The sequence below is a fragment of the Arthrobacter sp. 10L424 genome, from assembly GCF_056395325.1.
The window spans coordinates 1-56570 of record NZ_JBFTJH010000003.1 but is presented as its reverse complement, the minus strand read 5'-3'; the positions used below and the strand labels follow the sequence as shown (position 1 = coordinate 56570).

The 56570-nt window shown below is 65.1% G+C and carries 54 protein-coding genes, 1 tRNA gene and 1 riboswitch (1 of these 56 running past the window's edge); of the genes, 16 read left to right on the top strand and 39 right to left on the bottom strand.

All coding sequences use genetic code 11. The annotated features are described in order from the left end of the window. On the bottom strand, positions 1–1040 hold the 5' portion of the coding sequence (locus AC1DC5_RS05800; protein ID WP_476864504.1) for an iron-containing redox enzyme family protein. Its footprint begins 10 nt before the window's first position; 1040 of the gene's 1050 nt are visible here — the first part of the coding sequence; the start codon lies at positions 1038–1040; its stop codon lies beyond the left edge, outside the window. Between the two features lie 679 nt (positions 1041–1719). Further along, complete coding sequence (locus AC1DC5_RS05795) at positions 1720–1977, bottom strand: hypothetical protein (protein WP_441407035.1); 258 nt, start codon at positions 1975–1977, stop codon at positions 1720–1722. A gap of 273 nt (positions 1978–2250) precedes the next feature. Between AC1DC5_RS05795 and AC1DC5_RS05790 the strand changes: the two genes are divergently transcribed. Then, positions 2251–2949, top strand: a complete 699-nt coding sequence (locus tag AC1DC5_RS05790) for a TetR/AcrR family transcriptional regulator C-terminal domain-containing protein (protein WP_441407034.1) — start codon at positions 2251–2253, stop codon at positions 2947–2949. A 29-nt stretch (positions 2950–2978) separates the two neighbouring features. After that, entirely contained in the window at positions 2979–3209 is a 231-nt protein-coding gene (locus tag AC1DC5_RS05785; protein ID WP_441407033.1) for a zinc-ribbon domain-containing protein, read from the top strand. Positions 3210–4033: 824 nt separating this feature from the next. On the opposite strand, the gene AC1DC5_RS05780 is transcribed toward AC1DC5_RS05785, so the two are convergent. Beyond that, on the bottom strand, positions 4034–5008 hold the full coding sequence (locus AC1DC5_RS05780) for a manganese catalase family protein (protein WP_476864503.1): 975 nt from the start codon (positions 5006–5008) through the stop codon (positions 4034–4036). A 190-nt stretch (positions 5009–5198) separates the two neighbouring features. On the opposite strand from AC1DC5_RS05780, the gene AC1DC5_RS05775 reads away from it, so the two are divergent. Continuing rightward, positions 5199–5417, top strand: a complete 219-nt coding sequence (locus AC1DC5_RS05775) for a hypothetical protein (RefSeq protein WP_441407031.1) — start codon at positions 5199–5201, stop codon at positions 5415–5417. Between the two features lie 800 nt (positions 5418–6217). Here the strand turns inward: AC1DC5_RS05775 and AC1DC5_RS05770 are convergent. The 3 genes from AC1DC5_RS05770 to AC1DC5_RS05760 all read right to left on the bottom strand — a co-directional run bounded on the left by AC1DC5_RS05770 (position 6218) and on the right by AC1DC5_RS05760 (position 9017). Continuing rightward, positions 6218–6688: a hypothetical protein gene (locus AC1DC5_RS05770; RefSeq protein ID WP_441407030.1), complete on the bottom strand. Its 471-nt coding sequence runs from the start codon at positions 6686–6688 to the stop codon at positions 6218–6220. 1550 nt (positions 6689–8238) lie between these two features. Beyond that, complete coding sequence (locus AC1DC5_RS05765) at positions 8239–8631, bottom strand: MFS transporter (protein ID WP_156367619.1); 393 nt, start codon at positions 8629–8631, stop codon at positions 8239–8241. A 47-nt stretch (positions 8632–8678) separates the two neighbouring features. Beyond that, positions 8679–9017 (bottom strand): ArsR/SmtB family transcription factor, encoded by a 339-nt coding sequence (locus AC1DC5_RS05760; RefSeq protein ID WP_186329212.1) that lies wholly within the window; start codon positions 9015–9017, stop codon positions 8679–8681. Positions 9018–9103: 86 nt separating this feature from the next. Between AC1DC5_RS05760 and AC1DC5_RS05755 the strand changes: the two genes are divergently transcribed. The 9 genes from AC1DC5_RS05755 to AC1DC5_RS05715 all read left to right on the top strand — a co-directional run bounded on the left by AC1DC5_RS05755 (position 9104) and on the right by AC1DC5_RS05715 (position 17971). Next, entirely contained in the window at positions 9104–10030 is a 927-nt protein-coding gene (locus AC1DC5_RS05755; RefSeq protein ID WP_056431869.1) for an alpha/beta hydrolase, read from the top strand. 622 nt (positions 10031–10652) lie between these two features. Next, entirely contained in the window at positions 10653–11687 is a 1035-nt protein-coding gene (locus AC1DC5_RS05750; RefSeq protein ID WP_200913062.1) for a LacI family DNA-binding transcriptional regulator, read from the top strand. A 184-nt stretch (positions 11688–11871) separates the two neighbouring features. Beyond that, positions 11872–12414 carry a 2,4'-dihydroxyacetophenone dioxygenase family protein gene (locus tag AC1DC5_RS05745; RefSeq protein ID WP_082492763.1) on the top strand — a complete coding sequence of 181 codons (543 nt, stop codon included), beginning with the start codon at positions 11872–11874 and terminating at the stop codon, positions 12412–12414. Positions 12415–12709: 295 nt separating this feature from the next. After that, positions 12710–13666: an alcohol dehydrogenase catalytic domain-containing protein gene (locus AC1DC5_RS05740; protein ID WP_476864502.1), complete on the top strand. Its 957-nt coding sequence runs from the start codon at positions 12710–12712 to the stop codon at positions 13664–13666. A 74-nt stretch (positions 13667–13740) separates the two neighbouring features. Next, complete coding sequence (locus AC1DC5_RS05735; RefSeq protein ID WP_056431860.1) at positions 13741–15093, top strand: MFS transporter; 1353 nt, start codon at positions 13741–13743, stop codon at positions 15091–15093. Further along, positions 15090–15920, top strand: a complete 831-nt coding sequence (locus tag AC1DC5_RS05730) for an SDR family oxidoreductase (protein WP_476864501.1) — start codon at positions 15090–15092, stop codon at positions 15918–15920. The genes AC1DC5_RS05735 and AC1DC5_RS05730 overlap by 4 nt, the downstream gene beginning before the upstream one ends. A 214-nt stretch (positions 15921–16134) precedes the next feature. Beyond that, complete coding sequence (locus tag AC1DC5_RS05725; protein ID WP_056431854.1) at positions 16135–16629, top strand: MarR family winged helix-turn-helix transcriptional regulator; 495 nt, start codon at positions 16135–16137, stop codon at positions 16627–16629. Positions 16630–16745: 116 nt separating this feature from the next. After that, positions 16746–17552 carry an MBL fold metallo-hydrolase gene (locus AC1DC5_RS05720; protein ID WP_056431851.1) on the top strand — a complete coding sequence of 269 codons (807 nt, stop codon included), beginning with the start codon at positions 16746–16748 and terminating at the stop codon, positions 17550–17552. Next, positions 17543–17971 (top strand): nuclear transport factor 2 family protein, encoded by a 429-nt coding sequence (locus AC1DC5_RS05715; protein WP_056431847.1) that lies wholly within the window; start codon positions 17543–17545, stop codon positions 17969–17971. The genes AC1DC5_RS05720 and AC1DC5_RS05715 overlap by 10 nt, the downstream gene beginning before the upstream one ends. Before the next feature lie 204 nt (positions 17972–18175). Here AC1DC5_RS05715 and AC1DC5_RS05710 read toward each other — a convergent pair whose 3' ends face one another. The 9 genes from AC1DC5_RS05710 to AC1DC5_RS05670 all read right to left on the bottom strand — a co-directional run bounded on the left by AC1DC5_RS05710 (position 18176) and on the right by AC1DC5_RS05670 (position 26406). Further along, positions 18176–18652: a PIN domain-containing protein gene (locus tag AC1DC5_RS05710; protein ID WP_056431844.1), complete on the bottom strand. Its 477-nt coding sequence runs from the start codon at positions 18650–18652 to the stop codon at positions 18176–18178. Beyond that, complete coding sequence (locus tag AC1DC5_RS05705) at positions 18649–19827, bottom strand: hypothetical protein (protein WP_056431842.1); 1179 nt, start codon at positions 19825–19827, stop codon at positions 18649–18651. The genes AC1DC5_RS05710 and AC1DC5_RS05705 overlap by 4 nt, the downstream gene beginning before the upstream one ends. A gap of 85 nt (positions 19828–19912) precedes the next feature. Continuing rightward, positions 19913–20362 carry a hypothetical protein gene (locus AC1DC5_RS05700; protein WP_476864500.1) on the bottom strand — a complete coding sequence of 150 codons (450 nt, stop codon included), beginning with the start codon at positions 20360–20362 and terminating at the stop codon, positions 19913–19915. After that, complete coding sequence (locus AC1DC5_RS05695) at positions 20317–20655, bottom strand: hypothetical protein (protein WP_476864499.1); 339 nt, start codon at positions 20653–20655, stop codon at positions 20317–20319. The genes AC1DC5_RS05700 and AC1DC5_RS05695 overlap by 46 nt, the downstream gene beginning before the upstream one ends. 386 nt (positions 20656–21041) lie before the next feature. Continuing rightward, positions 21042–21932, bottom strand: a complete 891-nt coding sequence (locus tag AC1DC5_RS05690; protein ID WP_162238834.1) for a hypothetical protein — start codon at positions 21930–21932, stop codon at positions 21042–21044. Between the two features lie 167 nt (positions 21933–22099). Continuing rightward, entirely contained in the window at positions 22100–23680 is a 1581-nt protein-coding gene (locus tag AC1DC5_RS05685) for a competence protein CoiA (RefSeq protein WP_476864982.1), read from the bottom strand. Positions 23681–24585: 905 nt separating this feature from the next. Then, positions 24586–25029, bottom strand: coding sequence for a hypothetical protein (locus tag AC1DC5_RS05680; protein ID WP_082492762.1), 444 nt, complete (start codon positions 25027–25029; stop codon positions 24586–24588). 351 nt (positions 25030–25380) lie between these two features. After that, positions 25381–25638: a DUF4913 domain-containing protein gene (locus AC1DC5_RS05675; RefSeq protein ID WP_476864498.1), complete on the bottom strand. Its 258-nt coding sequence runs from the start codon at positions 25636–25638 to the stop codon at positions 25381–25383. Positions 25639–26324: 686 nt separating this feature from the next. Next, positions 26325–26406 (bottom strand) — tRNA-Leu (locus tag AC1DC5_RS05670). Between the two features lie 206 nt (positions 26407–26612). Between AC1DC5_RS05670 and AC1DC5_RS05665 the strand changes: the two genes are divergently transcribed. Then, positions 26613–27218: an ANTAR domain-containing response regulator gene (locus AC1DC5_RS05665; protein WP_024368455.1), complete on the top strand. Its 606-nt coding sequence runs from the start codon at positions 26613–26615 to the stop codon at positions 27216–27218. A 92-nt stretch (positions 27219–27310) separates the two neighbouring features. On the opposite strand, the gene pyk is transcribed toward AC1DC5_RS05665, so the two are convergent. The 11 genes from pyk to hisI all read right to left on the bottom strand — a co-directional run bounded on the left by pyk (position 27311) and on the right by hisI (position 42730). Further along, on the bottom strand, positions 27311–28810 hold the full coding sequence (gene pyk / locus AC1DC5_RS05660; protein WP_476864497.1) for a pyruvate kinase: 1500 nt from the start codon (positions 28808–28810) through the stop codon (positions 27311–27313). A gap of 73 nt (positions 28811–28883) precedes the next feature. Beyond that, the gene (locus AC1DC5_RS05655) at positions 28884–30341 is read right to left on the bottom strand and encodes a glutamate synthase subunit beta (RefSeq protein ID WP_476864496.1); all 1458 of its coding nucleotides are present in this window, start codon (positions 30339–30341) and stop codon (positions 28884–28886) included. Then, a complete protein-coding gene (gene gltB / locus AC1DC5_RS05650) occupies positions 30334–34944 on the bottom strand; it encodes a glutamate synthase large subunit (RefSeq protein ID WP_476864495.1) in 4611 nt (1536 codons plus the stop codon). The genes AC1DC5_RS05655 and gltB overlap by 8 nt, the downstream gene beginning before the upstream one ends. 265 nt (positions 34945–35209) lie before the next feature. Beyond that, entirely contained in the window at positions 35210–36547 is a 1338-nt protein-coding gene (lgt, locus tag AC1DC5_RS05645; RefSeq protein WP_476864494.1) for a prolipoprotein diacylglyceryl transferase, read from the bottom strand. A 4-nt stretch (positions 36548–36551) separates the two neighbouring features. Beyond that, positions 36552–37385 (bottom strand): tryptophan synthase subunit alpha, encoded by an 834-nt coding sequence (trpA, locus tag AC1DC5_RS05640; RefSeq protein ID WP_476864493.1) that lies wholly within the window; start codon positions 37383–37385, stop codon positions 36552–36554. Continuing rightward, positions 37382–38719: a tryptophan synthase subunit beta gene (gene trpB, locus AC1DC5_RS05635; protein WP_476864492.1), complete on the bottom strand. Its 1338-nt coding sequence runs from the start codon at positions 38717–38719 to the stop codon at positions 37382–37384. Before trpB ends, trpA begins: the two co-directional genes overlap by 4 nt. 97 nt (positions 38720–38816) lie before the next feature. After that, complete coding sequence (gene trpC / locus AC1DC5_RS05630) at positions 38817–39635, bottom strand: indole-3-glycerol phosphate synthase TrpC (RefSeq protein WP_476864491.1); 819 nt, start codon at positions 39633–39635, stop codon at positions 38817–38819. A gap of 2 nt (positions 39636–39637) precedes the next feature. Further along, a complete protein-coding gene (locus tag AC1DC5_RS05625; RefSeq protein ID WP_441407011.1) occupies positions 39638–39928 on the bottom strand; it encodes an HGxxPAAW family protein in 291 nt (96 codons plus the stop codon). A 99-nt stretch (positions 39929–40027) separates the two neighbouring features. Continuing rightward, positions 40028–40675, bottom strand: a complete 648-nt coding sequence (locus AC1DC5_RS05620; protein WP_476864490.1) for a Trp biosynthesis-associated membrane protein — start codon at positions 40673–40675, stop codon at positions 40028–40030. After that, positions 40672–42237, bottom strand: coding sequence for an anthranilate synthase component I (locus AC1DC5_RS05615; protein WP_441407013.1), 1566 nt, complete (start codon positions 42235–42237; stop codon positions 40672–40674). The genes AC1DC5_RS05620 and AC1DC5_RS05615 overlap by 4 nt, the downstream gene beginning before the upstream one ends. A gap of 88 nt (positions 42238–42325) precedes the next feature. Beyond that, a complete protein-coding gene (gene hisI / locus AC1DC5_RS05610) occupies positions 42326–42730 on the bottom strand; it encodes a phosphoribosyl-AMP cyclohydrolase (RefSeq protein WP_476864489.1) in 405 nt (134 codons plus the stop codon). 154 nt (positions 42731–42884) lie between these two features. On the opposite strand from hisI, the gene AC1DC5_RS05605 reads away from it, so the two are divergent. Continuing rightward, positions 42885–43529, top strand: a complete 645-nt coding sequence (locus tag AC1DC5_RS05605) for a TIGR03085 family metal-binding protein (protein WP_476864488.1) — start codon at positions 42885–42887, stop codon at positions 43527–43529. 10 nt (positions 43530–43539) lie between these two features. On the opposite strand, the gene AC1DC5_RS05600 is transcribed toward AC1DC5_RS05605, so the two are convergent. The 13 genes from AC1DC5_RS05600 to def all read right to left on the bottom strand — a co-directional run bounded on the left by AC1DC5_RS05600 (position 43540) and on the right by def (position 54231). Then, the gene (locus AC1DC5_RS05600) at positions 43540–43878 is read right to left on the bottom strand and encodes a hypothetical protein (RefSeq protein WP_476864487.1); all 339 of its coding nucleotides are present in this window, start codon (positions 43876–43878) and stop codon (positions 43540–43542) included. A 16-nt stretch (positions 43879–43894) separates the two neighbouring features. Beyond that, on the bottom strand, positions 43895–44671 hold the full coding sequence (hisF, locus tag AC1DC5_RS05595) for an imidazole glycerol phosphate synthase subunit HisF (protein ID WP_441407017.1): 777 nt from the start codon (positions 44669–44671) through the stop codon (positions 43895–43897). A 43-nt stretch (positions 44672–44714) separates the two neighbouring features. After that, complete coding sequence (hisG, locus tag AC1DC5_RS05590; RefSeq protein ID WP_476864486.1) at positions 44715–45557, bottom strand: ATP phosphoribosyltransferase; 843 nt, start codon at positions 45555–45557, stop codon at positions 44715–44717. Positions 45558–45661: 104 nt separating this feature from the next. Then, a complete protein-coding gene (locus tag AC1DC5_RS05585; protein WP_024367461.1) occupies positions 45662–45925 on the bottom strand; it encodes a phosphoribosyl-ATP diphosphatase in 264 nt (87 codons plus the stop codon). A gap of 128 nt (positions 45926–46053) precedes the next feature. After that, a complete protein-coding gene (ribH, locus tag AC1DC5_RS05580; protein WP_441407019.1) occupies positions 46054–46539 on the bottom strand; it encodes a 6,7-dimethyl-8-ribityllumazine synthase in 486 nt (161 codons plus the stop codon). 85 nt (positions 46540–46624) lie between these two features. Beyond that, positions 46625–47323 (bottom strand): GTP cyclohydrolase II, encoded by a 699-nt coding sequence (gene ribA, locus AC1DC5_RS05575; protein WP_476864485.1) that lies wholly within the window; start codon positions 47321–47323, stop codon positions 46625–46627. An 11-nt stretch (positions 47324–47334) separates the two neighbouring features. After that, positions 47335–48009, bottom strand: coding sequence for a 3,4-dihydroxy-2-butanone-4-phosphate synthase (gene ribB, locus AC1DC5_RS05570; RefSeq protein WP_476864981.1), 675 nt, complete (start codon positions 48007–48009; stop codon positions 47335–47337). Positions 48010–48065: 56 nt separating this feature from the next. Beyond that, the gene (locus AC1DC5_RS05565; protein WP_476864484.1) at positions 48066–48734 is read right to left on the bottom strand and encodes a riboflavin synthase; all 669 of its coding nucleotides are present in this window, start codon (positions 48732–48734) and stop codon (positions 48066–48068) included. After that, the gene (ribD, locus tag AC1DC5_RS05560) at positions 48734–49804 is read right to left on the bottom strand and encodes a bifunctional diaminohydroxyphosphoribosylaminopyrimidine deaminase/5-amino-6-(5-phosphoribosylamino)uracil reductase RibD (protein ID WP_476864980.1); all 1071 of its coding nucleotides are present in this window, start codon (positions 49802–49804) and stop codon (positions 48734–48736) included. The genes AC1DC5_RS05565 and ribD overlap by 1 nt, the downstream gene beginning before the upstream one ends. Positions 49805–50076: 272 nt before the next feature. Next, positions 50077–50227: riboswitch (FMN riboswitch) on the bottom strand. A gap of 101 nt (positions 50228–50328) precedes the next feature. Continuing rightward, a complete protein-coding gene (rpe, locus tag AC1DC5_RS05555) occupies positions 50329–50985 on the bottom strand; it encodes a ribulose-phosphate 3-epimerase (protein WP_476864483.1) in 657 nt (218 codons plus the stop codon). A 77-nt stretch (positions 50986–51062) separates the two neighbouring features. Further along, a complete protein-coding gene (locus tag AC1DC5_RS05550) occupies positions 51063–52721 on the bottom strand; it encodes an RsmB/NOP family class I SAM-dependent RNA methyltransferase (RefSeq protein WP_476864482.1) in 1659 nt (552 codons plus the stop codon). Then, positions 52718–53638: a methionyl-tRNA formyltransferase gene (gene fmt / locus AC1DC5_RS05545; protein ID WP_476864481.1), complete on the bottom strand. Its 921-nt coding sequence runs from the start codon at positions 53636–53638 to the stop codon at positions 52718–52720. The genes AC1DC5_RS05550 and fmt overlap by 4 nt, the downstream gene beginning before the upstream one ends. Beyond that, positions 53635–54231, bottom strand: coding sequence for a peptide deformylase (gene def, locus AC1DC5_RS05540; protein ID WP_476864480.1), 597 nt, complete (start codon positions 54229–54231; stop codon positions 53635–53637). The genes fmt and def overlap by 4 nt, the downstream gene beginning before the upstream one ends. A gap of 592 nt (positions 54232–54823) precedes the next feature. On the opposite strand from def, the gene AC1DC5_RS05535 reads away from it, so the two are divergent. After that, positions 54824–54994 (top strand): hypothetical protein, encoded by a 171-nt coding sequence (locus AC1DC5_RS05535; protein WP_441407026.1) that lies wholly within the window; start codon positions 54824–54826, stop codon positions 54992–54994. A 172-nt stretch (positions 54995–55166) separates the two neighbouring features. Next, positions 55167–56570, top strand: a 1404-nt coding sequence (locus AC1DC5_RS05530; protein ID WP_476864479.1) for a DUF222 domain-containing protein, incomplete at its 3' end; no start/stop codon positions are given.

Below are 56570 nucleotides of genomic sequence, written 5' to 3'. Positions count from 1 at the left end.
GGTACAGGGGATCGCAGCGAGGACCGGTCGTTTTCCCAGGCATCCATGAGGTGGACGGCGAAGCGCGCGTCGATGCAAGAGACCGCTGCGGCGCCGAAGAGAACGTCCTCCAGAAGATCTGGTTCCGCCTCCACGAGTCCGCCGGCCAGGTCCCTGCCAGCGATCTGTTCGTGGACGGCGTCCGCCTCGACGTGCTCATCGAAGTAGCCGGTGACCTCCGCATCAAAACCCAGGCGCCGGAATCCGTTGCCGTATAGCTGGTTCGGGCGTGAGGAGGTCATCTCGTACATGGCCAGATGCCCGGCGATGGCTCCTCGGAGCCGCCGGTTCAAGCCGAACAAGGACATCATGTTCACCGAAGCCAGCGAGATGGCCGGTACGGCGTCGACGTAGCCGCCGTAGCTGTCGTTGAGCCCCAGCCCCCTCATGGTGCGGGCGAACAAGGCACTGTGCATGCGCTCCGGGCGGCCGCCACCATACTCGTCGGCCTGGATTTCCACGAGCGCAGCCTTGGCCCGGCCGGTCGGGCGCGGGATAGCCCAGGTGTGCGGGTCTGCTTCTTTGAGTTGATACAACGACTTGTGGATCAGGAATTCACCGAGCTGCTCGGCCATGGCCTTCTTCGCCACGTAGCGGGAGACGCTGGGCCCGCTGTCACGGGCGGCCAGGTCAAACAGCAGGGATGCGGTGGCCTCGCTGTCGGGGTTCCCGGAATCCGGGCGCGGGACGGACGCCGTTACCCGGCTGGCCTCGGAGCGCAGCCACGCTTCAAAGGGTTCCTCCAGCAGTTGCCGGATTCCAATCAGTCCGGGATTCCACTCCCAGCGTTCGTCGACGCCGTCCAGGCCTCCGTAGTGCAGTTCATAGAGGCAGAACAAGGTGAGTTGCACGTCGTCGTCAATCAGGTCCTCGACCAATGACAACCTCTCGGCAACCAGTGTGTGCAGGGCGGTCAGACCCGCAGGATCGGCTCCGGCAACCCCGGTCAGCAGGGACATCAAGCCGGCGCTGATGGGTCCTCGGGGTGGAGGGATGTTCAATGGTTCTCCTAGATAGGCGCGCTGTGGTGGGACGGCGCGGATGTTTACAAGCTCAGCTGTTGCCGGCGTACACAAGACTGTCGGGGTCCTGCTGGCTTGCCGGCGCACCCGCAAGCCCTTGTGGCGATAGGTCTAGGCCTTCCACCCCGGCGTGTTCCGCAAGGGTGGCCGTGTTCGGTGCGACGTACGCGCTGGTGTGGTTTGTCGTGGAGTCGGTGTCCTCGGGGGTCTGATCGTGCGGCGGGGTTGCGGTCACGGCCGGGCGGGAGCATCCATCTGAAAACCGCATCTACAGCGCAGGACCCGCGCCGGGTACTGGCCTGCTGGATGCTCTGCCGGGCCGAAGTGCCCGGTGGCGGCACATTCGGGTAGCGGCGCCACCACGGACATGGGTTCTCTGCAGTGGACGGCGGCCGAATCGATGTCGGACAACCTGTCGCCCGTCCCTGCCGTGCCCATCATGGCAGCGGCGAACCCTGCGGTGGTTGCCAAGACCCGGGATCCTCCGCACCGTGTGCAGGTGACAGCAAGGGCCAGTGTCTCTTCGCGGGGGTCCAGCACGGTGACAGAATCGGCGACCAGGTGCCGGCCGGTGCGGCAGTTGGCGCACCAGGGGCGCCCGCCCCGGGGTTGGTGCGAGCTCCTCGGCCGGTACGTTCCGGTCGTGACGGTCACGCGGTCAGACCAGGCCCGGGTAGCTGGCCAGGATGTAGTCCGCCGCGGCGGGGCCTTTCATGCGAAGGCCGGTGCGCCTGGGATGGATCTGCTTCTTTTTCATCGCAGTCCAGAACGCATCTTCTGGACGGGGCGCGGCCTGGCGGAGGAAGCACCAGCTGGTGTAGAGGCCGTAGAGGCGGTTCCGTCCCAGGGCGTGGTCGGCGGCAGGGTCCGGGGTGGTGGCTTCCTGCAGGAATTGGTCGTACTGAGAAGTTGCCATGAGTGGCTCGTTTCTTCGGCGTGCAGGGTGAACCGCCGTGTGGCTACAGCAGCTGAAGCTTCAAGGCCCTGCACGGGACACTGAAGCAGTTTCCCGAATTGCCGCTGTACGGCAGACCCCGGGGATAAAGCGTTGTCGGACTGGAAATCCCAGCATCGCCGGAGACCAGAGAACAACTTCTCTACAATGTAGACAGTAGGCGTAGACTACATAATAAGCAAGCTGCTTATCTCTTGGAACTGTGATTAGTCCGCCCCGACCGAACGGAACACCATGTCGCCTGACGAGAATCCGGACCCTCCCGCGGCCCCTGGCAAGAAGAACCGGCTTAGCCGGGAGATCGTGCTGGCCGCGGCGCTGGCGCTCGTGGACTCCGAGGGACTCGATGCACTCACCATGCGCAGGCTCGGGCAGGAACTCGGGCGGGATCCCATGGGCCTGTACCGCTACGCCGAGAACCGCGCAGCACTGCTGGACGGGGTCTCCGAGCTCGTCCTGAATGAACTGGCCATCATTCCCGATGACCCGGACTGGCAGGCGCAGCTCCGCCGGATTGCCCACGACCTGCGCGATCTGGCCCTCCGTCACCCCAACGTCGTGCCTCTCCTCGTGACCCGCCCCCTCTCGACGCCCCTGGGTCTCAGGCCGCTGGGAACCTTACGGCCGCTGGAACAGATCCTGTCCCTGCTGATCGAGGCCGGGTTCGCACCAGCAGATGCGTTGCACGTCTACCGCGCCTACTACGGGTACCTCTACGGGCACATCCTCAACGAGCTGCAGGAATTCATCGTCGACCCGGACGAAAACGAGGCCCTTCTCCGCTTGGGCCTGCACCGCCTGCCGGCGAAAGACTTTCCCCGGCTCCGTGCCCTCGCCCCGGTCCTCGCCGACTACGACGGGATGGCCGAACTGGACGAAGGAATCTCCATCCTGCTCTCGGGCCTCGCAGCCCGCCTCCGGCCCGAGGCGTGATCAACCACCCTTTTCGAAAGGCGCCACCGATGTTCCTGCTCTTCGGCCTCAAAACCGTCCTGAACGACCGGCCCGGGCGGCCCGCAACCTGCCAACACTGCCTGCAGTTCGTCCACCATCACCTGCAGGAACGTGCCACAAAATTCACCTTGTTCTTCATCCCGGTCTTCACCACGTCAAAGACCTACCGGATCACCTGCTCGAACTGCGGGCGGACCACGGCCGTCAATTCGCGACCGAAAACAGCCCCGACCCGGTGAGGCCTCAGTGACTGTTGCTGGCACGAGACGCTAGGCGGCAGCAGTCGCGGCGGCATAAGTACGACCGTGGATGGGAGCCGCTCCCCCTGACCGGTGCGGAGCGACACGGACGGGGTCAGTCTGGTATCTCCATCTGGAAACCGCAGCGACAGCGGAGGACCCTGGTGCGCAGGTACACCTCCAGGGGCACGTCGCCACTTTGTTCGGTTGATACCGCGGCGTAGATGCCGCGGTGTTCCGAGCCGCCCGCCGTCATTGGCTCCCCGCAGTGCAGGTATGCCCCGCCGAATTGCAGCAAGCCGGGTCCTTGCCTTGGCCGGTTCACGATGGCGGCAACCTGCGCGACAGCGGCCGAGTGTGCGTAGAAACAGTCGCACTCAACGCACGTGTATGAGGCTTTCACCAGCCCGGTTCTCGGCGGTTCGAGCGCCTGGATCGATTCGATAACGAGGTGCTCGTCCGTGGCACATCCGGCGCACCAGGGCCTTCGACCGCGGACACGAACTGGTTTGCGGTGGTGAGAGACGGTAGACACAGTCAGACTCCTTTTCCGAAGCGGCCGGCCGGGATCTTCCGGCCCTGGCTCCAACATCGCCCCTCCCCCGGCATCAGGTTAGGCTCTGAGCCGGGATACTGACAAGGAAACGGCCCGGAGGGGGCGCCCTGGCCACGCCGGGCCCGTTTGCCTCAGCACGGCCGCGGGAACCTACCGCTCCCCGCACAGCGCCGGCGCCACGCGCAGGGGCTCGGGACCCCGTAAGAGACGCCGGCGCTCCGTGAAAACTGACGGAGCGCCGACGACCCACAAGGCAGTCCCGCGCGGACTATTTCTTTGGCTTCTTGGCTCCCTTGGTCGAGGATTCCTTGGGGCTATCGGCCTCTTTCAGTTCGACTTCGGCCGTTGCCTGGATGAGCGCCAGAAGGTCAGCATCCAAGCCGGGAGCGAACTCCTCGCGGCGTTCCGGCGAAATAGTCATCGGGAAACCGTCAGGCATGACATCGGTGCTCAGTTCGGTGCCGTCATTAGAGGGCGAAGCGCCCCGGTACAGCTTGCCCGCTTCGCTGAGGTTGTCGGCACTGAAGGTGTACTGGATGCTCTGCAGGCCCAGGTCCAGGAGCTTCTTCACTTCCGGGAACTGCTCGGCATTCGTTTTCGGGATCGGGAGCACCTTGCCCCAGTTCACACCCAGGCTTTCCAGGGCCTTCGCGAAGGCGTTCTCATGGGCCTGGTCCCGGACGATGAGGTACGCGATCGTGGACCGCGCGGCCTTGTTTTCGGTCATCTCGTAAATCCGGCATTTCTGCAGCCGACCGGTGGACTCCACCATCAGGTTGTACATAAGGTCCAGAACCAGATTGCCGCTGTTGTACACATAGGAGCCGGACCACGGATTCCCGACGGCGTCCACCGTCAGCGCACCCTGTGCGCCGACCAGATAGTGGTGGATGTTGCTGGTGTCCAGCGCGATCTTCAGCGGTGTGGCACCCTTTGCGCCTGGCTGGTCCACCGGGTCCGTCTTCTTGCCCTGGTACTCGGGAGACCCGTCCAGGAGCCGTGAAATGGTGGTGCCGATCAGCTCCACGTGGCTGATCTCCTCGGTGCCGACGCCCTGGAGCAGGTCCTTATACGGCTTGGACGCGGGATCCCCACGGAAGTTGATGCTCTGGAAGAGATACTGCATCATCGTGCGCATCTCACCGAACTGCCCGCCCAGGCCCTCCTGCAGCGCGTTCGCTGCCGCCGGATCCGGCTCATCTACGGCGATTTCATTGATTAGTTGCTGGGTGTGCAAGTACAAGGTGACTCCTCAAATGATGATGGATAACACTTATTACTTCACTGCTGACCGAGGCCCGAGCTGATCCACACGTACGTACTCCGCCTCAGAAGAGGACGGGCAGGCACGCAACCAGCCAGGCGGCCCGGCCACCGTGTCAACCCAACAAGAGAATATTGTTATCTTAGGATAGTAAGTACCCTTGCTATTTTTGTCGTACACCGCACTCAGCAGTACTTCACGCTCGCCGTCACGTCAGGGTGACAATTTTGCCTACGCCGGATCATCCAACACCGAACACACCACCGCCGGGGCGAACACCTCGTTCATCCGCGACCCGGACGGTACGCTCATCAGCATGCGAACCAGTGCCGGTGGGAGCATCTACTACCCCACCGATGCGCTCGGCTCGACCATCGCCTCTCACTGACTGCACCCAGGCCAAAGTCGCCTCCTATGCCTACGAGTCATGGGGCAACACCGCCGCCGCCGGGGCCCAGGCCGCGGCGAATCCCTGGCAGTACGCCGGGGCTACAAAGACACCCCCACCGGGCATACGAAGTTCGGCGCCCGCTACTACGCCCCCACCACGCGCAGCTTCAGCCAAAACCGATCCCACCGGACAGGAAGCGATCGCCAATCTCTACACTGGAGCCAACCCCGTCAACCCTCGCGGCCGCGCTGGGGGAGCTTCCCATCAATCAGGTCTACATGTGGGTGACGGAGCAGGTGAACAACCTGAACGTGCATTGCAGCTGTCACGATCGTTTGATCCACTGGCCTCGGCTTGGAATAAGTCCCGGCGGAACGCTCGTCCCGTCACTGGCTCTGAATGGGACAACCGAATCCGGTGTTGCCCTGCACAGCAACGCAGCATCCGCTAGCGCTAACGGCTCCCAGGGCTTCCCACCCTCGCGAAAGTTGAAACTAAACTACTATGCTAAGGTTGCTTAGTTTCTCTCTCTGTCTAGCCGAGGGCGGAGAGGGAGACGATCAAGATTCCCAGCCAGCCATAGGGACTGACGGGGGCTTCGTTCTCCTAAGCAATTCAAGCCTGCCAGCCGACTCGGCTCTCCTGTCCCCCAGCTTGGAGAGCCGGCAGCCGCCACGCTTGTGTCCTGGGTTCCCGCGGAGGCTTCGTCATAATCTGCTGATCCCATGACCCGTGCCCGCTGAGGGACGTTCTGATGCTTAGCCCGCAGGCCCCGAATTTGTCCCTTTGATGTTCAGTCAGGCGCTAATTGACGGACGCTTTCCGGCCCGGTAAGCAGACGCGATGACTGGTTCGAGTTCGTCGATCACGGTGCGGTTCCCGGGAAGAACCACATGGGCGAGAAATTCCGATTCGAGCGTAGCAACCCCGGCTGCCACCGCTGCGAGTTTGGCGTCTGTCGATAGGGCGAAGGCATGCCAAAACCGGCGGGTAGTGAGGTCGAGGACTTTTGCCGTGACTCCCCGGTCATCGACCTCCGCGAGGTTGCGACGGAGAGCAGGGATTCCGTCGGGCTGCGGCAGGGAGATGACAATGCGGAACTGCCTTCCACAGGCCCTGAACGCGATGGCGCTGAGGTGCCCGCGTTGGCTGAAACGAACTTCGGTCGCCCCAAAGCCCAGGAGCGACTGCTCGACATGTTCTCGTGAAGCCCCAACGCTGAAGGAGTCACCACGCGTGTAAAAACTCCGGGAATCAAAAGTTGCCATCGTACAACTATGCACCCATGCTGCCCTTCGGCTGCTTCAACGTATCGGCGGGATGACCAAGCCACAGGAACGATATTCGCGGAGAACTCCAACTGCAAGGGGGCCCGTCAGTCCTAGTGTTGGGTGTGTCGGCACATGCCGCGCAACTACCCTCAGGGAAGGTGCATTAACTCCAGACAGTCCGGCTCCGAACAATTCATGCTGTATCTGAAAAGTTTGGGTAGTTCAGAAGCTGACATTACCGGACCTGCCTGCGCGGTCAGCTATGAGAACGAACTCCTCCGCGACAACCACGACCGCGCCCAACTCGGGATCATCCTCATCGGCGTGCCACTCAGAGGCCTGAAACCCTGCTGACCTGCGGAAACACTGTGCCCGAGGTGGGACTCGAACCGGGTTCCAGCCCTTGAAATTCCGCCACTTCCCCGCAAACATCGCCAATCCGGGCCAGTCCGACAGCAGTACGACCCAATCCGAAGCCCAGGGTGTGCACATTGTGCACACCCTCTCTTTGCCCGGTTCGGCCACAGCCGGGCTGCTTAGACGGCGGTGACTATGGCAGTTTGAGTGGGGACCGGTTTTGCAGTCTGAGTTGGGCCCACTTCGCGGCTCGCCGGTTGATGAATCGCAGTTTCAGTTGCGCCCACCCCACGGTTGATTCCATCAGAGCATTTCCCAACGGTGTAAGGCAGTGATGGAGTCGAGAGTGGAGCTATTCGCGAGGATCCGCCGGGATGCCAGGGTTAGGGCTTATCCATCCGCTGCCATGCCAGAGAGTACCGAGTCTCCCGAAGAACCGTTCGGCAGGCACTGGCCTCCGGCTGAACCACCTGAGCGAAGAACTCCCGCCGGGGAGGCCCCGAAGCTGGGCGGCGATCCCGTGCCGGAAGACACGCCGCACTGCGGCTGGACGATCCGCGGATCAGCTATTAAAATCTTTCGGTATCAAATGCAGGCAGACGGACACGAAGTCCGGGAAGGGGGCGCACATCACCGCTGACCAACACCACCAACCCACTGTTTCATCCGCGAAAGCCCCTCAGTCGAGGGGCTTTCCTATGTGCCGGGAGCATGCGCTCCGAGGCGGCGTTCACAGGCCGCCTGACCCCGTCCCTTTCCCCAGAAACAGGGACACAAAGGTATTCAGCGCGACAATGGGGTCGCTGTCAGTCTCGTGAAGACTCGCTTGATGGGCCCTCATCGTTGTCTGCGGGCTTCTGCATCCCGAGGATGAGGAACGTGATGCCCATCGTGAACAACGCCATCCAGGCCGTGGTTCCCAGAAATATCATTGCGATCGCAACGGCAACGAAAACGATCCGATCGGCAGGAAAGCCGCGCCCCTGCTTCTCTTCGCTCGGCCGTTCGACGCCGACATGGGCTTTCCTTCGCCGTTCACCTGGCCGAGGCTACGTCGGCGAAAGGAGACCCGCAACGTTCCCGCGAGGACAATTTGCCGCGTCTCATTAGCTCGACAGTCCTGACCCGCCCTGAAAACCGCCCGACGGTCTCAGTAATCGATCGTTTGTGAGACCGATCCCTGCCGTGCCCTATTCCTTGCGCATCCCGCCGGTGGAGGTTTGCGTAACTGGCTGTTTGCTTTTAGGGCTTGCCTCGGGAGTGGCCGCTTGGGTGGTTTCCTTTTGGCGGCCGGCGTTGATGATCAGCGCGGTTATAAGCGCCGATGCCCCGAGAAGGATGGCCGCGATGAAAAGCGCCGTCGTGTAGCCACTCGTGAGTGCAGCGCTGGCTGTTGCGTTTGCTGCAGCGTCTCTAGAGGCGCGTGAGGTGTACAGCGCTGTCAGTGCGTCGGGGAGCCTGTATTCGGTGATGCTTACGGAGATTGTGGTGAGCACTGCAACGCCAAGGGCGACGCCGATCTGCTGGGCGGAGTTCAGTTGCGCTGACGCGATGCCGGATTCCTGGGCTGGGATGCCGGGCAAGCTTATTGCCTTCACTCACTTTTCCCGCGACAGGAGGTCGGGAAGGCTTAGAGGGACGTGGCCACGGAGGACCGGAACCGGTCGATGGCCGCCTCGTTGCGGGCGAAGTACGTCCACTGTCCAATGCGGGTGGTCTGCACGAGGTCCGCGTCTGCGAGGGTAGCCATGAACTGCGAGGCGGTGGACTGGGAGACCTCGCAACGCTTCCTGATGCTCGAGACGCACACCCCGTAACGTGTGGCGTCGACTTTCTGTTCTTCGAAATTCTTCACGGGGTCGCGGAGCCACTGCAAAATCGCCAGGCGGTGTGGGTTAGAGAGCGCGCGCAATGCTGCAAGCAGCTCATCCTGCTGGAGCTGGGTTCCGGGGTTCTCATCTGTAGGCACTCCATAAGGCTACCCCAAGATCGTTATATCGTAATTTACCGATGAACGTGCTAAAACTTAAACCAACCCCCTCGAAAGGAACGAACATGCCTATCACCACAGAGGTTTCCACCGCTGTTCACAACTGGAGCTCCAGCCTGGCCGCCCTTCCCCCACTGCTCCGCGGAGAACCGTCGGACACGACCCTCGATGAACTGCGCACCGCATACGACGCGATGCTGGCCGCCCATCCCACCCCGGAAGGGGTCACCATCGAAGAGGTGGACATGGGAGGGATCCCAGGGATCGTGGTGACGCCCGAGACCGTGGAGGACAACCGGGCCCTTTTCTACATCCACGGCGGTGCTTACATCGTCGGCAGCCCGGCGGGCTACCACGGCCTCGCCGGAAACTTTGCAGTTCGACTAAACGCCCGGGTGTTCCTGCCGCACTACCGGCTGGCTCCGGAACACCCCTTCCCCACGCCGATCAACGACACCGTCGACGCGTACCGTTGGCTGCTGGAGCAGGGTCAGGACCCGAAGCGTCTGATGGTCGCCGGTGATTCGGCCGGCGGCGCCATGACAGTCACGGTGATGATCAAGGCTCGCAATCTGGGGTTGCCGCTGCCGGCAGCCGGGGTTGCCCTGTCACCCTGGGCGAACCTGGAGCACACAGGCGCGTCGATGACCAACCGGGAAGGCCTCGACCCGCTGAACAGCAAGGCCGTCCTGGACCTGCTGGCACGCAGCTTCCTAGGCGGGGCACTGCCGAATGACCCGGACGCATCCCCGGTCTTCGCCGACGTCCGCGGACTGCCCCCGATCCTGGTCACAATCGGGGAGAATGAACTCATGCTCAGCGACGCAGTCCGGCTGGCCGGGCACCTAGCCGAGAATCGCGTGCGAGTGAGCCTGGACGTCTGGCCCGAGATGTTCCACGTCTGGCACATGCACCAAGACCGGCTCCCCGAGGGGCGCAAGGCCCTCGACGACGCGGCCCGGTTCCTGCTCGAGGCGCTGCCCGCCCGGTAGGGACCTCAACCGGGCGCCGTTGAGGCGCCCCGCAAGATGAGCAACCCCAGATCGTCAGCCCGATCCAATAAAGGGTCGGGCTGACGTGTTCGACGTCGTGAGCGACGACGTGCCCCACCTGCCCATGCAGGAATGGATAGCAGCACGATGTCCACGCCTCCAAGATCGACCAACTACTGGCCTTCCAGCCCCTGCTGCTTCCATCCGGAGGGTCGGAGGAAGCCCGAAAGTAAGTCCTAGCGGTTACCTCCAGCCCCACTTCCGCGAGCCGCCAGAGGGGTCCTTTGGATTAAACGAAACACGTCCGCCAGCGACACGAGAGTCCGCCGTCTTCCTCGAGTGAGTGCTCGCCGCCGCCAGGGTGCGGCTGAGTTTGTGGGCCCACCGGTCGCCCAGGAGGTCCGCGCCCAGGGCTTGCCGCAGGGGGATTCTTTGATGAGATGGCAGCCGACGATTTGTTGTACGCGGAGTCCTAACTCGGCAACGGGCTAGCAGGTGGCCGGCTTCCGTGGAGAGGAAAGCCGCATCGGCGCTCACCTCATGAGAAACGGCTAAATGGCTAAGCGCGGCCGAAGGAGAAAGCGCGACGCTCGAATCTTCTTAAACGGATAAGCTTTCGTTTATGGTGACGGAAGAGCGTTCAGGCCCAGATAAGAGCGTGCGAGTCACCATCCGCGACGTTGCACAGCGGGTGGGTGTTTCATCCGCGTCAGTGTCCTATGCAATGAGCGGGCGGCCCGGGGTTAGTGAGGATTTACGTGATCGTGTCCTCACTGCTGCGGAAGACCTGGGGTACCGCCCCAACAAAGTAGCCCAGCAATTGCGCCGCGGGCGGACAGATGCCGTCGGCCTGCTTTTCGCCGACATAGCAAACCCGTTTTACCCTGATCTTGCCAGCGGAGTGATCGCCGCGGCCACTCTGGAGGGCTTCGAGGTATTCGTCTCCAACGTCGGCATTAATGGGGAGCGACAGACCGAAGCGGCAATGGCACAGCTTGACCGGAATTCAGCCGGCCTGCTCTTCACTTCTGTAGCCGATCAGGACCGCGACTTGCTTGAAAGCCTCACCCGACGCGGTGTTCCCTTCGTGCAGTTGCACCGAGTGCTCGAGGGAGCTGCTGCCGATTCGGTAGTAGTCGACAATCTGGCTGCGGCCCGGGAGCTGGCACAACATGTGGCAGGGACAGGTCGAAAAAGGGTCGCGGTGCTCGGCGGCGCCGGCGCGTCCAGTGTTTCCCGAGACCGTGAGCGGGGCTTCCGGGAAGGCCTGGCGATGGAGGGCGCGACCGTTGTGAACGAGGACGGGCTCTGGGGTGCGCTGACCCGGGAATCCGGGGCCGCCCGGGCCCGGACGCTCTTGAGCGCCGGGCAGCAGGTTGAGGCCGTGTTGTGCGGCAACGACATGATCGCGGTGGGCGTCCTCGACGTCTGCCGGGAACGGGGGCTCCGGGTGCCGGAGGATTTGGCGGTCGCCGGATTCGACGACATGAGCTTCTCCAGCGCCGGCCCGCTGCAGCTGACCACAGTGACGGTCCCCCGCGAAATGATGGGACGGCGCGGCTTCGAACTGCTGCTCCGCAGAATCCAGGGATACGACGGGCCCCCCGAGCGCATAGTGCTCCCCCACATCCTTCAAGTCAGGGAGACAACGGGCTAAGCAACCCCCGAATGTGACTCGGACAACAAAAAATCCTCCAAAGCTCTTGCGCACCGGCCCGACGGCATGAATACTTAACTTAATCGATTCAGGAACCCTGGTTTTGGCCACGTTCGAACTTAATCGATTCAGTTCCGCAAATGATGTGACATCCACATCGGTTCCTAAACTTCGAAGGAGAAGAATGACTGCGAATGCTGCTGAAGCAACCATGGATGAGGCTGCCGTTCCTTACCGCGGCGAGCAGCCCTATGGCATCATCGATGACGTCATCGTGCCCGGCGCTCTCGACCTGGACGCGGACGAGCGCCTGTGGGTGCCCCAGTCCAAGGACGTGTCCTTCCGCCCGCTGATTCTCTCGGCGAGCCAGGGATATTTCGTGAACATCCTGCGCGTGCGCAAATCCGGGATCCTCTCCCGCCACAGGCACGCCGGGCCGGTTCACGCGATCACCCTTAAGGGCCGCTGGCACTACCTGGAGCACGAGTGGTGGGCCGAAGAAGGGACTTACGCCTTCGAAACACCGGGCGATATCCACACGCTCGTCGTCCCTGACGGGGTCGAGGAAATGGCCACCCTGTTCCACGTCACCGGCACCTACATCTACGTGGATCCCGACGGCAACCCCACCGGCATTGAGGATGTCTTCACCAAGATTGCCCTTGCCCGGGCACACTACGAAGCAGTAGGCCTTGGCGCCGACTACGTCGATCAATTCATCCGCTAAGAGGCCTCCTCTCCCCTCGGGGGCCGGACCGCGATTCCCGGAATCGCCACAAGCTGGCCGCAACCCGGGGCCGAGTCCGGTGCTGCTCCTGCGACCACTGCAGCCAGGAGCGGCACCGGGCGGCATCCGGATACACCAATGACGCTGTCAACCTGCCCCGGCACTGCCGGCGCCGACGGACCAGCCGTTACCACAGACTGCGGAACTTCGAAGGAGAAGAACCGATGAACAAATTCGTACAGGGCTGACCGTGAAAGCCCTTAGAAAACAAAGCACCTCACCGAAAGACGTGCGGGTGCAGGAGCATCCCAAGCCCGACCCGGCTCCCGGAGAGCTCCTTGTCCAGACACTGGCCTGCGGCCTCTGCGGCAGCGATGTGCATGCATGGCGTCAGGACACGGGTTACGAATGGGTCCATTGCCCGGTGACACTGGGTCATGAAGCGGTCGGCGTCGTTGTAGGTACCGGAGCGGGAACGGGCAGCCAATGGATCGGTCAACGCATTGTGCCCATTGCCATCGATGGCTGCGGATCCTGCGATCTGTGCCGTCGAGGAACTCGTCAACTTTGCCTGGACCGAACCGTGCTGGGGCTCTCCTTTGACGGAGCCGCCGCAGATCTCTTCTCCATCCCTGAATACCGCGCCGTGCCGGTGAACAATGAGCTGCCCGCTGCGGTTCTCGCCCTCACGGAGCCGCTGTCCGTGGCCCTGCGCGCGGTGACACGCCTGGAGCAATCGATACCGGCCCAGGCCCGTGTCATCGTCAGCGGTCCCGGGCCGATCGGCCTCATGGCCGCGTTGCTCCTGAAACAGCGCGGGCATCGGGTTACGCTCCTCGGCGCAGCACGCGACGAAGAGCATCGCCTGCCCCTGGCCCGGCTACTTGGTCTGGAAACCATCCAGGCAGAGGACGTGACCCCGGCAGGGCTGAACGGGTGGCTGGAAGCATCGGGCGCGGCCCAGGCATTGTCATCTGCGGTGGCAAATATCGGCCCGGGCGGAACCATCGTCGTCGCCGGCCTGTTCCCGTCGATCCCGGCCGTAGACATCAATGTGCTGGCCAGGAACGAGATCCAACTTGTCGGGAGCTACGGCTCAGTCGCCCTCGACTACCGCAACGCGCTGACAGCGCTGGAGGCAGCGCCTGACATGTGGGCGTCGCTGGTGACTACCTTCCCTCTGACCGAAGGCACTCGCGCACTCCAAGCGGCAGCCGACGCCGAAGCCGTCAAGGTCGTGCTCCTTCCCTAAAGCGCCTGCAGGTCAACGCTGACCGTAACCAGACGCCATCATCAAGCATCGTGACACATCCAACGGAGACCCCCATGGTTAACGCACACACCCAGACGTCCGTCACCCTCGCACGGACACCGATCCGCAAGGTCGTATTTGCCAGCCTCATCGGCACGGCCATCGAATGGTATGACTTCTTCCTCTACGGATCAGCCGCAGCGCTGGTCTTCGGAGCGGTATTCTTTCCCAGCCAGGACCCGGCAACCGGAGTGCTTCTGGCCTTCGGCACCTATGCTGTCGGCTTCGTCGCCCGGCCCCTGGGCGGCATCATCTTCGGTCACTTCGGAGATCGTGTAAGCCGCAAGAAGATGCTCGTCATCAGCCTGGTGCTCATGGGAGCGGCCACTTTCGCCATCGGCCTGCTGCCCACCTACGCCATGATCGGAGTTGCCGCTCCACTGCTTCTCGTCTTCTGCCGGTTGCTCCAAGGCTTCGCAGTGGGCGGTGAATGGGGCGGCGCTGTCCTCATGGCCGCCGAACACGGCGACGACCGGCACCGCGGATTCTGGTCCTCATGGGTCCAGGCCGGCGTACCGCTGGGCAACCTGATGGCCGCAGTCGTGCTGTGGGTGCTGGCCGCAGTGCAGTCAGACAGCGATTTCTTGGCGTGGGGCTGGCGCATCCCCTTCCTCCTGAGCGCCTTGCTGGTGCTTGTCGGGCTCTGGGTTCGCCTGAGTATCGAGGAGTCCCCCGTCTTTGCCGAAGCCAAGAAGGCCGCATCCATGCGCGAGAAGGCCAAGGCCCCAATCTTCGAGGTCCTGCGCAAATACCCGCGTGAGGTTGCCATTGCCATGGGCATGCGTTTGGCCGAAAACATCGCCTACTACATTTTCAGTATTGTCGTCATTACCTACATGGTCACGTATCTGGGAATGCGCAAGGACGTCGCTATCGCCGGCGTGCTGATCGGCTCTGTGGCCCAGTTCGTGCTCACTCCGATCATCGGATCCTTCTCCGACCGCGTGGGCCGCCGGCCCCTCTACCTGGCCGGCGCGGCAGGCACGGGTCTTTGGGGTTTCGTCTTTTTCCCGCTCATCGACACCCGTAATGACGGACTTATTATCCTTGCCATCGTCGTCGGCCTCGTCTGCACCACGTTCATGTACGCTCCCCAGGCAGCGTTCTTCTCTGAACTGTTCGGCACCAGCGTCCGCTACAGCGGCGCCTCCCTCGGCTACCAGCTGGCATCGGTCTTCGCCGGCGGGCTTGCACCCCTCATCTCCATCGCCATTCTCGGCAGCGTGGACCAGAAAAACACCCTCGGTGTCAGCATCTACCTCGGCATAGCGGCAACGATCACCTTTATTGCAGCACTTGTGGCAAAGGAAACCGCCAAATCATCACTGCGGCACGACCGCGTACTCGAACAGGAGACCACGAAATGAAGCCCGCCGGAACCGGTTCAGCAACGGGAAACACCGCAACCCTTGCGGCCGGACAGCCACTCGCGACGAACCCCTTCTCCCTACACGGCAAAACCGCACTCGTCACAGGCGCCGGCAGAGGACTGGGCCGTGCGGTCGCCACTGCCCTGGGACTTGCCGGAGCAGAAGTCATAGCGCTGGACCTCTCGCCTCTGAACGACTTCAAGGACGAACTGGAAGCGCACGGCGTGAAATGCCGGATACGGTCGCAGAATCTCGCCGCTCTCTCACCGGACCAGGCCGCTGAAATCATCACCTGGGCCAAGGAAACCGGAAGAGGGCCCGACATTCTCGTCAACAACGCCGGGCTGATCCGGCGCGGACCTGCGCTCACGACAACCCTCGAAGACTGGGAATCCGTGATCGGTTTGAACCTGACTACACCTTTCGTGCTCTCCCAAGCGTTCACCCGCTCCCTGCTCGGCGATGACCAGCCTGGCAGCATCATCAACATCCTCTCCATCAATGCCTTCCAAGGAGGCGTCGAAGTACCCTCCTACGCGGCATCCAAACACGGACTCCTGGGAGTGACCCGTGCCCTCGCCAACGAGTGGGCCCCCCATGGAATCAGAGTCAACGGAATTGCGCCCGGATACATGGAAACAGAACTCACTGCAGCCCACCGCGAAGACCCCGCAAGGTACCAAGCCATGCGCAGCCGCATGCCTATAGGCCGCTGGGGACAACCCGACGAAATCGGCGGCGCCGCGGTCTACCTCGCGTCCGCGGCCTCCACCTATCTATCGGGAACCGTCATTAACGTCGACGGGGGATGGCTCTCCCGCTAAGTCTGCCGCCAAGCTGTCCACCACGATACCGCCGGCTCGATTCGACCCTCCGGCCAGGCCCGCTGATAGGCCTCCAGATGGCCAGCTTTTGTGCCGGTGGCAAAACGGGCTACGGGGGTCCCATGCCCCTGGTCAGCGACACGGCGCCCTATCTGTGAACCAACTTCCAAGAAGGGGCAAGCGACACCCCATTGGTTCCGCTTAGTGTTGGACCGTGAACAATGCAACGGAATTTGGATCAGGCCAAGAGGCTGCCAACGATCATCGCATCTTGGTCTTCGGGCGCCTACTGGGTGCGGCGAACCGGCTGGAGTTTCTCCTCGGCCGCGCCCTGGAACAGGAGTTCGGGCTCAGTCATTCACTCTTTGAACTTCTCCTCCTGGCCGCAAGGGGCGGCAACGAGGGAATTCCAGTACGTGACATCGCGCAGGCGCGGGTATTGACGTCCGGCGGAGCCACCCGACTGGTGCAGAGGGCGTCAGCGCTGGGCCTTATTGAACGAGAGAGCTCTGCTGTCGATGGCCGGGTCCAGCTCATCCGCCTCACCACACATGGCGAAGACGTCCTCCTCCGGGCAAGCACCCGCCACGTGGAAAAAATTGAACGGTACATGCTCGACCTGCTCTCACCCGCAGAAGCCGAGGTGCTCTCGGAGGCCGTGAAGAAGATCAGCAAAAACGCTGCACAGCACCTGCCGATCATGCCATGATCGAACGGGTTACACCCCTAGGGAATAGCTGACTAGTCAGCTATTGTTGGATTTGAGTGAGCGTACTGCGCGACTCGCTTCGGACACTCCGGGGCATCCGAGAAAGGTTCACGAGCATGTCGCTGCATTTTGAGGTCTTTGATCTCGACTTTCCCGCAGGTTCACCCAACAAGTCAGCAACATTGATCACCGGCCCGTCAAAGGCCCTCCTCGTGGACGCCGGCTTCACCCGGGCCGACGGTCATCGTCTCGTCGCGGCCATCCTGGACTCCGGTAAAGAACTGGACACCGTTTTCATCAGCCACGCTGACCCTGACTACTACTTCGGCCTGGAAGTCATCGTCGATGCGTTCCCAAATGCCACAGTCCTGGCGACACCGATCGTCATCGAGCACATCCAGGCAACCTACGAAGGCAAACTCCAGGCGTGGGCAGCACTGGGTGCCAACCTTCCGACCCGCTTGGCAACGATCGCGCCCCTGAGTGCAGACGCGATCGAACTCGACGGGTGCCGCTTCGAACTCCGAGGCGGCTCTGACCTGCTACCTGACAGGCACTACCTCTACAACGTCGATCAGAATGCAGTCGTCGGTGGAGTCCTTGTCTTCCAGGAAGAACACGTCTGGACCGCAGACACGGCCACCCCCGAACAGCGCTCGGCTTGGATCGAACTCCTTGACCAGATGCGGGCCCTCAACCCGGATCTCGTCATCGCAGGCCACCGGCTGCCGGGAACGGCCAACGATTCCACAGCCATCGACTACACACGGTCCTACCTCCAGGAATTCGAACGGATCCTCGCCCGCTCAGCAAATGCCGCGGCTGTTACGGCTGCCCTGATCGAAAGCTACCCAAACTCCGGGATGTTGATCGCGGCACAAATCGGACCCAAGGTCGCCAAGGGGGAAATGACATGGGGCTGAGTGACTACACCGAACTTGCCCGCTCAACCTCGCCGCGCGATGTCGTCCGCCGGCAGTATCTGGCATCAGCAGCAGGTGACCTCGAAGCGCTCCGCGCCACGATGGCCCCGGATGTTGAATGGACTGAGATGGCCGGCTTCCCCCTCGCAGGGACCTACCGCACCCCCGACGGGGTCACGTCCAATGTCATGGAAATTCTCGGCCGGGACTGGGACGGCTGGGCAGCCCACGACGACACATACATCGTCGAAGGTGAAAACGTAGTGGTCCTCGCCAGGTACACCGCCACGCACCGGGCAACCGGGAACCCATTGAACGTCCGGGTGGCCCACCATTTCATCGTCCGCGGCGGACTCATCGTCCGCTTCGAACAATTCGTCGACACCGCGAAAGTCGTCGAAGCAAGCCTGTTGGTATAAGTCTGCGACGACTTTCGTTTCACCCTCAAGGCCGGCTGAAGGGAGCCCCCACGAATCCCGCATATGAAGCCTGCGGCGTCCGCCTGCTTCTGCTGGGTTCAAACTTCCGTGACACCTTTAAAGGTTCGCGGGCAACTCACCAATGAGCGCATCTTCGCGCGTGAAGACTCATCGCCGCAAAATCCCGCGGCTGATTGCAGTCCGTCATCCACCGCCGCGCGATCCTTCCTGTTCAGCCCCAGCTCCGTCGATGAGCGCTGCGAACTGAGAGTTGCTGAGCACCTTCAGTCCGAACTCCTCCGCCTTGTCGCGGACTGCCGCGTCCCCAGTGACGACGAACCACTCCGGGGCCATGAGGTATTGGGTGTCGTGCTCTTGGCCCTCGAGGGCGCATGCGACGACCAGCGGGTCGGCGTTACCTAGGTTGGCGTAGAGGTTGACGAGCCGGGTGTCAGTGTCCGGCACTGTGGCCATGACCTCGACCAGCAGCTGGAGCACCCTTGGCGTCGTCGGGTGGACGTTGTCGCGCAGCGATGTGATGTCTGGAAAGCCCTTGGCCTCGTGCAGTACAGCCTCCGGTATGACGGCGCTCTCCAGAAAGTACTCGCTCGCTCGTCGCCTTCTTCCAAGCTGACTGAGCGCGTTTGTGTCGACGACGTACCGTCGCCCGAAGTCGCTCATCCGAGAGCCCGCCTGAGGTCATCGATCTGAGTTGGCTTGAGGTGGTTCAAACAGACTGCACGGCAGAACTCGCCTGGTGAGATGCTCTGGTTATCAAGCGCGTGCAGCATCCTCCGGCTGAGTTCCCTCCCGTTGTACTTCCGAACGGCATTCTCAGGGTGAATCGGGCTCCGAGGACCGCCCTTGGGGCGGCTCCGGAACTCCTCCCGCAACTGCGCGAGGTAGTTGCTCGTGGTCTCAGCATTGATCATTCCCAGCCTCATCGCGCGCACCGTTACGGCGCTCGCAGTGACCTTGAATGCGTCCGACGCGATCCTCATGTCATCGAGCGACGTGGGTCGGATCGCCTTAAACCGGTCGCATGGCATCAGCATTGCACCAGCGATATCGTACTCCCGCCCGGGATCCGTCTGAACGCTGCCGCCGTCCCAGGTCATTGGAGCGAATATTCTTCGGGCCACGAGCACCGTCATCAGCGCCAGCGTGAAGATGGTCCGACCGGCCGGCTCCTGGTCGTCCCCGTGGTCTCCTCCTGCCAGAAAGATAAACGGGACCTTGTTGTCTCGGATCGTCATGCCACTGAACTTCACGTGCGTCAAGCGCTGCGGCATGTAGTGCTGGACACTTCGCGACACCAAAACCTGGTTGGCTTCGAGACGATCAATCATGAGATCGAGCGCCTTCTCCTTGGTCTTGCACGCACGGACCGCCTCGTGCGAAAGGCCTATGGCCGACATGAGCCGTGCTGCGTCGGCATCGATGGATGACCCGTCATCACGGAGCACGCCCACAATCTTGTTCCGCTGGAGCGACTTATCGTGCTTCCGGACGAGGTGCTGTTTTCGGATCAGGTCCTTGACGATAAGTTCGACGTCCCGCAGCTCCACCTTCGAGCGCGACCCTATCGAGAACGTGTCTTTGCCGAGTCCCGCAAGCAACTTCTCATTCTTCTTCTTTACCTGCTCCTGCACCAGCGCAAACGGTGCGAAGAACAGGGAGTATGGGATGTCGCCTTTCTCCGCAAGCGACACGAGGTCGGAGAACTTTATTCGGTGCGATCCGAGCGCATTCTCATAGCCCTTATAGGTTCCCGCCACGGAATTGTCGAGCAGCAACCTGAACACCGCCTCGTCAACCGGGACGGTCTCTCCATCCAAAACAACCTCAATCGCCAAATAAGCTCCCCCTTACCACTCACGATGTCGTGCCTGCACTCTCGATCCACCCGAGTGCATACCCTTCGTCGCCCATCATCGCGCGTCACCTCTGAATATTCTGCGCGAGCACTTCCTCTTCCTTGAAGACTTCCCGACCTGACACATGCCGCCAGATCACGTGGTCTAGCCGGCGTGGCTCCGTGGGGTACAGCTCCGCAACCCCCTTGATCAGGGCCGCAGCATCTTCCTCGCTGAGCCGCCGGTTCTCCAGCTCGACGTTCTCCTTGATGAACCGAATCACCATACGGTCCGGCTTCACCGACTGGAAGCCGGCCAGGATAAGTAGGTAGTTGTACGTCACGCCGGAACGCTGGCTTGGCAGGTCCAGCCAGACGTTCTTCAACTTGGTGAGATGCTCGTCCTCGGCGTAAGCCCGGTGCAGGTCATCCCGTGTTCTGTAGTTCAGCTCGTGGAGTCTCTCAGCCGCCTGCCGGATCACCTCGGCTTTCAGAGGGGCGTTTTTCTTGGTATGCGCCGGCTTGCGGTTATCCACGACTTCGTCTGCCCAGACAGCCGCACTGTTGCCACGGCGGCAAAGGTCGCCAGGAGCTCCTTGGTGCCGTCCTGGTCCGCGTCACCGTTCTCGGCGCGCCGGTAGGCCCGGTACTCATTCACGACATTGATGACGCTGTTGTAGTGAGAGCCCGTCGAGAAGATGGAGTCAATGATGCAGAGCGCCAGGCTGTGCGGGTAGCCATCGGCGGCAATCCACTTGCTCTCGTCCTTAAAGATGCCTCGGCATACCGCTGTCAGCTTTTCCGCTTCGGCGGTGAAGTCAGTCGTCACTCTCGGACTCTAGCAAGCATCATCAAGATCTTCGGGATTCAGGTAGACGTAGTAGCGAACCTGGTCGGGGGTGGATGGATTTAGTGTGAATCCTGTCTCTGGATCGAACGAGCAAAATTGCCTCCCCTGTCGTTCGACATAGGAGGCACGGCCGTCGGTTGGCTCGTAGTCAGCGCTTGACTGCCAGCTTGTTTCGCAACCACAGCTACCACTGGGCCCAGCGATGAACGGAACGGGATCACGAACGCATGGAATACCACCGGCCACATCGTGCTATCCGGGTAGCCGTCGGCTGTTATCCACGTCGCTGGGTCACCGAAGATGGCATGGCACGCCTCCGTAAGCCTTACCGCTTCGGCAGCGAAGCCGGTTGTCATGGTGGACCTCTAGCTCGGCACCCCGTCAGGACTTTGGGACTGTCCCCCGGGAAGGCAATCCACGTGCAGTGGGCTCGAATCGATCGATTCGCCCGATCCCAAGTTAACTTTCGCCACCAAGGTCTCAATCCCTAGCTTCCTGTCCCGCATGAACGCCACCAGATTGATGACTTCGGGGAGGAAATACAGCCAGCGTGCTGACTGACCCGACTCGAGGCGGTGAGGTAACTTCGGGTTGTCGTACGGGAAGTAGTTGTCCCCGGCACGGGCAATCCCACAGGGACGGTAATAGAGCATATGCCCGTCCCAATAGGCCGGCAGTGTCCCCGTGTTCCGCACTGTGAGTAGCAGGACTTGATTCCCGAGGTTGTTGTACTGCTCGATACCAATGAATTTTTTAGCTGTGGCGGTCGGGAACTCCACCAAGCCCTGCGCCCCAAAATAACCCAACCCCAATTCTGCTACCACCGTGCGTTGAGGTGGGGCGGCTGAGATGGCTGTTAGTATGGCGTCAATCAGGGCGTCTTCATCGATGCCGGACAGATTCTGCCGCTCGATGCCCATGGAGCCTTCCCGCTCGGACTTCCACTCCACCAGTCTCTCGACGGAGTAGCGGTCCGGGTGGCGCTTGTCTACGAGGTCATGGTGAGGCTTACAAAGCAGGATCAGGTTTGCAAAGGCTCTGCGCTCGTCATCCGTCATGTTTGGGTCATTGCGAGGACCGTCCGGGCTTGCAGCTCGGATGTGTGCAATTTGAACCTCAGTAAAAGGCTCTTCATCGATGAAGGTGACCACCGAGCGTGGGCAGTCGGGGTAGTAGCACGTCGTCCCTGAAAGGGCGTAGAGCGCACGCACAGTGGCACTGGTGTATCGACGAGGACCGGGGCTGCTCTTACTCACACAGGGAGCCTAACAGTGGCTTGGCCCAGGTCTGGGCTTGGACTAGCGCAGGGTGTTAGCCTTGACAGCCTCGTCAAGGAACAGCACTTAGCGTGCCGGGTTGTGAACGCCGTCGAGGTCGAGCAGGATGATCGGCTTCATGGGTGCGACCCTTTCACGACCGCCCGTCATCGCCAACTGCCAGCCGGGTTGCTGCCGCCACGCGCCAGACACTTGGCGTTCGCGTGGATGCCCTCGTTGTCGTCTTCGAAAGTTCCGCCGCAGTCACTGCACTGGATCCTGAATCCGTTGGCGCTGCCGATGTAGCGTGGGTTCTCGCTGATCTCCCGCAGTCGTGCCGCCCTGGCATCTTTGGCCGCCTGGCGTGCGGCGATCTCGGTCGCGTCCCTGGCCTCAGACATCCAGAGGGCCCGGGGCCGCGGGCCGATGAACTCCGGGTGGCCTTCCTCAATGCGCGCCGGCCGGTGCACCGTCTTAGGCCTGAAGGTTTGCTCCCTTGGCGGCCCAGGGCGCGCGCCCGGTTCCGGCGGCTTGGGAACGTCAACCTCCGCCTGGCTACGTTCGGCAATTGCTGACCACTTCGAATTTGGTATCGAAGACACCCACCGCCCCTGGACCAGGTCGTTGCATGTAGGGCATGCGAACCCCAGAGGCTTACCGGGTCGGTTCACGGTGACCAATTTGCCTCGGACCAGCGAGCCGCCAGCGGCCTGAAGCCAGGCCTCGACCGGGACAAGGACACGGTCAAGGCTTTCAGGGCCCGGCCGGTATGGGCGAAGATCAATCCTCGCCGGCGGCTCCAGCAGCCGCCAGATGAGGAAAGGGTGGCCGGAGCCAGAACAGCTGACGATGCTCGCCCACACATTCATCCCCGCCCTAACTGCGGGTACAGCCCCGACGTCCGGTGCCACAGCTTGAACCGCGAACAGCGAGTCCCTTTCCACCTTGCGTTCCACCTCCTCCTTGCCCACGAGCTGTCTCGCTTTGGCCTCCTGAGCAGCCTTCACCCTGGCGGCCTCCGCGGCTTCGGCGCGCTCAGCCTCCAGTCGCTGGATGGTGTCCCACTGGTGCCGTGGCGTCCCGTGAGGCCACTTGAATCTTGGTTGCAGGACCGCGTCCACTATCGCCCCGGACCGGGCCATCTTTCCGATGAGCGGCTGGTGGTCGAGCAGCTCCATCAATTCAGCAGGATTCCCGGGCAGGTCGCTGGCCTTGCCGAAGCCCGTTACGATCATCGGCAGCTGCACCCGGAACCAATCGAAGTCTTTGGGGACAACCCACACCGGGCCGATGCGATCGTCCACGTAACGCTGGGACCGGCGCACGAACTCTTCCTCGGTCTGCTGCGAGAGCTGGACTTCGAACGCAAGCCGCCGGCCGTCCGTGTTAGTGGCCAAGACGTCGGCAGTCCAGGCCCGCTCGGGATGAGCGGCCTCCACCTCCGCGGTCCACCCCGGGGCCGCGTTGATCCTGTCCTTCAGCGCCTGCTTCATGGCCAGGTGCTGGGGCGACTCCGACTTGTGCACGACGGGGCACTCAAGGCTCGGGTAATGGGCGAAGTACTGGCGGCCCATGTGGGAGGTCACCCGTTTGGCCCGCAGCCCGCATTCAATCAGCACCAGCTCCGCATAGCGCGGATGTTTCACCAGATCACGCCACGGCCGATGAGCCATCTCAGTCGCATCGACTCGCTCACCATTGATGTACGCCACCAGCTGCAACGAAGATCCCCCCACCACCACGCCCATTGTCACCTGGCGGTCAATCTACCTGCCGTCCGCCGACGGCGCCATCAGGAACCGTTGACGATTCGAGCCCGCTGCTACGACAGAGCAGGGCACCCCGGTTGGCGCAGACCCTTTGCAGGATCCTCAGGCGCCCTTGCGTTTTCCGGTATGAATAGGGCATGACCAGTTCAACGAAGGACACGCGATCACCGTCCCTGTCGGTCCTGCCACTAATTTCTGGTGGGCATTCCAGTCCCAGAACTTCCGGCATGTCTATCTCGACGGCACCTTGTGGGCACCTTTAGCCGAGTTTCATCAAATGCCCCTGTCGTCGCAGTCCGGGTTTCCTTGAGGACTTCTGAGACAACAACTTGTACCGCCGTTTCGCAGCTGTGAATTTCTACGATAAATGGCGGTCTTTTTGCAGCGCTAAATGTCACCCTCACTGACTTCGGCTGCCGGTGGGAACGCGGCCCGCACCGGCAGTCACGTCCGTTGTCGACTCCTGCCGACTGTCTTGAAACGCTAGGGTTTCGAGGCACTGAGGTTATGAGACACAGGGGATCCAGATGCGGCGACCCCTTCAGGTGTCCGTAAGGGGATCGGCTTGCGGGCATCCCAGTCACTCGAGCCGCGATGAAGGAAGCAGCATTGATGGACGACGCCGAGTCCTCAGCGCCCATCAGGCAGCCTTGATCTAAGTTCTTCTGCAAAGGAAGCGATGGTCCCACTCATACGGATTGCTTGGCCCGCTGTACGCATAAGCGACAGGTGGGGTTGAACCATCTCTCTGGGCCACGGATACCTGGCGAACCAGTTTCTCGAAATCGTCCAATGTAGAATTATCGCCGAGATTGGCGAACACCTCGAGCGCACCCGCAAGATTTAAATCAGTCAATTTCCCCCCACCTTTGACCTAAATAGCTCTATTTATGGAGTAGCGTATATCCGAAATCCTCAAGCGTGTAGATATGATTATTCAATTCAACTCGCGTGAACCCTTTGTAAGGCGCATCCAAGCCATTGAAAGCAGTTCCAAAGACTAGCAGAGCCTCCACTGCATTTTTCATCCAATATTGCTTTTCGTTCTCGTCGCTGAATGTGCGATTGACTAGGTGCGCGGCTCTACTTTGAGATCGAGGGGCACTTCCAAAGGTGTTAAATTTGAAAAGCGTGAACTTAAGTCCAGTTTCAGCGTCAACGACGGATTCTCGCGACGTGGTGAAAGGAATTCCGCCGCTTTCAGTTAGCAGCTCGAAAACTTCCGTGGTGTAGCGGCTGCCGGTTACTAACCATTCGAGATATACGCCGGCGTCGGCATCTGCGACTCGAGGCACCAGATTGTCCTCGGTTTTTTCGACTCTAAACATGCAAATCTCCCCCCAGGCTTGCAAAGAGCCCGCCCTATTGAACTCCACCCAGTGGGGCAGAGCCGCGACTATTATCACAGCAAGGAGTGCTTTCTGTCATTACTCCAATCGATGTTTTTTGCGATTCTTTTTCGGTTTCGTTTCCCCGATCTGAGCCGGAGGGGTCCCGCAAGGGGTTATTGGGCTTTCGACAAGAAGCGAAGGACTCCACTCCTCAACGTTTTACAAAGGTGCGAGCAGCACCTTGTCTGCAAAACGCTCCCTGAAGGAGGCGGTCACTTCGGCGTGTAGTTAGGGCGAGATGTCCAACTGGACGAAACTTCTCCTAGTCGTGGTCGTCGGCAAAATTTCTTAGTCAAAAATGCCGCCCTCGGGCGGTCTGTGAGGGAGCGACACGGGAAGTTGGGACCGGGGTGGTTTGTGTCCGTCGTAGGCGCATTTCTTGAACGGGCCTTCTTTGTCTATGAGGACGCGCATGTGGATGTCGGCGTGGGTTAGCCACCAGGTGCTGATGCCGAGGGCCGGCTCCATGCGGAGGTGCTCCCAGGGACGCCAGATTGCTTCCACCCGGATGAGGGCTTCGGGGTGTTTGTACCACTCGGGGCCCACAGCGTATCGCCGCGGGTCAAGGACCGGCAGGGGCCGCACCGTAAGGGGCGTCCCGTATAGAGCCCTCAAACCGTCCCGTTAGCCGGTCCCTCACCGGAGCAACCACAACCCAAAATTTCCGGATCACGATCGCCGCGTTGTGGGGCCAGTCGATTCCCGTAAGACCTTCCCGCAAAATGCCCGGTGATGGGGGCTAAACGGTACATCCAAAACTATGACCGGGCTCCTCATCGGATGCGCCCGCGTATCCACGAACGACCAAGACCTACCGCCCGGAAGAATGCCCTCGTTGCTCTTGGACTGTCATCGGAGAAGAGGTTCACCGACCAGGGACTCGCCCGTGCCGACCGGGCACGCGCCGAGCTCAAGGAAGCGCTAGCCGCCTGACCGTCAACAAGTCGCACCAAGTCATGCACATGCCTGGCAACGTCGCCATGAACAGTCATGACATCAAGAAATGCAAACCAGCAAAGGCAGCACATCTCCCCCAGCCAGCGTTCAGTCATGCAGTTAGCGGCACTCCGGGCCATGAACGAGTAGGCAGCATCACCGCTGCCGGAAATCAAGAAAAGGAGCCACCCGGCTACAGAAACGGCCACCAACGAAAAAGGGCCCCCGCAGGGGCCCATCAGTGAACAGTTTGTGCACACTCAGAGGCTCACAAGCCCCTGAACAGGGAAAACACGTGCCCGAGGTGGGACTCGAACCCACACACCTTTCGATACCGCATTTTGAGTGCGGCGCGTCTGCCAATTCCGCCACTCGGGCGCGGAGTACACCGGTGTCATAATCGCCCAACCCACAGTGCTGTGAGCAACGCGATCGCTTCCAGTGCGCGAAATTACTCTACATGCAGATAGGCTGAATTCCAGAATCGCGCCAGTGACGCCGCATCGAACATAACCGGTCCAAGTACAACAGCGGACAGAACCTAAGATGGTCCTGTTCCCGCCGTACCTTTCCAAGGAGTTCCCGTGTCAGAACAGACGGAGTCAAACCCCACGTCCAAGCCGGCGCGCCGCGTGGTTGTTGCCGAGGATGAAACCCTCATCCGGCTCGACATCATCGAGATCCTGCGGGGCGAGGGCTACGACGTCGTCGGCGAAGCGGACAACGGCGAGAAGGCCGTGCAGCTCGCCGAGGAACTGAAGCCGGACCTGGTCCTCATGGACGTCAAGATGCCCGTCATGGACGGCATCTCTGCTGCCGAGAAGATCGTCAAGGCCCGGATCGCCCCCGTGGTCCTCCTGACCGCGTTCAGCCAGAAGGAACTCGTCGAGCGGGCCCGCGACGCGGGCGCCATGGCCTACGTGGTCAAGCCGTTCACCCCGGCGGATCTCATCCCGGCCTTGGAAATTGCCCTGTCACGCCACGAGGAAATCAAGGCCCTCGAAAGCGAAGTGACCGACCTGCAGGAGCAGTTCGCCACCCGCAAGCTCGTGGAGCGCGCCAAGAGCCTCCTGACTACCAAGATGGGCCTGACGGAGCCGGAAGCCTTCCGCTGGATCCAGAAGACCTCGATGGACCGCCGCCTGAGCATGCGCGAGGTTGCCGAGACCATCATCAACCAGGTCAACTAGCAGCCGGCAAGCAAACAAAAGAGACCAAAAAGGGAGGGTCCCCGCCGCGTGTGAAACGTGGCGGGGACCCTCCCTTTTGTCTAACCGAGCGACTAGGCCTTAGCGCTCTTCTTCTTCTTTTCCGGCCAGGGGCCGAGCTTGTCCTTGGCGACCTCGGCTTCGCCGGTGCTGCCGGCATCCGCGAGGTCACCGACCTTGTGGACCTTCAGCATGTTCGTGGAACCCGCCTTTCCGGGAGGCGAACCGGCGGCGATGACCACCATGTCGCCGTCTTCCACGACGTCGAGGCTCAGCAGGCTGCGGTCGACCTGCGCGGTCATCGCATCGGTGTGGTTCACCATCGGAACCAGCACCGGCATGATGCCCCAGGTCAGCGCCAGCTGGTTCCAGACCTGCTCCACAGGCGTGAACGCAAAGACAGGCCGGATCGGGCGGAGCCGCGAGAGTCGGCGTGCCGAGTCGCCGGACTGGGTGAAGGTACAGATGTACTTCGCATCCAGCTGGTCGGCGATTTCGACGGCGGCACGGGTGATGGCGCCGCCCCGGGTCTTGGGCTTGGTGCCCAGCGGGGGGACGCGCTCCAGGCCGTGGACCTCGGTGGATTCGATGATCCGGGCCATGGTCTTGACGGTCTCGATCGGGAACTTGCCCACGCTGGTCTCGCCCGAGAGCATCACTGCGTCGGCGCCGTCGAGGACGGCGTTGGCGCAGTCGGAGGCCTCGGCGCGGGTCGGGCGCGGGTTGTCGATCATCGACTCGAGCACCTGGGTTGCCACGATGACCGGCTTGGCCCAGCGGCGGGCCAGTTCAATGGCGCGCTTCTGGACGATCGGCACTTCCTCGAGGGGAAGCTCCACGCCGAGGTCGCCACGGGCAACCATGATGGCGTCGAAGGCGTCGATGATCTCGGGGAGCTGGTCGACGGCCTGCGGCTTTTCGATCTTGGCGATGACCGGGACGCGGCGGCCTTCTTCGTCCATGATCTCGTGCACGCGCTTGATGTCCGAGGCGTCGCGGACGAAGGAGAGGGCGACCATGTCCACGCCGCGGCGCATGGCCCAGCGGAGGTCGTCCTCGTCTTTTTCGCTCAGCGCCGGAACGTTGACCGCAACGCCGGGCAGGTTGATGCCCTTGTTGTTCGAGACGTACCCGCCGACGATCACCTGCGCGACGACCTTGACGTCGTCGACGTCGATCGCGCGCAGTGCGACCTTGCCGTCGTCGATCAGCAGCGCGTCGCCGGGGTTGACGTCTTCGGTGAGGCTCTTGAGCGTCGTGGAGCAGATGTCCTTGGTGCCCGGTACGTCCTCCGTGGTGATGGTGAACGTGTCACCCACGGCAAGGAGGTGCGGTCCGTCCACGAATCGGCCGAGGCGGATCTTCGGCCCCTGCAGGTCGGCCATGACGGCGACGGGCTTACCGAGCTGTCCTGCTGCCTTGCGGACGTTCTCGTACGTGGAGTCGTGCACGGAGTAGTCGCCGTGGCTCATGTTCATGCGGGCCACGTCGACGCCGGCTTCCAGCACCGCGAGAGTGTTCTCGAAGCTTGCGATTGCCGGTCCGAACGTGGCCACGATTTTAGCGCGTCTCATATACCTACCCTAGTAGTCGATTGCATGGATGAAGTTGTTTCAGGATGAACGGCCGGAGACCGTTGGATGCGGCCTACAGGACGGCCATGGCCCGGTCGGTCGGCGCCACGGGAGCCGGAAGGATGGTGCTGCCCATGAGGAACTTGTCCACCGCGGCGGCGCAGGCGCGTCCCTCGGCGATGGCCCAGACGATCAGCGACTGTCCGCGGCCGGCGTCCCCGGCGACGAAGATGCCTTCCGTGTTGGTCATGTAGTAGCCGTCGCGGGCCACGTTGCCGCGGCCGTCGAACTCGGCGCTGACCTGCTCGGTGATCCCGGCCGGTTCCGGGCCGGTGAAGCCGAGGGACAGGAAGACCAGGTCCGCGGGGATGATCCGCTCGGTGCCGGCCTTCGGGAGGCGCTTGCCGTCGACAAACTCCGTCTCGGCCACCTTCACGCCCGTGAGCTTGCCGTTCTCGCCAACAAACTCCACGGTGGAGGCGAGGTAGGTGCGTTCGCCGCCTTCCTCGTGGGCGCTGGCAACTTCGAACAGGGTGGGGAACGTCGGCCACGGCTGGTGGCTGGCGCGTTCCGCCGGCGGCTGCTTGCCGATCGCCAGGGTGGTGACCGAGGCGGCCTGGTGCCGGTGCGCCGTGCCGAGGCAGTCCGCGCCGGTGTCGCCGCCGCCGAGGATGATCACGTGCTTGCCGGCGGCGTTGATCTGGTTTTCCACCGTCTCCCCCGCCACCACGCGGTTGGCCGGGACGAGGTAGTCCATCGCGTAGTGCACGCCCTCGAGCTCGCGGCCCGGAATGGGCAGGTCACGCGGGACGGTGGCGCCGGTGGCGACCACGACGGCGTCATACCGGCGGCGCAGCTGCTCCCACGTCACGTCGGTGCCGACGGCGACGCCGGTCCGGAAGCGGGTGCCTTCGGCCTTCATCTGCTCCAGCCGGCGGTCCACGTGCTCTTTTTCCATCTTGAAATCGGGGATCCCGTACCGCAGGAGGCCGCCGATCTTGTCGTCGCGTTCGTAGACGGCGACGGTGTGGCCCACGCGGGTCAGCTGCTGCGCGACGGCGAGCCCGGCGGGGCCGGAGCCGACGACGGCGACGGTCTTGCCGGAAAGGCGGGCCGGCGGCAGCGGGTTGACCCAGCCGTTCTCGAACGCCTGGTCCACGATCGAGACCTCGACCTGCTTGATGGTCACGGCGGGCTGGTTGATGCCCAGCACGCAGGACGCCTCGCAGGGTGCCGGGCAGAGCCGCCCGGTGAACTCGGGGAAGTTGTTGGTGGCGTGCAGCCGCTCCATGGCTTCCTCGCCCTTGTCCCGCCAGACCAGGTCATTCCATTCCGGAATGAGGTTGCCCAGCGGGCAGCCCTGGTGGCAGAACGGCACGCCGCAGTCCATGCAGCGGCCGGCCTGGGCCTTGAGGACTCCCTTTTCCTGGGCCTCATAGACTTCCTTCCAGTCCATGATGCGGACCGGAACTGGACGGCGGGGCTGGGTTTCGCGCTGACGTACTTTCAGAAATCCGCGTGGATCAGCCACCGGTCACCTCCAGGATTCGAGACCAAACTTCTTCGCCGTCGGGGTCAAGGCCCTCTTCGATGGCGTCAAGACGGGTTTGCAGGACGGCCGCGTAGTCGCGCGGCAGCACCTTGGTGATGCGGGCTGCGGTGTCGTCGAAGTTCTCGAGCAGCCGGGCCGCGAGCAGCGATTCGGTCTCCTCGGAGTGCTTGACCAGCAGTCCATGGACAATGTCACGGTCCTCGGCATCCAGTTCGCGCAGCTGCAGCTCACCGGCCTCCAGGGCCTGCTTGTTGACGCGTTCGGTCTGCAGGTCCAGCACGTAGGCCGTGCCGCCGGACATGCCGGCACCGAAGTTGCGGCCGGTGCGCCCGATGATGAGCGTCTGGCCGCCGGTCATGTACTCGCAGCCGTGGTCGCCGATTCCTTCGACCACCGCGGTGGCGCCGGAGTTGCGGACCAGGAAGCGTTCGCCGACCTGGCCGCGCAGGAACATCTCGCCGCTGGTGGCGCCGTAGCCGATCACGTTGCCGGCGATTACGTTGCGTTCCGCCGGGAAGACGTTCGTGCGGTCCGGTCGGACGATGATGCGCCCGCCGGAGAGGCCCTTGCCGACGTAGTCGTTGGAGTCCCCGAACATCCGCAGCGTGATGCCGGCCGGCAGGAAGGCGCCGAGCGACTGGCCGGCGGTGCCGGTCAGCGTGATGTCGATGGTGTCCGTCGCCAGCACGTCGGTGCTGAACGTTTTGGTGACCACGTGGCCGAGCATCGTGCCGACGGAACGGTCTGTGTTGATGACGTTCACGGAGATCTTCACCGGTGTGCGGTCGCTCAGCGCTTCCGCGGCCATCACCATCAGGCGCTGGTCGAAGTGCTTGTCCAGCTCGTGGTTCTGGCCGGTGAGGTTGCGCAGCGGGGCGTCGTCGTCGAACTCGAGCCCGTGCAGGATCGGGTCCAGGTCCAGCCCTTCGGCCTTCCAGTGGTTGATCGCCTCGCGGGTGTCGAGCATTTCGGCGTGGCCGATCGCTTCCTCGATGCTCCGGAAGCCCAGCTCGGCCAGGATCTCGCGGACTTCCTCGGCAAGGAATTCGAAGAAGTTGACCACGAATTCGGGCTTGCCGGTGAAGCGGGAGCGCAGCTCCGGGTTCTGCGTCGCGACGCCCACCGGGCAGGTGTCGAGGTGGCAGACGCGCATCATGATGCAGCCGGAGACCACCAGCGGGGCGGTGGCGAAACCGAACTCCTCGCCGCCGAGCAGCGCGGCGATCACGACGTCGCGGCCGGTCTTGAGCTGGCCGTCCACCTGCACCACCACACGGTCGCGCAGGCCGTTGAGCATAAGGGTCTGCTGTGTCTCGGCGAGGCCGAGTTCCCACGGCACACCCGCATGCTTGAGCGAGTTCAGCGGCGAGGCGCCGGTGCCGCCGTCGTGACCGGAAACGAGGACGACGTCGGCCTTGGCCTTCGTGACGCCGGCAGCCACCGTGCCGATCCCGACCTCGGAGACCAGCTTGACGTGCACGCGGGCCGAGGGGTTCGCACGCTTCGCGTCGTAGATCAGCTGCGCGAGGTCCTCGATCGAGTAGATGTCGTGGTGCGGCGGCGGGGAGATGAGTCCGACGCCGGGCGTCGAGTGCCGCGTCCGGGCCACCCAGGGATAGACCTTCTGCGCCATCAGCTGCCCGCCCTCGCCAGGCTTCGCGCCCTGCGCCATCTTGATCTGGATATCGTCGGCGTTGGTCAGGTACAGGCTGGTCACCCCGAAGCGGCCGGACGCGATCTGCTTGACCGCGGAACGGCGCTCGGGATCGAGCAGTCGGTCCACGTCCTCGCCGCCTTCACCGGTGTTGGACTTGCCGCCCAGCCGGTTCATGGCGATCGCCAAGGTTTCGTGGGCCTCCTGGGAGATGGAGCCGTAGCTCATCGCGCCGGTGGAGAACCGCTTCACGATGCTGGAGACGGACTCGACTTCCTCGAGCGGGACCGCTGGGCGCACCCCGGCCTTGAACTTCAGGAGCCCGCGCAGGGTCATGAGGTTCTCGGACTGGTCGTCCACGCCGCGGGTGTAGGACTTGAAGATGTCGTACCGGCGCTCACGCGTGGCGTGCTGCAGCCGGAACACGGTCTCCGGATTGAACAGGTGCGGCTCGCCGTCGCGGCGCCACTGGTACTCGCCGCCGCCCATCAGAGCCTGGTGGGGCTGCTCGATGCCGTTCTCGGGGTACGCCATCCGATGGCGCGCCGCGACCTCGGCCGCGATGACGTCGAGGCCGACGCCGCCGAGCTGGGAGTGCGTGCCGGAGAAGTACTCGTCCACGAGGTCCTGGCCGAGGCCCAGGGCTTCGAACGTCTGGGCTCCCGTGTAGGAGGCAACGGTGGAGATGCCCATCTTGGACATGATCTTCAGGACGCCCTTGCCGAGGCCCTTGATCAGGTTGTAGACGCCGTCCTGCGGGGTCACTCCAAGGACGTCGCCGGTGGAGATGAGCTGTTCCACGGATTCCATGGCCAGGTACGGGTTCACCGCGGAGGCGCCATAGCCGATCAGGACGGCCACGTGGTGCGTTTCGCGGACGTCGCCGGCCTCGACCACCAGGGCGGTCTTGGTACGGTTGGCGCTGCGCAGCAGGTGGTGGTGCACGGCGCTGACGAGGAGCAGAGACGGGATCGGCGCCCACTGGGCGTTCGAGTCGCGGTCCGAGAGGACGACGTATTGCACGCCGCGGTTGATGGCACCGGAGACCTGCTCGCAGATTTCGGTGAGCCGGGCGCGGAGCGCATTCTCGCCGCCCTCGGGGCGGTAGAGGCCGCGGACCTTCATGGCGACCTTGTCGCCGTCGGCGTTCTCGATGTTCGCGATCTTGGCGAGCTGGTCGTTGTTGATCACGGGGAACGGCAGCGAAACCTGCGGCTGGCGGACCTGCTTGGTGTCCAGCAGGTTGCCGTTGGGCCCGATCGCGCAGGTCAGCGACGTGACGAGTTCTTCGCGGATGGCGTCCAGCGGCGGGTTGGTGACCTGCGCGAAGGACTGCACGAAGTAGTCGAAGAGCAGCCGGGGGCGCTTGGAGAGCACGGCCACCGGTGTGTCCGAACCCATGGCGCCGAGCGGCTCTGCGCCGGTGCGGGCCATCGGGCCGAGCAGGATCTTCAGTTCCTCGGTGGTGTAGCCGAAGGTGCGCTGGCGGATGTTGACCGACGCGGCGGTGTGGACCACGTGCTCACGTTCGGGCAGGTCCTTGAGGTCGATCAGGTTGTGCTTGAGCCACTCGGCCCAGGGGTTCGCTGCGGCAACCTCGGCCTTGACCTCGGCGTCGTCGATGATCCGGCCTGCGTCGGTGTCCACGAGGAACATCTTGCCGGGTGAGACGCGGCCCTTCTTGACCACCTTGGAGGGTTCGACGTCGATCACGCCGACCTCGGAGGCGAAGACGACGAGGCCGTCCTCGGTAATCCAGTACCGGCCGGGGCGCAGCCCGTTGCGGTCCAGCGTTGCGCCGACCAGGCTGCCGTCGGTGAAGGAAACGGCGGCGGGGCCGTCCCACGGTTCCATGAGCAGCGAGTGGTACTCGTAGAAGGCACGGCGGGCGGGATCCATCGTGGCGTGGTTTTCCCAGGCCTCGGGGATCATCATCATGATCGAGTGCGTGATCGGCCGGCCGGAGAGCCAAAGCAGTTCCGCGACCTCATCGAAGGAGGCCGAGTCTGAGGCGCCGGGCGTGCAGATCGGGTACAGCTCTTCCGGCGAGTCCCCCAGCAGCGGATTGGCGAGCTGGGACTGGCGGGCACGCATCCAGTTGCGGTTTCCCTTGACCGTGTTGATTTCGCCGTTGTGGGCGATGGTCCGGAACGGCTGGGCCAGCGGCCAGGACGGGAAGGTGTTCGTGGAGAACCGTGAATGGACGATCGCGAGCTTGGTCTTGAACCGCTTGTCCGAGAGGTCCGGGTAGAACGGCTCCAGCTGGGCCGTGGTCAGCATGCCCTTGTAGACGATGGTCCGGGAGGACAGCGACGGGAAATACACGCCGAATTTGTTCTGCGCGCGCTTCCGGATGCGCCAGGCGCGGGAGTCGAGTTCGTTGCGCTCCAGCACTTCCCCGGTGCTGGAGGCAAAGAACGGCTGGGAGAAGTAGGGCATGCAGGCCCGGGCCATCGCCCCGACCAGGTCGGCCACGATCGGGACTTCGCGCCAGCCGAGGACGGTCAGGCCCTCGTCGGCCGCGAGGCCTTCGATGCCGGCTTTGGCGGCGTCGGACTCGCGCTGCTCGGACGGAAGGAACGCCGTGCCCACCACAAACTGGCCTGCGGCCGGGAGTTCGAAGTCGGTGACGGCGCGGAAGAATTCGTCCGGGATCTGCATGAGCAGTCCGGCCCCGTCGCCGGTACCTTCGTCGGCGCCCACGGCACCGCGGTGCTCGAGGTTGCGCAGGGCTGTCAGGGCGGCGTCAACGATGTCGTACCCCGGCTCACCCCGCAGCGTGGCGATGATGGCGAGGCCGCAGGCGTCCTTCTCCTGCTCGGGGTTGTAGAGTCCGGCCGCTTCGGGAAGCGCCGCGAAACGCTTGAAAGGTGACATGGCGGGCTGCTGGGGCTCGGACCAACTGGGGCTGTGCAGGGTTTGGGTCATGGGAGACGTCCTTCCTCCTGATCGTGCGTATGGGAGGGACAACATTGGCCCGCATCGGTGCGCCGGTGTGACGGGCACAACAAAGTGTTTATTCTTATTCGAATTGTAGGTCAGGGCCGCCTTCTGCACTAACAGTTACGCGGCCGCCGGCCCGGGTTTGCGCGAACAACAACTGTCTGCTGTCCGCTGCCTTCCCTGCTGCCACGACGTTGTGGATACGGGCGCTGCGAGGGGTGACTCCGCGGCCCGGTTTGCCGGGGCTGAGCTACTTGGTGCCCTCAGCTTCCGGCGCGGTTCCGGTGCCCTGGTGGCCGGGTGTTCCGGCCGCCGGCGCTCCTGCGGCGGGCTTGGTGCCGCCGGAGGATTCCGTTGACGCTTCAGCTGGGGCGGAAGCGCGGCCGGGACCGCTTTGGTTATCAGGGAGATTATCACGCGACTCACTATCTGAGACAGCAGAATCCGAATGCTGGACACTGGCGTCCTGGGCCGCGGCTGCGGCGGCCGGCACGGTGGCCGGCTGCTTGATGGCCGCGTCGTTCCCGGCCCCGGCGCGGGCCGTTTCGGCCTCGTCGTCTGTATCCGTTGATGCGATCCGGCCGACGGCGGCAGGCTTTCCGCCGTCGTCGGCGTCCCGTTCTTCCTCAGCATGCGCGGAGGCAGCTGCGTCGGCATCGGCGTCGGCGGCAGGCTCAACCTCGGACGGTTCGCGGCCTGGGAGGTAGACGGTGTCGGGTTCGGTCCGCTTGCGCAGGCCGAGGATGATGAAGGCGGCCAGCGCGCCCAGCAGGACGAAGATGCTGGTCCACACGTTCAGCCGGGTGGTGATGCCGAACAGGTTGATCTGCTCGGCGTCGTCGATCCGCATCGCTTCGATCCAGACCCGGCCCAGCGTGTAGTAGACCGCGTAGAGGCAGAACAGGCGGCCGCGGCGGAAGCGGAACTTGCGGTCGAGAAGCAGCAGGATGCCGACGCCGGCCAGGTTCCAGAGGGATTCGTAGAGGAACGTCGGGTGGAAGAGTGTGTCCGCTGCCATGCCGGGCGGGAAGTTGGGGTTGTCGGCGTCGATCTGCAGCCCCCAGGGCAGGGTGGTGGGGCCGCCGAAGAGTTCCTGGTTGAAGTAGTTGCCCCAGCGGCCGATCGCCTGGGCCAGCAGCAGGCCGGGCGCTGCGGCATCGAGGAAGGCGCTGAGTTTGACGCCCGCCCTGCGGCAGCCGATCCAGGCGCCCACGGCGCCCAGCAGCACGGCGCCCCAGATGCCCAGTCCGCCGCGCTGGATCTGCGGGATCAGGGACAGGTCGCCGGTGCCGTCGAAGCCGGGCCCGAAGTACGCGTCCGGAGAGGACACCACGTGGTACAGCCGGCCGCCGATGATGCCGAAGGGGATAGCCCAGATGGCGATGTCCCAGACGCTTCCCTCCGGGGCCCCGCGCTTGGCCCAGCGGACAGACGTGAGCCACAGGCCGGCGATGATGCCGAGCAGGATGCACAGGGCGTAGGCGTGGATGCGCAGTGACCCCCACGGCAGCGGGATGTCGAATCCGGACCAGTCCGGGCTCGGAATGCTCGCGGGAATCATCGCTGCCGCGTGGAGGACTGACTGCATGTGCTTAGGCTTCTTCCTTGGTAAGGCCGGTGCTGAGGTCTTTCGTCAAGGACGCTACCGCATCCACGCCGCCGTCGCGGATGGCCACGACGAGGGCCGTGCCGACAATAACGCCGTCCGCGTAGGCGGCGATTTCACGGACCTGGTCAGCGTTGGACACGCCGAGGCCGACGCAGACCCGCTCGGCGCCAGCGGCGTGCGCGGCGGCAACAACATCCTTGGCCGCGGTGCTGACCGAGGTGCGGGCACCGGTGACGCCCATGATCGAGACGGCGTAGACGAAGCCGCGGCTCGCCTCAACGGTGCGTTTCATGCGCTCCGGCGAGGACGACGGCGCCACGAGGAACACCCGGTCCAGGCCGTACTTGTCCGAGGCCGCCATCCATTCGGAGGCTTCGTCGGGAATGAGGTCGGGGGTGATGAGTCCGGCTCCCCCGGCGTCGGCCAGCTGGCGGGAGAATTCGTCCACGCCCATCCGGACCACGGGGTTCCAGTAGGTCATGACCAGCACGGCGGCGTCGGTCTTGCTGGTGATGCCGCGGACGACGTCGAAGACCTGCTTGACGTGGAAGCCCTTGGCGAGGGCTTCGGTGGTGGCGGCCTGGATGACGTGGCCGTCCATAACCGGATCCGAGTACGGGATGCCGATCTCGATCAGGTCGGCGCCGTTCTCCGCTAGGGCGATGCCGGCCGCGATGGAGTCCTCCACGCTGGGGTAGCCAGCGGGCAGGTAGCCGATCAGGGCCGCGCGGCCCTGGGCCTTGGCCCGGTCAATGGCCGCTGCCGATTTGCTGGCGCCCTGTGTGTCCTGGCCGGCGCCCGGTTCGACGTGGTTCACAGCTGTTCCCCCTCTTTGGCGATTTCGTGCTCGGGTGAATCCTTGTCCAGCAGGTCGAACCATTCCGCGGCCGTGGCCACGTCCTTGTCGCCGCGGCCGGAGAGGTTCACGATCACGATCTTTTCTGACGCATCGCTGGAGCCTCCGCTTTCGGCGGCGTCGGCGGCGAGCCGCTGGCCGACCTTGATGGCGCCGGCCAGGGCGTGGGCGGATTCGATGGCCGGGATGATGCCTTCGGTGCGGCACAGCAGCCGGAACGCGTCCATGGCCTCGCTGTCCGTGATGGGCTCGTAGCTGACACGCCCGATGTCCGCGAGGTAGGAGTGCTCCGGGCCGACGCCGGGGTAGTCCAGGCCCGCCGAGATGGAGTGCGATTCGATGGTCTGGCCGTCGTCGTCCTGCATGAGGTACGAGCGGGCGCCGTGCAGCACACCGGGCTTGCCGAGCGTGATGGTGGCCGCGTGGCGGCCGGTCTCGACGCCGTCGCCGCCGGCCTCGAAGCCGTAGATCCGGACCGAGGGATCGTCCAGGAAGCCGTGGAAGATGCCGATCGCGTTGGAGCCGCCGCCGATGCAGGCGCAGACGGCGTCGGGCAGGCGGCCGGTCTGCTCCAGGATCTGGGCGCGGGATTCCTCGCCGATGACCTCGTGAAAGTAGCGGACCATGGCCGGGAACGGGTGCGCCCCGGCGGCGGTGCCCAGCAGGTAGTGGGTGTTGTCCACGTTGGCCACCCAGTCGCGGAGCGCCTCGTTGATGGCGTCCTTGAGGGTCTGGGATCCGTTGGTCACCGGGATGACGGTGGCTCCGAGGAGCTCCATGCGGGCCACGTTGAGGGCCTGCCGGCGGCAGTCCTCGGCGCCCATGTAAACGACGCATTCCAGGCCCATGAGGGCGGCGGCGGTGGCGCTGGCGACGCCGTGCTGGCCGGCGCCGGTTTCGGCGATGACGCGGGTCTTGCCCATGCGCTTGGCGAGGAGGGCCTGGCCCAGCACGTTGTTGATCTTGTGTGAACCCGTGTGGTTGAGGTCCTCACGCTTGAGGAAGATCCGCACGCCCCCGGCGTGCTCGGCGAAGCGCTTGGCCTCGGTCAGCAGCGACGGCCGGCCGGAGTAGTTCTTGTTCAGTTCCGCGATCTGGGCGGTGAAGTCCGGATCGGCCTTGGCCTTCTCGAAGGTGTCCTCGAGCTCATCCAGGGCCGCGATGAGTGACTCGGGCATCCATCGGCCGCCGTAGGAGCCGAAGTAGGGCCCGGGGGCGTGCCGCAGGGATTCCCCACCCTGCAGGAACGCGTCCACGGCGCTTTCGTCTGAGCCGGCTGCTGGCGCATCGACCATCAGTCTCACCATCCTGTTCCACTGCTAACTAGATCTTTGGTGCCACACGGAGGCCCTGCCGGCGTCCGGCCCGGGCGCTGCCCGGCCGGACCGCGGGTCAGGAACGTGCGGCGATTTCTTCGGCTCCGGCGGACATGAACTCCGCGATCCGCTCCCGCGGGGTCGCGTCGCTGACCAGCGCCTCGCCGACGAGGACCGCGTTGGCGCCGTTCGCGGCGTAGTGCCGGACGTCGTCGACGCCGCGCACGCCCGACTCCGCGATGACGAGCGCGCCGGCGGGGATGCCTCCGGCGAGTTCGGCGAAGAGGGAACGGTCGACGTCGAGCGTCTTCAGGTTGCGCACGTTGACGCCGATGATCCGCGCTTCCGCGGCAACGGCCCGCTCGATTTCCTCGGCGGTGTGTGTCTCGACGAGCACGTTCATGCCGAGCTCGCGGCTGAGGGCGCTGTACTCGCGCAGTTGCGCGTCGGACAGGGACGCCACGATCAGCAGGATCAGGTCGGCCCCGTGTGCCCGGGCCTCCCAGATCTGGTACTCGTCGATCATGAAGTCCTTGCGCAGCAGCGGGATGTCCACGGCTGCCCGGACGGCGTCGAGATCGGCGAGGGAGCCGTTGAAGCGGCGCTGTTCGGTCAGGACGCTGATCGCAGCCGCGCCGCCGTCGGCATACTGCACGGCGAGGGAGGCCGGGTCCGCGATGCTCGCGAGATCGCCCTTGGACGGGCTGCGGCGCTTGATTTCGGCGATGACCTTCAGTTGGCCGCGCGTGTCCGAAGGGCCGCCCAGGGCTGTCCAGGCGTCGCGGGCCGGCGTGGCCGCGGCGGCCCGCTCCTTCAGTTCCGCGAGCGTGACGAGGCGCTGACGCGCCTCCATATCCTCCCTGACACCGGCGTTGATGTCATCGAGAACAGTCACGCCTAGTGGCCGGAGTTCTTCAGCTTGCTGCCGCCCACACCGTAGCCGGCCTTGCGCATGACGAAGCCGATGATGAGGCCGACCAGCATCACAACGCCGCCCGCGATGAAGATCGGGGTGTTGGCGATGACGAAGGCGATGGACATGACGAGCGCGCCGGCGAGCATAACGAAAACGGTGGTCCAGGCTGCCGGGCTGTTGCCGTGGCCGGTCGGTTCGCTGTGATCGATGTCGTCGTAGGAGTAGCCGGTTCCGGCAGCGGGCTTGGGGGCGGAAACAGGTGCGTTGCTCATTGAAATCTCCTCAGGGTGAATACTGCTTACATTCTGCCATTTATTGCCGGCCTTATTTGCCGGGTTACCGGCCGTGGCGTCGGCTCAGGTGGGATCGGCTCAGGTGGGATCGTCGCCGCGGGACAACCGGTCCCAGCTGTCGATCTCGTCCGCCGGCCCGGCGGCCGCCTCGGAACCGCCGGCCTGCGTACCTGCTGCAGTGCCTGCCGCGGCGGTGTCATATTTCGTGCGCGACTTCCAGTAGCGGCCCGCCGGGATGATCAGCAGCGCGCTGAGCCCCAGCAGTCCCCCGGCCACGACGGCGAGGGTCGGGAAGACGGTGACGTCCACTTTTACGTCGCTGCCCGTGATTCCGGTGGCGGCGGCGATCGAGCCCTGGGCCGCGGCCAGCGGGTCCGCGATGACCACAGCGGCGGCGCTGATGATGCCGGCGGCGGCCAGCAGGATAAGCGCCGTGATGACCCAGCGGGCGATCCGGCCGGCAATCGACGCGGCCAGCCCGCCGGCCAGGGCCACCAGCGCCAGGGCCGTCACCGTGGTGGCGGCTTTGCTGCCCTGCACTTGCAGGCCGTCCTGGCTGTTGACGGCCTGGCCGAGCTGGGCGGGGTCCAGGTGGACAACCAGCCAGGTCTGCGTCGTGGTGCCGAAGACGGCCAGCGCCAGGGCGACGATGGCCAGGACGAGGGTGGATTTCCGGGCCCAGCGGGGAACGGCGGGGCTGGTGCTCTTGACCGAGGCGCCGCTCATGACTGCGTCCCGGCGTCGGAAATGGACTCAGCCGTAATGTTGCGCAATGACTGGGCCGTGTGGACGGCCCGCATCGGGGCGGCTGCCTTGTTTACGGTTTCCAGTGCCTCGGTGGCGTTCACGGAGTCAGCCACGATGCCGCCGCCGGCCTGAACGTAGGCGCGACCTTCCCGCAGCAGGGCCGAGCGGATGGCGATGGCCATGTCCATGTCCCCGGCGAAATCGAGGTAGCCCACCACACCGCCGTAGATTCCGCGGCGGTGTGGTTCCAGCTCGTCGAGCAGGCGCAGGGCGCGGGGCTTGGGCGCGCCGGACAGCGTTCCGGCGGGGAAGGTCGCCTTCAGCACGTCGTAGGCCTTGGCGGCGGGGGCCAGTTTGCCGACGACGGTGGAGACGAGGTGCATGATGTGGCTGAAGCGCTCGACTTCCATGAACTGGGTTACGTCGACGGAGCCGGCCACGCAGACCTTGGACAGATCGTTGCGGGAGAGATCCACCAGCATCAGGTGTTCGGCACGTTCCTTCTCGTCGGCGAGGAGTTCCTCGGCCAGGGCCTTGTCCGCCTCGACGGTTTTGCCGCGCGGCCGGGACCCGGCGATGGGATGGGTGATGACTTCCTCGCCCGTCACGGTCACGAGCGCCTCCGGGGAGGAACCGACGATCGAGTACTGCCGGCCGGCAGCATCCTCAAGGCTGAAGATGTACATGTACGGGCTGGGGTTGGTGTTCCGGAGCACCCGGTAGACGTCCAGCGGGTCCGCGCCGCATTCCATTTCGAAGCGGCGCGAGATGACCACCTGGAAGACTTCGCCGTCGACGATCGCTTCCTTGCTGCGGTCCAGGGCGGCGAGATAGTCCGTCTCGTCCCAGCGTTCCTGCACGCTGGAGGCGAAGTCCAGGGCCGCCGGGTCCAGCACGGAGACCGGCTGCTTCACGGGCGTGCTGATCTGGGCCAGGAGTGCTTTGACGCGCGCGACGGCGTCGTGCCAGGCCTCGTCGACCCGGTCGGAGCTGTTGTCGAAGTTGATCGCGTTGGCGATCAGCAGCACGGTGCCGTCCATGTTGTCGTGCACTGCCATGTCCGTGACGAGGTTCAGCGCCATTTCGGGCAAGTCCAGGTCGTCCTCGGGCGGACTGGTCAGCTTCTCCCAGTGCCGGACGGTCTCCCAGCCGAGGAATCCGACCAGGCCGGAGGTGAAGGGCGGCAGATCGTCGAAGCGGTCGGTGCGGAGTGCCTCGACGGTGTCGCGGATCGCGTCCACCGGGCTGCCGCCCAACGGCACGCCGACCGGCGGTTCGCCGAGCCAGTGCGCCTGGCCGTCCTTGGTGGTCAGCGTGGCCCGGGACCGCGCGCCGATGAAGGAGTACCGGGACCAGGAGCCGCCGACGGCCGCGGATTCCATCAGGAACGTGCCGGGCTGTCCCTGAGCGAGTTTGCGGTACAGCCCGATCGGGGTTTCGGCGTCAGCGAGCACCTTCAGCCGGACAGGGATGACACGGCTGTGGCCTGCGAGTTCACGGAACTCCTCCAGGCCCGGGCTGATGATTCCAAGGTCCTGCATGGCTGTGGTTTCCGCCTGTTCTTTCAGTGGTTCCGGAGGCTTCGGTCCCGAAGCCTCAAATACTGTGCGTGCTGGTTCAGCCGGGAGTTCAGCTGACGACGACGTCGAGGTCCCGGCCGTCGAAGCAGGTGCGGGTTCCGGTGTGGCAGGCCGCGCCGACCTGGTCCACACGGACCAGCAGCGCGTCGCCGTCGCAGTCCATCGCGAGGGACTTGACCCACTGCACGTGGCCGGAGGTGTCCCCCTTGCGCCAGTACTCCTGGCGGGAGCGGGAATAGAACGTCACCCGCCCGCTGGTCATGGTGCGGTGCAGGGCCTCGTCGTCCATCCAGCCCAGCATAAGCACCTCGTTCGTGTCGTACTGCTGCACGATCGCGGCGACCAGGCCGGCGTTGTCCCGCTTCAGGGCTTTAGCCAGGCCCGCGGGGAGCGGGCTTGCGGGCACTTCACTACGGGTTCCGTCAATACGGGCGGGGGCGGGCTGCTCAGACATCCTCTCAAGTCTAGTGCCTTGCGGAGGGGCGTCGCCCAGATCCCCGGCGCCCTGCTTAACATCGGCGTCACCACGGCATGAATCGCCGTCCCGGCGCCGTACGACGGCGGTTCAGGTGCACACGCGCCGTCGTCTCGTGCTAGTTTCACAAGTGATGCATTTCGTCGATCCGTCCCGAGAAGTTCTGGCCGAAACCTTACTGGCGGCCGGTCCTGACTCCCCCACGCTCTGTAAGGGCTGGCTCACAAGGGACCTTGCCGCCCACCTGTACCTGCGCGAGCGGAAAGCCGCCGTCGGACTTGGCCTGCTGATCAAGCGCCTGTCCAAGGCGTCGGACCAGGCCACGGCCGACCTGGCGGCCAAGCTCAAGACGCCGGAAGACTACAACAAGCTGGTCAATTCCTTCCGCGCCGGACCGTCCGCGTTCTCCCCCATGAAGATCAAGGCCCTGGACGAGAGTGCCAACCTGATCGAATACTTCGTCCACACCGAGGACGTCCGCCGGGCTGTGGACCGCTGGGCGCCCCGTGCCCTCGACGAGGAATACTCCGACGCCCTCTGGGATGAACTGGTCAAACGGGCAGCCATCCTCTACCGCGGCGTGGACCTCGGGATCGTGCTGGTGCGCCCCTCCGGACCCCGGCACGTCGCCAAGCGCGCTCCCGTGTCCGTCGCGATCGTCGGCGAGCCGGGCGAGCTCCTGATGCACGCCCACGGCCGCACCCGCCACGCGCTGGTGACCTTCGAGGGCCAGCCGGACGCCGTCGCCCTCCTGCAGTCCGCCGAAGTCGGACTCTAAGCTCCTCGAATCACGGCTGCGGTATCACGTAGTGCGCGGCAACTGTCAGAATCAGGATGACCGGCACGGCGAAGACGACACGTCGCGACATCCCGCCCAGCAGGCCGATTGCCCGGGGCCGAATCAACATCCCGACGATGACAGCCGCGAGCAGTGCGAAGAGGATGCCCGCACTGATCAGCGATGCACGAACCGGCAGCAAATGCGGAGCGCACATCGCCGGAAGACTGACCGCACATCCCCAACCCGGCAGGACCGGCTGCGCCACCCACAGGACGAGCAGGCCCAGAAGGACGACGCCAGCAGCGACTACAGGTGAGCGCGTTGCGCCGCGTGTCTGAATGGGCATGGTGCCAGACTACCGATCAGCGGACCTCGAAGCCTGCTTCGCGGATCGCGGCCTTGACCTGGGCGATCATGTCCAGCGGGCCGAAGTGGAACACCGACGCCGCAAGCACCGCGTCGGCCCCTGCAGCCACGGCAGGCGGGAAGTGCTCCGGCTTGCCGGCCCCGCCGGAAGCGATGAGCGGAACCTTGACGCCGGCCCGCGCGAGCCGGATCAGTTCCAGGTCGAAGCCGTCCTTGGTGCCGTCGGCGTCGATCGAGTTGAGCAGGATTTCGCCCACGCCGCGGTCGGCCGCCTCACGTGCCCAGGCGATGGCGTCGATCCCGGTGCCCTGGCGGCCGCCGTGGGTGGTGACCTCGAAGCCGGAGGGGGTGGGCTGCGACCCCGGACGCGTGCGGCGCGCATCGAGGGACAGCACCAGGACCTGGGAGCCGAAGTGCCGGGTGATCTCGTCGATCACGTCGGGCCGGGCGACGGCGGCGGTGTTGATTGCCGCCTTGTCCGCGCCGCAGCGCAGGAGCCGGTCCACCTCGGCCACGCCGCGGACGCCGCCACCGACGGTGAGCGGGATGAAGACTTCCTCGGCGGTGCGCCGGACGACGTCGAACGTGGTTTCCCGGTTGCCAGAGGAGGCCGTGACGTCGAGGAAGGTCAGCTCGTCGGCGCCGCCGTTGTCATAGCGGTGCGCCAGCTCGACGGGATCTCCGGCGTCGCGGAGACCTTCAAAATTGATGCCCTTGACCACGCGGCCGGCATCAACGTCCAGGCACGGGATAACGCGGACGGCTACAGCCATGACTTCTCCTGGTATTCGCTGCGGAAGGTGTACGCGGGCCGGGTCAGATGCGGCAGGCGTGGATGGTGCTGACCAGAATGGCGCGGGCGCCGAGGTCGTACAGCTCGTCCATGATCCGGTTGGTCTGCCGCTTGGGCACCATGGACCGGACAGCAACCCAGTCCGAGTCGCGCAGCGGGGAGACCGTGGGCGATTCCAGGCCGGGGGTGAGGGCCGCGGCCGCTTCCACGAGCTCCTTGCGGATGTCGTAGTCCATCATGACGTACTGCCGCGCCACGAGGACACCCTGCAGGCGGCGGATCAGGACCTCGGCGGCCGGGTTCTGCTCGCCCTTGCGGCCGATCAGGACGGCCTCTGAGTTCAGGATGGGCTGGCCGAAGATCTCCATGCCGGCCGCCTTGAGCGTGTTGCCGGTTTCGACGACGTCGGCGATCGCGTCCGCGACGCCGAGGCGCACGGAGGATTCCACGGCGCCGTCGAGGCGGACCACCTTGGCTTTGACGCCGCGATCGGCGAGGTAGCCGCGCAGCAGTCCGTCGTAGCTGGTGGCCAGGCGCTTGCCCTCGAGCTCTTCGACCGTGCTGAAGTCGCCCACCGGTCCGGCGAAGCGGAACGTGGAGGCCGCGAAGCCCAGCGGGAGCAGCTCTTCGGCTTCAACCTCGGCGTCGAGGAGCAGGTCGCGGCCGGTGATGCCGACGTCGAGCGTGCCCTGGCCGACGTAGACGGCGATGTCGCGGGGGCGGAGGAAGAAGAATTCAATGTCGTTGTCCGGGTCCACCATGACCAGCTCGCGGGTATCGCGGCGCTGGCGGTAGCCGGCCTCGGCGAGCATGGCGGAGGCGGCTTCGGACAGGGATCCCTTGTTTGGGACGGCAACTCTCAGCATTGGGGAGGTCTTTCTGGTTAGGAAGTGGTCGGTTCAGGCACAACGGGCCACGCTATACACCGGATCCGCAGGGCAGGGCCTGCGGGGTTCCGGCGCGGACGTGGCTAGAGATGCTTGTAGACGTCTTCCAGGCTGAGTCCTTTGGCGAGCATCAGAACCTGCAGGTGATAGAGCAGCTGCGAGATTTCTTCAGCGGCGGCTTCATCGGATTCGTACTCGGCAGCCATCCAGACCTCGGCTGCTTCCTCCACGACCTTCTTACCGATGCCGTGGACTCCGGAATCCAGTTCGGCGACGGTGCGGGAGCCCTCCGGGCGGACGGCTGCCTTCTCACTCAGTTCTGCGAACAGCGATTCGAAATTCTTCACACCCTCCAGCCTACTTGCTCACGGGCGGAGGGCGCCTGCCGGGGGCTTGCATGACGGCGGGGATGTGAGTGATGACACAGCGAAGGGTACGGCCGGGCCCTCTTCGGTGCCCGGCCGTACCCCTGCGCTTAGCTGTACTGCTTGAGGGTCACCGCGGTGGCGAGGGCGGCGGTGACGGCCTCGTGGCCCTTGTCCTCGGTGGAACCCGGCAGCCCTGCGCGGTCGATGCCCTGCTGTTCCGTGTCACACGTCAGCACACCAAAGCCGACGGGGATGCCGGTGCGGACCGAGACCTCGGTCAGGCCCAGTGTGGCCGCCTCGCAGACATACTCGAAGTGCGGGGTTCCGCCGCGGATCACGACGCCGAGCGCCACGACGGCGTCGAAGTGCGGCGCCAGCCGGGCGGCGGCAACGGGGAGCTCGAACGTCCCGGGGACGCGGAGCACCGTCGGTTCGCTGATGCCGGCGTCCTTGGCCGCGCGCAGGGCGCCGTCCAGGAGCCCGTCCATGATCTGGGTGTGCCAGCTGGCGGCCACGATGGCCAGTTTCAGCCGGGAGGTTTCCTCCGGCTGGAAGGTGCTGAGGTCAATCTGTGGTGCGCCGTGTCCGCTCATCTGGGAATCCTTGTTCTGCTCAGTCGTGTGCTGTTAAGTCGTGTTGGCAATGTCAGCGCGCCCGTCCGGGCCGGCTGAAAGTATTTCAGTCTTGTTCGTGGTCGAATCCGCGCGGACCGGCGACCGGGGTTGCCGGTTCCATGTCCAGGACCAGCCGGTGGTCCATCCGGTCCTTTTTGGTCTGCAGGTACCGGAGGTTCTGCTCGCGGGACGGCACCTCGGTGGGCACCATCTCCACGACGTGGACGCCGGCCTGGGCCAGCCGGTCCTGCTTGTCCGGGTTGTTGCTCAGCAGGCGGATCTCGGAAAGTCCCATGTCCGCGAGGATCTGCGCCGCGGCCTTGTAGCAGCGCGCATCCACGGGAAGGCCCAGCTGTTCGTTGGCCTCCACCGTGTCGAAACCGGCTTCCTGCAAGGCGTAGGCCTTCATCTTGTTCGCGAGGCCGATCCCGCGGCCCTCCTGGCCGCGCAGGTACAGCAGCGTCCCGCCGAACTCGTTGATCAGCTCGAGGGCGTAGGCCAGCTGCTCGCCGCAGTCGCAGCGGTAGGAACCGAAGACATCACCCGTGAGGCACTCCGAGTGAAGGCGGACCAACGGGGCCGTCCCGCCCACCGGCGGCAGCGGAGAGCTGACCGCCAGGTGCTCGGCGCCGGTGACAAGATCTGTCCAAGCCTGCGCCACGAAGTCGCCGAAGGCGGTGGGCAACTGCACGATCGGGCCGGCGCTGACCGGATGCGGCTGGCGTCCGGCCGCCATCTGTTCTTGTGCTTCAGACGTCGTCATTGTTTCCTCCATCACGCGGGATCTGCTGCGTGGCCGGCGGGCTGCCGGGCCTCAAGATAAGCAACCAGGTCGGCAATCGAGATCAGCGGGCAGCCGTGCTCCCGCGCGAAGCCGCGAAGTCCGTCCAGCCGCATCATCTCTCCGTTGTCGTGTACCACTTCTGCGATCACACCGACGGGCTCGAGTCCGGCGAGCTGGCACAGCTCCACCGCTGCCTCGGTGTGCCCGGGACGTTCCCGCACTCCCCCTTTAACGGCGCGGAGGGGGAAAACATGCCCGGGACGGGTCAGGGCCGCCGGCTCGCTCCCGGGATCGGCCAGGATCCGGGCCGTCAGGGCCCGGTCCGTGGCGGAGATTCCAGTGCTGACGCCCACCGCGGCGTCGCAGGACACCGTGTACGCGGTGCCCTTGGCGTCCTCGTTGATTTCGACCATCGGCGGCAGCGCGAGGGCGTCGGCGCGGCCGCCGTCGAGCGGTACACAGATGACGCCGGAGCTGTACCGGATGGTCCAGCCCATCAGGGCCGGGGTGGCGTGCTCCGCGGCGAAGATGATGTCGCCTTCGTTTTCGCGGTCCTCGTTGTCGACCACCAGGACGGGGCGCCCGGCGGCAATCGCGCTGATGGCGTCTTCGATCAGGTCGAGGCCGGCCGGCGGGATGACTGCGGGGGCAAGTTCCGCTGGCAGTGCGGCGTCGGCGGCGTCAGTGAGGAGGGGCCGGGCGGGGATGTCCTTGACGTTGTTCACGCCGTCGCCCCCTCTGCGCGTACTGCTGCTCCCCCGGCTGCCGCGCCGGCCGCTGTCCCGGAAAACGCGAGCAGGCGCTCAGTGTACTTCGCCAGGACGTCCACTTCGAGGTTTACCTGGCCGCCGATTGCTTTCGCGCCCAGGCCGGTGTCTGCCAGCGTGGTGGGGATCAGCCCCACTTCGAACCACGGCGCCTGGTCATTTGCCGGGCTCACGGCGGTCACCGTCAGCGAAACGCCGTCGACCGCGATAGAGCCCTTCTCAGCGATGTAGCGTGCAAGCCCTGCGGGAACGCCGAAGCGGAGCCGGTCCCAGTTGCCCAGCGCCTCGCGCTCAAGCAGCTGGCCGACGCCGTCGACGTGGCCCTGGACGACGTGGCCGTCGAGCCGTCCGCCGGCCGGAACACAACGCTCCAGGTTGACCGGGTCCCCCGCGGCGAGTTCGCCGATGGTGCTGCGGGTGAGCGTCTCGCCCATGACGTCGACGCTGAAGTCCTTGCCGTCGATCTCCGTGGCCGTGAGGCAGACGCCGTTGACCGCGATGGAGCCGCCAAGGGCCAGCCCGTCGGTGCTGCCCGGCGCGTGGAGCCGGACGGTGGCGCTGATGTCGCCGTTGCGCTCAACGGACAACACCTTTCCCTGTTCGGCGATAATTCCGGTGAACATCAGTTGCCTCCTGCGGCGGTGTCCGCGCTGGCGCGGAGCTGGGTTGAAGCGGATGAAGTGTGTGTCAGGGCCGGGTGCAAATGCAGCCGGAGGTCGCGGCCGAGCTGCTGGACCGCACCGCCCGACGCCGGGTCCCATTCCCAGCGCTGGGAATCAGCCAGGGTGGTGATGCCGAGGTCCTCCAGCGCCGGAGTTCCGGAGCCAAGGAGGGTCGGGGCGAGGTAGACGATGAGCTCGTCGACGAGTCCGGCGGCGAGGAAGGCGCTGAGGATCCGGGAGCCTCCTTCGACCATGAGGTGCCGGACGCCGGCGGAGAAGAGCTCGTCCAGTGCTTCCAGCGGGTCACGGGTGGGCAGGTGGAGGACCTTGCCGTCGTCGCCGTTGATCGCTGCGCCCTCGGGGATCCCGCGGTAGCCCATCACCACACGCAGCGGCTGCCGGCCGGCAGGTGCGCCGTCGGTGCCGCGTGCGGTGAGGCGCGGGTTGTCGACCAGGACCGTCTGCGTCCCGACCAGGATCGCGTCGATCCGTCCGCGCAGGGCGTGGTTGTCGGCAAGCGATTCCGGGCTGGAGATCCACTGGCTGGTGCCGTCGCTGGCGGCGATGCGGCTGTCGAGGGTCTGCGCGATATGCAGGGTGACGAACGGCCGTCGGCCGGCGACGGCGTCAAACCAGCGCCGGTTCAGCTCCAGGGCGGCTTCGGCGCCGAGCCCGGAGCGGACGCGCACTCCCGCGGCACGCAAAGTGGCCGCGCCGCCGGCGGCGGGGTCGTGCGGATCGTCGATCGCGTAGACGACGTCCGCTAAACCGGCCTCGATGATCGCCTGGGCGCAGGGCCCCGTGCGTCCGCAGTGGTTGCAGGGCTCAAGGGTGACCACCATGGTGGTGCCCCTGAGATCGTGGCCGGCGGCTTTCGCCTGCTCAATCGCGTCGGCTTCAGCATGGGCGCTGCCTGCCCCGCGGTGGTAGCCGGTCACCAGGCGGGTACCGTCAGGGGCGATCACGACGGCGCCAACCAGCGGGTTCGCGCCCCGCGGCCCCTGCAGGGCCGCTGCGAGGGCGGCATCCATGGCAGCTGCCTCGGCGGCGCTGAAACCCGCAGCGGTGAGCTGCGCGGCGGTGAGACCCGCAGCAGTCTGGGCCCCGGCGTCGTCCGTCGTTTCGTGTGGAGAGTGCTTGACGCTCATCAACCTGCCACCGGGCCTTGGAGAACCGGAGTGGTGGTGAAGAGCCATCGCAGAGAGTGCATTTGTCTGTCGTTCCTTCCCTCAAAAGCCGCGATGGCTCCGGGGGTATACGACAGCGAACTTCCGCGGCGCCACAGGGCTCCGCAGTAACAGCTGTACGTGCTTCTCTCATCCAGACTTTAACTGTCGGTACCGGAATTCCACCGGTTCAACCGTCTGCCGGCATTCTTCCCGAGGGAAGCGCCGGCTCGCGGGTCGCGGACTATAACCGCCGGTTCGGACTTACACCGACCCCGGAGCACGTATGTGTCTTGCTATTCTGGCACAACTGCACGGCAGCTTTGGCTATTCCCGCAGGCGTGATGTTACGGCGTGCGTCATTTTCCGTTAGCGCTGGCCGGCTTCCGTTAGCGCTGGCCGGCGGCGCGGAGGCGCTCGATCGCCTCGGCCGGGTCTTCGGCACCGTAGACGGCGGAACCGGCCACGAAGACGTTGGCACCGGCGTCCGCAGCGCGCCAGATGTTGTCCGCTGTGATGCCGCCGTCGACCTGCAGTGACACATCCAGGCCGGACGCATCAATGGCCGCGCGGGCACGGCGGATCTTGGGCAGCGTGAGGTCCAGGAACTCCTGGCCGCCAAAGCCCGGCTCCACCGTCATGATCAGCAGCATGTCGATCTCGCCGAGCATGTCCAGGAAAGGCTCCACACCGCTGCCCGGCCGCAGCGCCAGGCCCGCCTTGGCCCCGCGGGCCCGCAGGTCGCGGGCGAGCTTGATGGGGGCAATCGAGGCCTCGGCGTGGAACGTCACGGAGGCGACCCCGGCGTCCGCGTAGGCCGGAGCCCAGCGGTCCGCGTGCTCGATCATGAGGTGCGCATCGAGCGGCACGGGGCTGATTTCCTGCAGGCGGGCAACGACCGGCAGCCCCAGCGAGAGGTTCGGCACGAAGTGGTTGTCCATGACGTCAACGTGGACCGCATCGGCGTTGCTGATTCTTTGCAGTTCGGCTTCGAGGTTGGCGAAGTCCGCGGAGAGAATGCTCGGGTTGATACAGCACTTGGCCATGTGAAAATCCTTGTCGTTCTGCTGAGGCGTCCTGTTGAGGGCGAGAGCTTCCAGTGCCCCCCAGTATTCCCTGTTGATCAGGCCTTTTTGTGGATGAGCGCCAGGAACATGGCATCCGTCCGGTGCACATGCGGCCAGAGCTGGGCGGTGAGCTCGTGTCCGGCGTCGAGGTGGCCGGTGAGGCTGACGCTGTCCAGCGCCGCGCCGGCGTCGAGCAGTTCAAGATCGTCGCGTTTGCGCAGCACATCGCTGACGACGGCGGTCGTCTCCGCCGGGTGCGGCGAGCAGGTCACGTAGGCCACAACGCCGCCGGGCTTCACGGCTGCCAGTGCGGACTTGAGCAGCTCGCGCTGCAGCGGGCCGAGGTCCGTCAGGTCCTTGGGGGTCCGGCGCCAGCGCGATTCCGGGCGGCGGCGCAGGGCGCCCAGACCGGTGCACGGCGCGTCGACCAGCACGCGGTCGAAGCTCTCCGGCATTTCCGTGCCGACCTCGCGGCCGTCGCCGGTCCGCACGTGCCAGACCTCGTGCGGCACGGCGGCGAGGGCCTGCCGGACCAGTTTGGCGCGGTGCGGTGCCGGTTCGTTGGCCAGCAGCGTGGCGCCCTGTTCCCGGGCGAGGGCGCCGAGCAGGGCGGCCTTGCCGCCGGGGCCGGCGCACATGTCCAGCCAGCGTTCGGCCTTTTCGGGCGCGGGGCCGCCGTCGCCGTCGGGCCCGTTGGTGCTGCTGGTGTTGCTGGTGCTGCCACCGAGATCGACGGCGGCCATGGCACGGGCGACGAGCTGCGAGCCGACGTCCTGGACGCGGGTGGTGCCTTCGCGGACCGAGGCGAGCCGGCCGAGGTCGCCGCCGCTGGAGAGCGCCGATCCTTCGACGAGTTCACCGGGGGTGGCTCCGCCTTCGAGGGCCTCGTCCAGGCTGCCGAGTCCGGGAAGTGCCACGAGGTTGACCACCGGTGCCGCGTTGTCCGCCTCAAGGAGGTCGCTGATTTCGCTGACGGGACGCCCGTGGGCCACGAGGGACTGCCGGAGCGCCCGGACAATCCACTCCGGGTGGGCGTAACGGATGGCGGCCTTTTTCGTTTCGTCCGGCTCGTCGCTGAGCAGCAGGTCCAGCCACTCCTCGAGGGTGCGGGCTGAAACTTTGCGCAGCACGGCGTTGATGAGGGCTGAGGGCCCGGCGCCAATGACGGCGCGGGCCAGGCCAACGGTCTGGTCCAGCGCGGCGTGCGCGGGGACGCGCATGGCCAGCAGCTGGTGGGCTCCGATCCGGAGCGCGTCGAGGATGGCCGGGTCCAGCTGGTCCAGCGGCCGGTCCACGCAGCGGGCCAGGATCGCGTCGTAGGTGCCCTGGCCGCGCAGTGCCCCGTAGCTCAGTTCCGTGGCGAACCCGGCGTCGCGCTTGTCCAGGTTGTGGTGCCGGATCCGGGCGGGCAGCACGAGGTTGGCGTAGGCGTCTTCCGCGGCGACGGCGCGGAGCACCTCGAAGGCCACCAGCCGGGCGGGATCGGCCCGGCGGGTGCGCTGGGACGGAGCGTTCTCGGTAAAACCGCGCTGCGGTCCGCGGTTGCGTTCGCGGCCCTGCGCGTTCCGCATGCTGCCGTCCCGGCCGCGGCCGCCCTGGCCGCCTTGACCGCTTTGGCCGGAGCCGCGCTGGGGGCCAGATCCGCCGCGCTGGGGGCCAGATCCGCCGCGCTGGGGGCCGTTGCCGCGGCCGCTGCCGCTCCCGGACTCGCTCATTCGAATACCACGCTTTCAAGTGTTGCCTGTCCGCGCGCCCAGTCAGCGGCGGTCATCATTTTCTTGCCCGAAGGCTGGACCCGGGTGAGTTCCACCGGGTGGGACCCGGTTCCCACGAGCACGCTCTTGCCGTCCAAGGCGAGCTTTCCCGGCTGCAGGGCCGGTCCCCCGGGCCGCAGCCTTACCGGTTCCAGCTTGATCCGCTGGCCGTCGAGGGTGGTCCAGGCGCCGGGCTCGGGAGTGACTCCACGCGCCCGCCGTCCGATCGCCAAAGCGGGCTGCTTCCAGTCGAGCCGGCCGTCCTCGAGGGTGAGTTTGGGGGCCAGGCTGACCTCGCCCTGCTGCGGCACGGCGGTGGCCCGGCCGGCGTCGACGGCTGACAGCGTTTGGGTCAGCAGCACGGCGCCGCTGTGCGACAGCCGGTCGAGCAGCGCACCGGCGGTGTCATCGGGCTGCACGGCTTCGGTCAGGGTGCCGAACACGGGGCCGGTGTCCAGCCCCTCCTCCAGCAGGAAGGTGACGGCACCGGTGACGTCGTCGCCGGCGATCAGCGACCGCTGCACGGGGGCAGCGCCGCGCCAGGCCGGCAGCAGGGAGAAGTGCAGGTTGATCCAGCCGTGCCGGGGAAGGTCCAGGGCCGGCCGGGGAATGAGCCCGCCGTAGGCCACGATGGCGGCGACGTCCGGGGCGGCAGCCGCAATCTGCTCAGTCACGCCGGCGTCGACCTTGGCAGCGTGGATGATGTTGATGCCCAGTTCCGCGGCCCGGGCGGCAACGGGCGACGGCGTCAGCACACGCTTGCGTCCCAGCGGCGCGTCCGGGCGCGTAAGGACGCCGACGACGTCGAACCCTGCCGCGACGAGGGCGTCCAGAGACGGCACAGCCACAGCCGGCGTGCCTGCGAACAGAACCCTCACTGGGCGTTTCCGAAGGAGCCGAAGCTTCCCGAACCTGCAGTACCGGAACCGAAACTGGTGCCGACCGTTTTGGCGCGCTTCGCCGTCGTCTGCTCGGTGATGGAGTCGTAGTTGGCGTTCCGGATGGCGCGCAGTGCGGTCTTCCGGTCCTCGCCTTCCAGCCGGTCGGTGAAGAGGATGCCGTCGAGGTGGTCGGTTTCGTGCTGGAAGGCACGTGCCAGCATGCCCTCGCCCTCCACGGTGACGGGGTTGCCGTGCAGGTCGACGCCGGTGACGCGGGTGTGCCGGTGCCGGCGGACCGGGAAGCCCAGGCCCGGGATGGAGAGGCAGCCTTCGACCTCGTCGGGCTGCAAGTCCTCGCTGTTTTCCAGCACCGGGTTGATGATGTGTCCCTCGACGCCATGAATGCGGTAGGTGAAAACGCGCTGGCTGACGCCGACCTGCGGCGCGGCCAGGCCTGCCCCGTCGACGTCCTCCATGGTTTCGGTCATGTCGGCAACAAGCTTCGCCAGCTCAGGCCCGAATTCCGTCACGGGATCGGCAACTGTGCGCAGCACAGGATCCCCGATGATGCGGATATTCAAAATGGCCATGTGCAATGTGTCCTTACGGTGGGCGGCGGCGGGATCCAGTCCAGTTTAGTTGCACTCGGGGGTTGGGCCGGGACGGGTTCGGGGAATCGGTCCGGGAGTGGGTGGCTGGCCTCCGGGGTGGGTGCGGGTGGTGGGGCGGGTTGGCGGGGGCGTCGTAGCGGGGGCGAGTCGGACGGCATCGCCACGAGTGGTGCCGTCCGGGGCGGGTCCGGGTGGCGGGGACGAGTCGGACGGCATAGCCACGAAGGTGCCGGCCGGGGCGGCAACGGACGGAAAGCGGCCGGGCAGGCACGGTCGCGCCGGCCGGCGGCACGGACCTCCCCCGACGGCCCTGGGACCGCCATCGAAGCAACCAGTTCGATGCATCGGTCGCAACTCGTACCGGCGAGGAACAACTGGGTGCAGCGACCGCTGCCAACTTCACGGGACCGCCCGCATCTATGCCCTCTCCCCTGTCGTGCGAACCCGGCTTTGGTGCCATCAGAGGCTTCAATGACGGAACGATGCCGGTTTCGTGAGGAACCTGGGCTGGGCTCGGGGACGGGTTCCTCTGGTCGCGAAAAATGTCGGTGCTCGCTGATGGAATGGTTCCATGAAAGCCGCCAAGGATTTCATCACCATTGAGGAGCCGGCCGGGGGCACTGCTCCGGCCGGGCACTCCGGTGCAGACGGTCCGGTGCCGCCAGTAGAAATCCGGCCCTACCGGGGCGGGTTGCCGGGGTCGCGAAAAATGTCGGTGCTGCCTGATGGAATGGTTCCATGAAAGCCGCCACGGATTTCATGACCGTCGAGGATCCGGTCCGGGGTTATGCTCCGGCCGGGCTCTGCGGTGTGGACGGTGCTTTGCCGCTGGTAGAAATCCGGTCCCTCCGGGGCGGGTTCCTATGGTTCCTATGGTCGCGAAAAATGTCAGTGCTGCCTGATGGAATGGTTCCATGAAAGCCGCCAAGGACTTCATCACCGTCGAGGATCCAGGCCGGGGAACGGCTCCGGCCGGGCACTCCGGTGCGGCACGCGTTGAGGGATTGCACTCAACCGACTCACCGGTCAGCACGGACGGTCTGAAAAGTGCCCTGGCGTTGCTGCAGGACGCGAGTTCGACGGCGGCAGGGGACGCCGCGTGCATGGGGTTCCGGGAGGCGGCGGATTTCGCCGGCACGGTCGAGGAGATCTCACGGATCGCAGAGTACTTGCAGCTCGTGGCGGCCAGAGCCGTGGACCGGACCAGGAAGCAGGCCGCGGCCACCGCTACGAAGGCCGGTACGGCGTGGACCACGGGCTGGCGAGATGACACCGGCTACGGGGATCCCGCCGCGCCGGATGATGATTCCGGTGCTGCTTCCGGCGCGGTGGCCGTGACCGCCGCTGTTGCTCGTTCTGCGGCGGATTCAGGTGCCGCCGTGGATGACGGTTACCGGAACACGGCGGAGTTTCTGCGGGCGCGGCTGCGGATCAGCGCCGTCGAGTCCCGCCGCCGGCTCTGTCTCGGCGAGGCCCTCCTGCCGCGGCAGGGCTTCTCCGGGGAACCCTTGCCACCCGTGCACGCGGAACTCGGGGCCGCCGTCGCCGCCGGTGAGGTCGCGTCCCGGGCCGCGACCATCATCAGCCTGGCCCTGGACCGGGTCCGGCACGCCTGCGACGCCGAGGCCGCCGCCCGGATGGAGCACGCCCTGACCCGCACCGCGGCCGAGAACGACCCGGACTTCCTCTCCCGCATGGCCCGGAGCTGGATTGACGCGGTGGACCAGGACGGCGCCGAGCCCTCCGAGGAACTCCTGCGCCAGCTCCAGGGCGCCTTCATCCGCAAACCCCGCCACGGACTCCAGCACCTGGAGATCTTCGCGACCGCCGGACAGTTCGAACACCTCCTCACCGTCATGAACACCGCCACCAACCCCCGCACCAGCGCCCCAGCACCCACAGGGAGCCCCTCCGGCGGCACAGAAACCGAACCGGAACGAGCAGCAGCGGCCGACGGTACCCACGGCGCCAACGACGGCGTTGACGTCCCGCTCGACCTGCGTTCGCGCCCGCAGAAACTCCTCGACGGCCTCGTCGGCGGCTGCAAAGTCGCCCTCGCCGCCGGCACACTGCCCGCGACCGGAGGACTCCGCCCGCAGGTCCTGGTCACCATCGACTACCGCGACCTCCTCGACCGGCTCTCCAGCACCAACGGAGAAGGCACAATTCAGGCGCACACCGGAACCCTGCTCTTCACCGGGCCCGTCACCGCCTCCACCGCCCGGAAAATCGCCTGCGACGCGGACATCATCCCCGTCCTCCTCGGCGGCGAAGGACGGATCCTGGACATCGGCCGCGCCTCCCGGGTCTTCCCGCCC

Excerpts from the sequence above, each read along its gene's own strand:
- AC1DC5_RS05795 (WP_441407035.1), bottom strand. The coding sequence starts at position 1,977 with ATGGCAACTTCTCAGTACGACCAATTCCTGCAGGAAGCCACCACCCCG.
- AC1DC5_RS05790 (WP_441407034.1), top strand. The coding sequence starts at position 2,251 with ATGTCGCCTGACGAGAATCCGGACCCTCCCGCGGCCCCTGGCAAGAAG.
- AC1DC5_RS05785 (WP_441407033.1), top strand. The coding sequence starts at position 2,979 with ATGTTCCTGCTCTTCGGCCTCAAAACCGTCCTGAACGACCGGCCCGGG.
- AC1DC5_RS05770 (WP_441407030.1), bottom strand. The coding sequence starts at position 6,688 with ATGGCAACTTTTGATTCCCGGAGTTTTTACACGCGTGGTGACTCCTTC.
- AC1DC5_RS05755 (WP_056431869.1), top strand. The coding sequence starts at position 9,104 with ATGCCTATCACCACAGAGGTTTCCACCGCTGTTCACAACTGGAGCTCC.
- AC1DC5_RS05750 (WP_200913062.1), top strand. The coding sequence starts at position 10,653 with ATGGTGACGGAAGAGCGTTCAGGCCCAGATAAGAGCGTGCGAGTCACC.
- AC1DC5_RS05745 (WP_082492763.1), top strand. The coding sequence starts at position 11,872 with ATGACTGCGAATGCTGCTGAAGCAACCATGGATGAGGCTGCCGTTCCT.
- AC1DC5_RS05735 (WP_056431860.1), top strand. The coding sequence starts at position 13,741 with ATGGTTAACGCACACACCCAGACGTCCGTCACCCTCGCACGGACACCG.
- AC1DC5_RS05730 (WP_476864501.1), top strand. The coding sequence starts at position 15,090 with ATGAAGCCCGCCGGAACCGGTTCAGCAACGGGAAACACCGCAACCCTT.
- AC1DC5_RS05720 (WP_056431851.1), top strand. The coding sequence starts at position 16,746 with ATGTCGCTGCATTTTGAGGTCTTTGATCTCGACTTTCCCGCAGGTTCA.
- AC1DC5_RS05715 (WP_056431847.1), top strand. The coding sequence starts at position 17,543 with ATGGGGCTGAGTGACTACACCGAACTTGCCCGCTCAACCTCGCCGCGC.
- AC1DC5_RS05710 (WP_056431844.1), bottom strand. The coding sequence starts at position 18,652 with ATGAGCGACTTCGGGCGACGGTACGTCGTCGACACAAACGCGCTCAGT.
- AC1DC5_RS05685 (WP_476864982.1), bottom strand. The coding sequence starts at position 23,680 with ATGGGCGTGGTGGTGGGGGGATCTTCGTTGCAGCTGGTGGCGTACATC.
- AC1DC5_RS05680 (WP_082492762.1), bottom strand. The coding sequence starts at position 25,029 with ATGTTTAGAGTCGAAAAAACCGAGGACAATCTGGTGCCTCGAGTCGCA.
- pyk (WP_476864497.1), bottom strand. The coding sequence starts at position 28,810 with ATGAGACGCGCTAAAATCGTGGCCACGTTCGGACCGGCAATCGCAAGC.
- gltB (WP_476864495.1), bottom strand. The coding sequence starts at position 34,944 with ATGACCCAAACCCTGCACAGCCCCAGTTGGTCCGAGCCCCAGCAGCCC.
- lgt (WP_476864494.1), bottom strand. The coding sequence starts at position 36,547 with ATGCAGTCAGTCCTCCACGCGGCAGCGATGATTCCCGCGAGCATTCCG.
- trpB (WP_476864492.1), bottom strand. The coding sequence starts at position 38,719 with ATGGTCGATGCGCCAGCAGCCGGCTCAGACGAAAGCGCCGTGGACGCG.
- AC1DC5_RS05625 (WP_441407011.1), bottom strand. The coding sequence starts at position 39,928 with ATGAGCAACGCACCTGTTTCCGCCCCCAAGCCCGCTGCCGGAACCGGC.
- AC1DC5_RS05620 (WP_476864490.1), bottom strand. The coding sequence starts at position 40,675 with ATGAGCGGCGCCTCGGTCAAGAGCACCAGCCCCGCCGTTCCCCGCTGG.
- AC1DC5_RS05615 (WP_441407013.1), bottom strand. The coding sequence starts at position 42,237 with ATGCAGGACCTTGGAATCATCAGCCCGGGCCTGGAGGAGTTCCGTGAA.
- hisI (WP_476864489.1), bottom strand. The coding sequence starts at position 42,730 with ATGTCTGAGCAGCCCGCCCCCGCCCGTATTGACGGAACCCGTAGTGAA.
- AC1DC5_RS05605 (WP_476864488.1), top strand. The coding sequence starts at position 42,885 with ATGCATTTCGTCGATCCGTCCCGAGAAGTTCTGGCCGAAACCTTACTG.
- AC1DC5_RS05600 (WP_476864487.1), bottom strand. The coding sequence starts at position 43,878 with ATGCCCATTCAGACACGCGGCGCAACGCGCTCACCTGTAGTCGCTGCT.
- hisF (WP_441407017.1), bottom strand. The coding sequence starts at position 44,671 with ATGGCTGTAGCCGTCCGCGTTATCCCGTGCCTGGACGTTGATGCCGGC.
- hisG (WP_476864486.1), bottom strand. The coding sequence starts at position 45,557 with ATGCTGAGAGTTGCCGTCCCAAACAAGGGATCCCTGTCCGAAGCCGCC.
- ribH (WP_441407019.1), bottom strand. The coding sequence starts at position 46,539 with ATGAGCGGACACGGCGCACCACAGATTGACCTCAGCACCTTCCAGCCG.
- ribA (WP_476864485.1), bottom strand. The coding sequence starts at position 47,323 with ATGACGACGTCTGAAGCACAAGAACAGATGGCGGCCGGACGCCAGCCG.
- AC1DC5_RS05565 (WP_476864484.1), bottom strand. The coding sequence starts at position 48,734 with ATGTTCACCGGAATTATCGCCGAACAGGGAAAGGTGTTGTCCGTTGAG.
- ribD (WP_476864980.1), bottom strand. The coding sequence starts at position 49,804 with ATGGATGCCGCCCTCGCAGCGGCCCTGCAGGGGCCGCGGGGCGCGAAC.
- rpe (WP_476864483.1), bottom strand. The coding sequence starts at position 50,985 with ATGGCCAAGTGCTGTATCAACCCGAGCATTCTCTCCGCGGACTTCGCC.
- AC1DC5_RS05550 (WP_476864482.1), bottom strand. The coding sequence starts at position 52,721 with ATGAGCGAGTCCGGGAGCGGCAGCGGCCGCGGCAACGGCCCCCAGCGC.
- def (WP_476864480.1), bottom strand. The coding sequence starts at position 54,231 with ATGGCCATTTTGAATATCCGCATCATCGGGGATCCTGTGCTGCGCACA.
- AC1DC5_RS05535 (WP_441407026.1), top strand. The coding sequence starts at position 54,824 with ATGAAAGCCGCCAAGGATTTCATCACCATTGAGGAGCCGGCCGGGGGC.